At 48.0% G+C, this 57,671-nt stretch carries 46 protein-coding genes (3 of these 46 only partly in view); 24 read left to right on the top strand and 22 right to left on the bottom strand.

Translation table 11 applies throughout. From position 1 onward, the window contains the following. On the top strand, positions 1 to 6 hold the 3' end of the coding sequence (locus tag SSED_RS20680; protein WP_012144297.1) for a universal stress protein. The gene continues 879 nt to the left of window position 1, outside the view; only the last 6 of its 885 coding nucleotides appear in the window; the start codon falls outside the window, past its left edge; its stop codon occupies positions 4 to 6. Here SSED_RS20680 and SSED_RS20675 read toward each other — a convergent pair. Further along, on the bottom strand, positions 1 to 2,548 hold the 5' portion of the coding sequence (locus SSED_RS20675; RefSeq protein ID WP_012144296.1) for a cation-translocating P-type ATPase. Its footprint begins 41 nt before the window's first position; the window shows 2,548 of its 2,589 coding nt (coding positions 1–2,548); its start codon is at positions 2,546 to 2,548; its stop codon lies beyond the left edge, outside the window. The two genes, SSED_RS20680 and SSED_RS20675, sit on opposite strands and share 47 nt — an antisense overlap. 278 nt (positions 2,549 to 2,826) lie before the next feature. Between SSED_RS20675 and SSED_RS20670 the strand changes: the two genes are divergently transcribed. Next, positions 2,827 to 3,849 (top strand): GGDEF domain-containing protein, encoded by a 1,023-nt coding sequence (locus tag SSED_RS20670; protein WP_012144295.1) that lies wholly within the window; start codon positions 2,827 to 2,829, stop codon positions 3,847 to 3,849. Between the two features lie 120 nt (positions 3,850 to 3,969). Here SSED_RS20670 and SSED_RS20665 read toward each other — a convergent pair whose 3' ends face one another. From SSED_RS20665 to SSED_RS20630, 8 genes are all read right to left on the bottom strand, one after another. Continuing rightward, positions 3,970 to 4,386: a nitrate reductase cytochrome c-type subunit gene (locus SSED_RS20665; protein WP_012144294.1), complete on the bottom strand. Its 417-nt coding sequence runs from the start codon at positions 4,384 to 4,386 to the stop codon at positions 3,970 to 3,972. Beyond that, on the bottom strand, positions 4,383 to 5,249 hold the full coding sequence (gene napH, locus SSED_RS20660; RefSeq protein ID WP_041422371.1) for a quinol dehydrogenase ferredoxin subunit NapH: 867 nt from the start codon (positions 5,247 to 5,249) through the stop codon (positions 4,383 to 4,385). Before napH ends, SSED_RS20665 begins: the two co-directional genes overlap by 4 nt. Before the next feature lie 38 nt (positions 5,250 to 5,287). Next, positions 5,288 to 6,022, bottom strand: coding sequence for a ferredoxin-type protein NapG (gene napG, locus SSED_RS20655; protein WP_012144292.1), 735 nt, complete (start codon positions 6,020 to 6,022; stop codon positions 5,288 to 5,290). 70 nt (positions 6,023 to 6,092) lie between these two features. Next, positions 6,093 to 8,573, bottom strand: a complete 2,481-nt coding sequence (napA, locus tag SSED_RS20650; protein WP_012144291.1) for a nitrate reductase catalytic subunit NapA — start codon at positions 8,571 to 8,573, stop codon at positions 6,093 to 6,095. A 74-nt stretch (positions 8,574 to 8,647) separates the two neighbouring features. Next, positions 8,648 to 8,902: a chaperone NapD gene (locus SSED_RS20645; RefSeq protein ID WP_012144290.1), complete on the bottom strand. Its 255-nt coding sequence runs from the start codon at positions 8,900 to 8,902 to the stop codon at positions 8,648 to 8,650. 400 nt (positions 8,903 to 9,302) lie between these two features. After that, positions 9,303 to 10,484, bottom strand: a complete 1,182-nt coding sequence (locus SSED_RS20640; protein ID WP_012144289.1) for a lipocalin-like domain-containing protein — start codon at positions 10,482 to 10,484, stop codon at positions 9,303 to 9,305. Then, positions 10,481 to 13,030 (bottom strand): ABC transporter permease, encoded by a 2,550-nt coding sequence (locus SSED_RS20635; protein ID WP_012144288.1) that lies wholly within the window; start codon positions 13,028 to 13,030, stop codon positions 10,481 to 10,483. The genes SSED_RS20640 and SSED_RS20635 overlap by 4 nt, the downstream gene beginning before the upstream one ends. Then, the gene (locus SSED_RS20630; protein WP_012144287.1) at positions 13,023 to 13,691 is read right to left on the bottom strand and encodes an ABC transporter ATP-binding protein; all 669 of its coding nucleotides are present in this window, start codon (positions 13,689 to 13,691) and stop codon (positions 13,023 to 13,025) included. The genes SSED_RS20635 and SSED_RS20630 overlap by 8 nt, the downstream gene beginning before the upstream one ends. A 408-nt stretch (positions 13,692 to 14,099) precedes the next feature. On the opposite strand from SSED_RS20630, the gene SSED_RS20625 reads away from it, so the two are divergent. Both SSED_RS20625 and SSED_RS20620 read left to right on the top strand, forming a co-directional pair. Next, the gene (locus SSED_RS20625) at positions 14,100 to 14,510 is read left to right on the top strand and encodes a hypothetical protein (RefSeq protein ID WP_012144286.1); all 411 of its coding nucleotides are present in this window, start codon (positions 14,100 to 14,102) and stop codon (positions 14,508 to 14,510) included. Between the two features lie 122 nt (positions 14,511 to 14,632). Next, positions 14,633 to 15,199: a TlpA family protein disulfide reductase gene (locus tag SSED_RS20620; protein WP_012144285.1), complete on the top strand. Its 567-nt coding sequence runs from the start codon at positions 14,633 to 14,635 to the stop codon at positions 15,197 to 15,199. Positions 15,200 to 15,420: 221 nt separating this feature from the next. Here SSED_RS20620 and SSED_RS20615 read toward each other — a convergent pair whose 3' ends face one another. From SSED_RS20615 to serA, 4 genes are all read right to left on the bottom strand, one after another. Next, positions 15,421 to 16,665 carry a cation:proton antiporter gene (locus tag SSED_RS20615; protein ID WP_012144284.1) on the bottom strand — a complete coding sequence of 415 codons (1,245 nt, stop codon included), beginning with the start codon at positions 16,663 to 16,665 and terminating at the stop codon, positions 15,421 to 15,423. Positions 16,666 to 16,783: 118 nt separating this feature from the next. Continuing rightward, on the bottom strand, positions 16,784 to 17,143 hold the full coding sequence (locus SSED_RS20610) for a TraR/DksA C4-type zinc finger protein (protein WP_012144283.1): 360 nt from the start codon (positions 17,141 to 17,143) through the stop codon (positions 16,784 to 16,786). A 201-nt stretch (positions 17,144 to 17,344) separates the two neighbouring features. Next, on the bottom strand, positions 17,345 to 18,310 hold the full coding sequence (ygfZ, locus tag SSED_RS20605; RefSeq protein WP_012144282.1) for a tRNA-modifying protein YgfZ: 966 nt from the start codon (positions 18,308 to 18,310) through the stop codon (positions 17,345 to 17,347). 144 nt (positions 18,311 to 18,454) lie between these two features. Further along, positions 18,455 to 19,690 (bottom strand): phosphoglycerate dehydrogenase, encoded by a 1,236-nt coding sequence (serA, locus tag SSED_RS20600; protein ID WP_012144281.1) that lies wholly within the window; start codon positions 19,688 to 19,690, stop codon positions 18,455 to 18,457. A gap of 216 nt (positions 19,691 to 19,906) precedes the next feature. Between serA and SSED_RS20595 the strand changes: the two genes are divergently transcribed. The 7 genes from SSED_RS20595 to katB all read left to right on the top strand — a co-directional run bounded on the left by SSED_RS20595 (position 19,907) and on the right by katB (position 31,502). Then, entirely contained in the window at positions 19,907 to 20,518 is a 612-nt protein-coding gene (locus SSED_RS20595) for a DUF2238 domain-containing protein (protein WP_012144280.1), read from the top strand. Between the two features lie 299 nt (positions 20,519 to 20,817). Further along, positions 20,818 to 21,483 (top strand): helix-turn-helix transcriptional regulator, encoded by a 666-nt coding sequence (locus SSED_RS20590; protein ID WP_012144279.1) that lies wholly within the window; start codon positions 20,818 to 20,820, stop codon positions 21,481 to 21,483. Positions 21,484 to 22,186: 703 nt separating this feature from the next. Beyond that, complete coding sequence (gene exeM, locus SSED_RS20585; protein ID WP_012144278.1) at positions 22,187 to 24,865, top strand: extracellular exonuclease ExeM; 2,679 nt, start codon at positions 22,187 to 22,189, stop codon at positions 24,863 to 24,865. Positions 24,866 to 25,348: 483 nt separating this feature from the next. Next, positions 25,349 to 28,006 (top strand): extracellular exonuclease ExeM, encoded by a 2,658-nt coding sequence (gene exeM / locus SSED_RS20580; RefSeq protein ID WP_012144277.1) that lies wholly within the window; start codon positions 25,349 to 25,351, stop codon positions 28,004 to 28,006. 758 nt (positions 28,007 to 28,764) lie between these two features. Continuing rightward, positions 28,765 to 29,202: a PaaI family thioesterase gene (locus tag SSED_RS20575; RefSeq protein WP_012144276.1), complete on the top strand. Its 438-nt coding sequence runs from the start codon at positions 28,765 to 28,767 to the stop codon at positions 29,200 to 29,202. Between the two features lie 131 nt (positions 29,203 to 29,333). Continuing rightward, the gene (locus SSED_RS20570) at positions 29,334 to 29,573 is read left to right on the top strand and encodes a YgjV family protein (protein WP_012144275.1); all 240 of its coding nucleotides are present in this window, start codon (positions 29,334 to 29,336) and stop codon (positions 29,571 to 29,573) included. A gap of 462 nt (positions 29,574 to 30,035) precedes the next feature. After that, entirely contained in the window at positions 30,036 to 31,502 is a 1,467-nt protein-coding gene (katB, locus tag SSED_RS20565; RefSeq protein ID WP_086022476.1) for a catalase KatB, read from the top strand. 62 nt (positions 31,503 to 31,564) lie between these two features. On the opposite strand, the gene SSED_RS20560 is transcribed toward katB, so the two are convergent. Beyond that, positions 31,565 to 32,131 carry a TMEM165/GDT1 family protein gene (locus tag SSED_RS20560; RefSeq protein ID WP_041422366.1) on the bottom strand — a complete coding sequence of 189 codons (567 nt, stop codon included), beginning with the start codon at positions 32,129 to 32,131 and terminating at the stop codon, positions 31,565 to 31,567. A 726-nt stretch (positions 32,132 to 32,857) separates the two neighbouring features. Between SSED_RS20560 and SSED_RS20555 the strand changes: the two genes are divergently transcribed. Together SSED_RS20555 and SSED_RS20550 are read left to right on the top strand one after the other, a co-directional pair. Next, positions 32,858 to 34,036 (top strand): aromatic amino acid transport family protein, encoded by a 1,179-nt coding sequence (locus SSED_RS20555; protein WP_012144272.1) that lies wholly within the window; start codon positions 32,858 to 32,860, stop codon positions 34,034 to 34,036. 210 nt (positions 34,037 to 34,246) lie between these two features. After that, positions 34,247 to 36,403, top strand: coding sequence for a S46 family peptidase (locus SSED_RS20550; RefSeq protein ID WP_012144271.1), 2,157 nt, complete (start codon positions 34,247 to 34,249; stop codon positions 36,401 to 36,403). A 57-nt stretch (positions 36,404 to 36,460) separates the two neighbouring features. On the opposite strand, the gene SSED_RS20545 is transcribed toward SSED_RS20550, so the two are convergent. The 3 genes from SSED_RS20545 to SSED_RS20535 form a co-directional block, all read right to left on the bottom strand. Further along, a complete protein-coding gene (locus SSED_RS20545) occupies positions 36,461 to 37,180 on the bottom strand; it encodes a pseudouridine synthase (protein WP_041422365.1) in 720 nt (239 codons plus the stop codon). Between the two features lie 173 nt (positions 37,181 to 37,353). Next, positions 37,354 to 38,046, bottom strand: coding sequence for a DUF998 domain-containing protein (locus tag SSED_RS20540; protein WP_012144269.1), 693 nt, complete (start codon positions 38,044 to 38,046; stop codon positions 37,354 to 37,356). A gap of 258 nt (positions 38,047 to 38,304) precedes the next feature. Next, on the bottom strand, positions 38,305 to 39,678 hold the full coding sequence (locus SSED_RS20535; RefSeq protein ID WP_012144268.1) for a Na+/H+ antiporter NhaC family protein: 1,374 nt from the start codon (positions 39,676 to 39,678) through the stop codon (positions 38,305 to 38,307). 346 nt (positions 39,679 to 40,024) lie between these two features. Here SSED_RS20535 and SSED_RS20530 point away from each other — a divergent pair, with 346 nt between their 5' ends. The 3 genes from SSED_RS20530 to SSED_RS20520 all read left to right on the top strand — a co-directional run bounded on the left by SSED_RS20530 (position 40,025) and on the right by SSED_RS20520 (position 42,336). After that, on the top strand, positions 40,025 to 40,573 hold the full coding sequence (locus SSED_RS20530) for a DUF3087 domain-containing protein (protein ID WP_012144267.1): 549 nt from the start codon (positions 40,025 to 40,027) through the stop codon (positions 40,571 to 40,573). A 139-nt stretch (positions 40,574 to 40,712) separates the two neighbouring features. Then, positions 40,713 to 41,501 carry a substrate-binding periplasmic protein gene (locus tag SSED_RS20525; RefSeq protein WP_012144266.1) on the top strand — a complete coding sequence of 263 codons (789 nt, stop codon included), beginning with the start codon at positions 40,713 to 40,715 and terminating at the stop codon, positions 41,499 to 41,501. Between the two features lie 193 nt (positions 41,502 to 41,694). Beyond that, on the top strand, positions 41,695 to 42,336 hold the full coding sequence (locus SSED_RS20520; RefSeq protein WP_012144265.1) for a LysE family translocator: 642 nt from the start codon (positions 41,695 to 41,697) through the stop codon (positions 42,334 to 42,336). 43 nt (positions 42,337 to 42,379) lie between these two features. Here the strand turns inward: SSED_RS20520 and SSED_RS20515 are convergent, their stop codons facing one another. After that, entirely contained in the window at positions 42,380 to 43,324 is a 945-nt protein-coding gene (locus SSED_RS20515; protein ID WP_012144264.1) for a LysR family transcriptional regulator, read from the bottom strand. Between the two features lie 141 nt (positions 43,325 to 43,465). Between SSED_RS20515 and SSED_RS20510 the strand changes: the two genes are divergently transcribed. The 4 genes from SSED_RS20510 (at position 43,466) to lgt (ending at position 48,305) form a co-directional block, all read left to right on the top strand. Continuing rightward, positions 43,466 to 44,935 carry an NAD-dependent succinate-semialdehyde dehydrogenase gene (locus tag SSED_RS20510; RefSeq protein ID WP_012144263.1) on the top strand — a complete coding sequence of 490 codons (1,470 nt, stop codon included), beginning with the start codon at positions 43,466 to 43,468 and terminating at the stop codon, positions 44,933 to 44,935. A 129-nt stretch (positions 44,936 to 45,064) separates the two neighbouring features. Then, positions 45,065 to 46,348, top strand: coding sequence for a 4-aminobutyrate--2-oxoglutarate transaminase (gabT, locus tag SSED_RS20505; protein ID WP_012144262.1), 1,284 nt, complete (start codon positions 45,065 to 45,067; stop codon positions 46,346 to 46,348). A gap of 400 nt (positions 46,349 to 46,748) precedes the next feature. After that, positions 46,749 to 47,279: a GNAT family N-acetyltransferase gene (locus tag SSED_RS20500; protein WP_012144261.1), complete on the top strand. Its 531-nt coding sequence runs from the start codon at positions 46,749 to 46,751 to the stop codon at positions 47,277 to 47,279. Positions 47,280 to 47,513: 234 nt separating this feature from the next. Next, entirely contained in the window at positions 47,514 to 48,305 is a 792-nt protein-coding gene (gene lgt, locus SSED_RS20495; protein WP_012144260.1) for a prolipoprotein diacylglyceryl transferase, read from the top strand. Positions 48,306 to 48,433: 128 nt separating this feature from the next. Here lgt and SSED_RS20490 read toward each other — a convergent pair whose 3' ends face one another. Beyond that, the gene (locus tag SSED_RS20490) at positions 48,434 to 49,444 is read right to left on the bottom strand and encodes a WD40 repeat domain-containing protein (protein ID WP_223295931.1); all 1,011 of its coding nucleotides are present in this window, start codon (positions 49,442 to 49,444) and stop codon (positions 48,434 to 48,436) included. A 443-nt stretch (positions 49,445 to 49,887) separates the two neighbouring features. On the opposite strand from SSED_RS20490, the gene SSED_RS20485 reads away from it, so the two are divergent. Genes SSED_RS20485 through SSED_RS20475 form a run of 3 tightly spaced genes read left to right on the top strand, consistent with a single transcriptional unit; the run spans position 49,888 to position 52,589 of the window. Beyond that, complete coding sequence (locus SSED_RS20485) at positions 49,888 to 50,631, top strand: (Fe-S)-binding protein (RefSeq protein ID WP_012144258.1); 744 nt, start codon at positions 49,888 to 49,890, stop codon at positions 50,629 to 50,631. A 10-nt stretch (positions 50,632 to 50,641) separates the two neighbouring features. Next, complete coding sequence (locus SSED_RS20480) at positions 50,642 to 52,015, top strand: lactate utilization protein B (RefSeq protein WP_012144257.1); 1,374 nt, start codon at positions 50,642 to 50,644, stop codon at positions 52,013 to 52,015. 4 nt (positions 52,016 to 52,019) lie between these two features. After that, the gene (locus tag SSED_RS20475; RefSeq protein WP_012144256.1) at positions 52,020 to 52,589 is read left to right on the top strand and encodes a LutC/YkgG family protein; all 570 of its coding nucleotides are present in this window, start codon (positions 52,020 to 52,022) and stop codon (positions 52,587 to 52,589) included. Positions 52,590 to 52,644: 55 nt separating this feature from the next. Here the strand turns inward: SSED_RS20475 and SSED_RS20470 are convergent, their stop codons facing one another. Together SSED_RS20470 and SSED_RS20465 are read right to left on the bottom strand one after the other, a co-directional pair. Next, positions 52,645 to 53,541, bottom strand: coding sequence for a LysR family transcriptional regulator (locus tag SSED_RS20470; protein ID WP_012144255.1), 897 nt, complete (start codon positions 53,539 to 53,541; stop codon positions 52,645 to 52,647). Positions 53,542 to 53,700: 159 nt separating this feature from the next. Then, positions 53,701 to 54,441, bottom strand: coding sequence for a substrate-binding periplasmic protein (locus SSED_RS20465; protein WP_012144254.1), 741 nt, complete (start codon positions 54,439 to 54,441; stop codon positions 53,701 to 53,703). Positions 54,442 to 54,851: 410 nt separating this feature from the next. On the opposite strand from SSED_RS20465, the gene SSED_RS20460 reads away from it, so the two are divergent. Beyond that, entirely contained in the window at positions 54,852 to 56,900 is a 2,049-nt protein-coding gene (locus tag SSED_RS20460) for a cation:proton antiporter (protein WP_012144253.1), read from the top strand. Between the two features lie 75 nt (positions 56,901 to 56,975). On the opposite strand, the gene SSED_RS20455 is transcribed toward SSED_RS20460, so the two are convergent. Next, a protein-coding gene (locus tag SSED_RS20455; RefSeq protein ID WP_012144252.1) for an oxidative stress defense protein crosses the window boundary here: on the bottom strand, positions 56,976 to 57,671 show its 3' portion. The gene runs 9 nt beyond the window's last position; only the last 696 of its 705 coding nucleotides appear in the window; the start codon falls outside the window, past its right edge; the stop codon is at positions 56,976 to 56,978.

The following is a 57,671-nucleotide window of genomic DNA, read 5'->3' as shown; positions in this document are numbered from 1 at the left end:
GATTAGCCCTCATTCGCCATCGCTTCTTGTGTACCTCATCCACGATGAAAAGCACTGAGGCGGTGGCCAGTAGAATCAACCAATGGGAAAAATTGATGGGACTGAGCTGTAGCGCATCGCTCAGGCCTGGCGTATACATGGCGCCGATGTGGATCCCCTGAGCCACGAAAATACCCAGCAGTAATATTGGGTTGCTGAAGAAGGGGACGACAAATAAGGATCTATGCTCTGAGCGGCTGTTGAGTGCATGTACATTTTCAAATAATACCATCAACATTAAGGTCAGGTTTCGGGCCGCTTCTTCGCTAACCCCCATCTGGAGAGATATCGCGAACAGGCCGAAGGCGATTAACCCCATGACCAGAGCGCTGATGCAGACCCTTTCCAACATGAGTCGGTCGAAAATGGGTTCCTTAGGAGCTCGCGGCGGTTGAGAAAACTCATTACCCTCTGCGGGTTCGAAGGCCAGTGCAACATCCTGAACCCCATTAGTCACTAAATTCAGCCAGAGTATCTGCAGTGGAAACAGTGGAATGGGCAATGCGAAGAGTACACTTAGGATGAAGAGAAATATTTCCGCAGCGCCGGTACTGACCAGCAAGAAAATAACCTTGCGGATATTGTTGTACACGATCCGACCTTCGATGACCCCCTTAACGATAGAGCTGAAGTTATCATCTGTGAGTACGAGTGAGGCGCTCTCTCTCGCAACGTCGGTACCCCTCAGTCCCATCGAAATACCAACATGAGCGTGTTTCAATGCCGGGGCATCATTGACGCCATCTCCGGTCATGGCTACAAACTCTCCCTGCCTGATAAGCGACTGAGTGATCTCCATTTTCTGCTCGGGTTTGACCCTGGCAAATACTCTATGGGTCGCCACGAGTCTATCAAATTCGCTTTCATTAAGAGCCATTGCCTGACTGAGTTCACTGCCCGTCACCGCCTTATCATGTTCGCTGACGATTTTAAGCTGTTGTGACAATGTCAGCGCGGTGACCGGATGATCGCCTGTTATCATCGCGACCTTAATTTGTGCTTGGCGACACGATGCCACGGCTTCTATGGCATCATGTCTGAGAGGATCGCTCATGGCGACCAGACCAAGAAATTCCAGCCCGGTGAACGCGTCACTTTCCGCGGTTCCTGCACCATGAGCCAGTGCGAGTACCCGATACCCATGTCTGGCCATCCAGTGGGTCTGATCCAGAATTTTCTGACTCATCTCTTCGCTCAGGCTGCACATGGTCATCACTTTCTCTACTGCACCTTTCACGGAGATCTGTGGGCCTAGCGGGCTATTGTTGACACTGGCGCTGAACCCTTTTTCGGACTCGTAGGGAAAGAGGGTTAACTGAGTATGGTTTTCAAGTTCGCTCGTTAGCCTGAGCTTGTGTCCCAATACAAGGAATGCCAGATCTACGCCGTCTCCATCGGCGTGAATCTTATCGGTGTTGTATACAAGGTGTGCCTCATTGGCAAGTAGCCCTACCAGGGTCAGTTGCTTCAGCCCTAACTCCTCCTCCACCGTGACGGGAACTCCATGTCCGTGACGATGCACTAAGCCATTCTGGGCTAGCCCTTCTCCCGCCACATGGTACTTATGTTCGTTGGCAAGCCAGATCTGGCCTATGGTCATCTCATTGACCGTCAAGGTGCCGGTTTTATCTGAGGCGATAAAGGTGCAGGATCCCAGTGACTCTACGGCAACCAACTTACGTACGATCACGTTGGCTTTCGCCATGCGTTTCATACCTATAGCCAGGGCTACAGTAATAGCCGCAGGTAAGCCTTCGGGAATGGCTGAGACGGCTAATGCGACCCCTAACAAGAACACATCGGACAGATCGGCGCCTCGTATGAGTGTCAGACTAAATATCAGCGCTATGATGATCACTATGGCAATGGCTATACGCAGGGTAAACTGATCGATTCTCTGCATTAATGGAGGCTTAGTATCGACTCCCTGATGGACTAATTTGGCTATCTGTCCAATCTGAGTATTGATTCCGGTAGCGATCACTTCACCCTCTGCACGGCCGTGGGTCACCAGCGTGCCGGCAAAGGCTTGTTCTTTGTTACTGACTGAAATCGACTCACCCGTGAGGGCTGACTCATCGACTTGAAACTGGCTGGATTGCCTCAGATCAATATCGGCCCCTATACGGTCTCCGCTACTGAGCATGATCCAATCGCCCGGCACCAGAGAGCGACTATCGACGACAACCGGATGATTATCGCGAATAACACGGCTCTGTTGGGGGACCATATCGGCGAGGGCATCGGCAGCCTGCTGGGCAGAATATTCCTGAATGGTGCCAATCAGCGCATTGAGCAATAGCACCACAGAGATAAAAAAAGCATTGATCAGCTGTCCGAGTATCAGGCACACGACAACAGCCACCAGCAGGACATAGATAAATGCGCTACGAAACTGGATAATAAAGAGCCGGACAAAGCTGTTTCTTGACGGTTTTGGCAAACAATTCTCGCCATACTCTGTCAATAGAGCTTGTGCCTTTTCACTGCTGAGTCCCTGCGTTGTCACATCCTCTCCCTTTGAACTGGATTTATACCCATCAGTATAAGAAAGAGATCTTTATACCGGTTGGTATTAGCCTTTATCTCTTGATCTATAGTCAATAATTATAGATAAAGATATCAAGTTTGAATAATAATTGACCGGCGTCAAAGGTTAGATGCTCTTTATTGTTCCTGGCGAGTGAGTACTCAGGTAAGTAATTATTAGATAGATATTTTTATCGGCCGATGTACCTTAAGGGATACCATTCTGCTAGAGTTATTAAATTCGTGAATTAAAGGTATATGGAAGTGCTAAAACTATGGTCTGAAGAGCTTGAATATCGACGTTCAGCATTTAGATTTACACTCATCGTTATTGCTGTTGCGGCCACTGTTTTCACCCTCTTTAATTGGTCTATCGGCCTGAAAGCCTATGCTCTGATAGAACTACTGCTTGTGATACTCTCTTTAGGGATATTAAGCATTGTTCGAAAGACTCAGTATCTGCACAACTGGACGCTACTATTTCTGTTTGTTTTCTACTGTGTCATCTTAGTTGGGATCTCATTTGCCAGTTTTCGCTCGGGTCTGTTTGCCTGGATTTTTGTTTTTCCCATCCTCTCCTATCTATTGCTTGGTCGTCGCAACGGTCAAGCTGTCACCCTTTGTTATGTGTCATTAGGGCTGGGTATATTAGGCTGGCGTCTGTGGCTAAATGACCCCAACATACATCTGGTGGCAATGGCAAACTATAGCCTATGTGTCGCAGCTATATGGGGCGTGGCACACGTATATGAATCTAAACGGGAAGAGGTGGTGGAGCGACTGCAAAATATGGCGGCCAGAGACCCGTTAACCGGGCTCTATAACCGTTTACATCTAGAGTCTGTGTTCGAGCAGATAACCCAGAGTGAAAGTAGTCCAGACTCATCCCTGTTTATGTTGCTCATCGATCTGGATCATTTTAAGAGTGTCAACGATAACTATGGCCATGAAGTTGGTGACAAGGTGCTGGTGCGGGTGGCCGAGCTGATAAAGCAGACGATTGGAGAGAATGACTGGGGCTTTCGGGTCGGAGGGGAGGAGTTCTGTCTGCTGCTGCCCGGTACCAATCACGCATCAGTCCAAGAGGTCGCGCAAAGATTACAGCTAGCAATTGAAGGCTCTGCTGTGAGTGTGGGAGAGCATAAGGTATCGACGACGGCGAGTATCGGTATTGCGCAGTGGCCCGAGTCAGGTGAACTTATGCAGGCGCTCTATCGAACTGCCGATCGCCGCCTGTATAGGGCGAAAGAGCAGGGAAGAAATTGTGTTGTCAGTGACTAATACCAATCGTCATAAAGAGTGATATAACCGGGTTGATGATTGAACGACATATAAAAAACCACCTCGATTGAGGTGGTTTTATTGTTTATAGCTTTTTGATCGTAACTCGCTACTCGAGGCCTATTTATTCGAGAAGTCGTTCTCTACTAACTGCTGTTTGTTCTCGGCTTGTGGTACGTGACACTGAGAGCAGTTGTAATAGATGTTATTTAGCTTACCCGTAGCCAACAGGTGCGACTCATCGATAGGGGTCGCTTTCATTTTGGCTGGGAAGTGACAGCTTAAACACTTATTCTTCTTGGTTGTAATGGCGTATTCAGCCTTATGTGGGATCAGAGGTGGCTGGTGTACAAAGCCACGCTCGATCGATGCGCCACGCTTTGGATACGTAGGCATTGCATCGGCCATACGAACATCGGTGATCTCAGACTTGCCAAGTGAGCTGACATTTACCGGCTCCGCTTGAGTGTTTGCTTGCTGGCCAGAGCAGGCACTAAGCGCCATGACGAGCGCGGCTATAGTGAGTACATTCTTCATTGGTTGTTCTCCGCCTTTAGGGCAATTCTATTTTGATACTGGAAAACGCGTTGGGCGCAGACATCGATACAGCGGCCACATTGAGTGCAATCACTGTCGGTTATCATCATCTGTTTCCCTTTAAGCGCAGGTTTTAGCACCTGTCTCTCGGGGCAAACATCGAAACAATCCATACAGTTATCACAGGCCTTGGCGTTAACGGCCGATACTTTAACCGGGCTCAATTTGCCAAATAGGGCAAACATAGCACCAGTGGGGCACAGATGCCCACACCATCCACGCTCGCTGATAAACAGGTCGAGCAGGAAGATGGCCAACAAGATCCACAGTCCGCTACCGGCACCGAATAACACGGCGCGGTAGAGTATCGGAACCGGATTGACCCATTCCCAAACGGTGATGCCTGTCAGCAGAGGTAACACAATAACCAGACCCAGCAGGTAGTAACGTAAATTTCTTGGCATCTCGCCTAAACGAGGCAAATTCATTTTACGTCTTAACCAACTCGCACTGTCGGTGACCAGATTGACAGGGCACACCCAGCTGCAGAACACCCGGCCACCCGCTATCACATAAAACACTGTGATAAAGAGGGCACCGAGAATCAGGGTTAACTCAGGAATATGTCCCGTCATCAAGACTTGCAGTGTCACAAGTGGATCCGACAATGGCACAGTACCGAGTAACTCGCTGGACGAGAGGTTTCCCTTCAGGATCCATAAGCCAAACCAGGGGCCAATGGCAAACAAGGTTAATACACTCAGCTGGCTGGCGCGTCTGAGAAACAGGAATTTGTGAGCACGCCACCATCCCAGTTCATCGATCGCCGCCTGAGCGAATCCTGCTTTAGAGGAGTCGTTCATTGCATCGGTTATAGCCTCTTTTTTCACTGTGCTTCTAATCATAGTGATAGGCCCTTGTTTAACATCTCGAGTGTGGTCTCTTCTGTGTTGATATAAGTATCGTGTTCAGCCGTTTTTCCTAAGGCGATATGTGCCGGCAATATCCTAATCGCAGATTCTTCGAGTACACACACATGTTCACACTTACCACAGCCGGTACAGGTGTCGCTGTTGACTGTAGGCAGGAACATGGCGTGATGGTCGCTGCGTTGGTTATGTTGCCGCTCCAGGGTGATAGCATCGTCGATTAACGGACAAACCCGGTAACAGACGTCGCATCTAAGTCCCTTGAAGTTAAGGCAGTTTTTCTCATCGATTAATACGGCGATACCCATTTTGGCCTCTTCAATCTTCTCGAGACCATGATCGAGTGAGCCCGATGGACACACCTTCACACAGGGAATATCTTCGCACATCTCACAGGGGATGTTACGCGCCGTAAAATAGGGTGTGCCCGTTGCTGCGCCATCGAACCAGCGCGCTAGTTTCAGGGTGTCGTAGGGGCAAGCCTCGACACATAAACCACAACGAACACAAGCCGAGAGAAAATCATCCTCGCCTAAGGCGCCAGGAGGTCGGATCGCTAAGGAATCAAGCTGTCGCGATTGTGTCGCCGTTGCTGTGATCCCCAGCCCCACTAAACCCATCACACAACCCGCCTTAGCCGAGGAGGCTAAGAACTGGCGACGATTTACGTCCCGTGGATTTGATTTAGTGTGTTTCACCTTACTCATGACCTTTTATAACCTTTTTATCAATGTCTTAGCTCAAGCAATTTTGCTTAAAAATCTTCAGTTAAAAGAGTTAAGCCTTCATTACTTTGACTGGGCACTTCTTGAAATCTGTCTCTTTCGAGAGAGGATCAGTGGCGTCCAGTAACAACTTGTTGACCAGTTGGCGTGCGTCGAAGAATGGCATAAATGCCACGCCTCTTGGCGGCTTGTTCCGGCCTTTGGTTTCAACACGAGTCTTCACTTCACCGCGAGGTGAGGCGACAACGACTTCATCACCACGCTTGAGGCCACGGGCCTTAGCATCTTCCGGGTGAAGGAAGATCTGTGCATCAGGGTATGCGCGATAAAGCTCAGGTACACGAGCCGTCATCGAACCAGTATGCCAGTGCTCGAGTACACGACCGGTCGATAACCAAAGATCAAACTCTTCGTTTGGCTCTTCGGCTGCAGGCTCATATGGCAGTGCGAAGATAACCGCTTTACCATCTGGCTTACCATAGAAGTTAAACTCTTCACCTGCCTTGAGGTAGGGATCTCCGGCAGAGAAGCGACGTAGGGTCTCTTTACCATCGACAACCGGCCAGCGAAGACCACGAGTCTCATGGTAAGTATCGAAGTCGGCAAGATCGTGAGCGTGGCCACGACCAAACTGCGCGTACTCTTCGAACAGCCCCTTCTGCAGGTAGAAACCAAAGGCTTCTGACTCATCATTCAGATCTGCTTTACAGTCAGATGTTGGGAACTTGTTCACTTCACCGTTGGCATAAAGTACGTCATAAAGGGTCTTATCCGCGTACTCAGGCTTCTTAGCGATAAGTTCGGCAGGCCAGACTTCAGAGACTTTGAAGCGCTTAGAGAACTCAACCAACTGCCATAGATCAGACTTAGCCCCTTCAGGTGGCTTAACCTGCTGATGCCACATGTGCGTACGACGCTCTGCGTTACCGTAAGCACCCTCTTTCTCTACCCACATTGCTGTTGGAAGAATAAGGTCAGCAGCCATGGCTGAAACCGTTGGATATGGATCCGATACCACGATGAAGTTTTCCGGATTACGGAATCCGGGTAAGATCTCTTCATTAATGTTTGGACCGGCCTGGACGTTGTTAGTACACATAGTCCAGTAGCAGTTTAGCTTGCCATCTTTAAGCATACGGCTCTGCAGAACGGCATGATAACCAGGCTTAGGTGGAATTGTCCCTTCCGGGAGTTGCCACAACTTTTCAGAGATGGCTCTGTGCTTAGGATTCTTCACGACCATATCTGCAGGCAGACGATGAGCGAAAGTACCCACTTCACGCGCGGTACCACAAGCCGATGGTTGACCCGTCAATGAGAATGGGCTGTTGCCCGGAGTGGCAATCTTACCCGTCAACAGATGGATGTTATAGAGCATGTTATTCGCCCAGACACCACGTGTGTGCTGGTTAATACCCATGGTCCACAAACTCATTACCTTGATCGATGGATCGGCATAAGCCTTGGCCATAAGCTCGAGTTTTTCAGGCTCTACACCACTCATTTTAGCGGCATACTCAAGCGTGTAAGTGCTGACGAACTTAGCGTATTCATCGAAGCTGATAGGTGTGGATGACCCCTTTCCCGGGTTCTTCGCCTTCTGCTCTAATGGATGTTCTGGACGCAGGCCATAACCGATATCGGTTGTACCCAGTACAAACTTAGTGTGCTTGCTTACGAAATCTTTGTTAACCGCATCATTTTCAATGATGTAGTTAGCGATGTAGTTAAGAATGACCAGATCAGATTGTGGACGGAAAACCATTGGGTTATCGGCCAGGTCGAAGCTGCGGTTCTCGAAGGTAGAGAGCACATGCACACGACTATCCGGGCTACTCAAGCGGCGATCAGACAGGCGAGCCCACAGGATTGGGTGCATCTCTGCCATATTCGCGCCCCACAATACAAAGTGGTCAGCCGCTTCTAAGTCGTCGTAACAACCCATAGGCTCATCGATACCGAAGGTACGCATGAAGCCGCCCACGGCAGATGCCATACAGTGGCGAGCATTAGGGTCGATATTGTTAGTAAGGAAACCTGCTTTGTGTAGCTTAGATGCCGCGTAGCCTTCCCACACTGTCCATTGGCCAGAACCAAACATACCTACGGCAGTAGGGCCCTTGGTCTTGAGTGTGTGCTTCCACTTCTCGGCCATGGTATCGAACGCGGTATCCCAACTGATTGGGGTAAACTCACCTTCTTTATCGTACTTACCATCTTTCATACGCAGAAGCGGCGTCGTCAGACGATCCTTTCCGTACATAATTTTCGACAGGAAGTAGCCTTTAATACAGTTCAGGCCTTTATTGACAGGGCTTTCCGGGTCACCTTTAGTGGCAACGACTTTGCCATTATTGGTACCAACCAAAACGCTACACCCTACGCCACAAAAACGGCAAGGTGCTTTATCCCACTTGATGTTGTCTTTCTGCTCAGCGGCTTCGACTATCTTCACTGGCAGAGTGACACCAACTGTGGTTGCAGCGGCAACTGCAGCGTTGGCTTTCAGAAACTCGCGACGGCTAATGCTCATGGTGTTCCTCACTCTTTTTTATATTGTTGCAAATTATTGATAAATCAATCTTGTTTAGGTACTGGGTACTTATTTTAACTTTCTTCTGTTGGATCGACTTGATGGTAAATCAGACTGGCGTTTAACACTCCTTCGAGGGCATTAATGGCTTCGACGTTATCCAGTATAGCGGCTTGTGTTTCACCTTCGAGGGTGACGACAAACTTACCTTCATCGGTAACGGCGTGTATATCGGCACCGACAAGCGCTCGAATGTTGGTTTCAACCTGAGAAACCGCTTTCGGTGCGGCATGCACGACTAAGCTGGTGACATGGTATTCCTGACTCATCTCTTGCTTTACCCTTAATCGAAGAAGTGGCAGGTAGCACTATGGGGGGGGAAAGCTTTAGGAGAGCTACCTGCCAAAGTTAATATTGAGTCTAGACCTCATAAAAAATGTGGGTATACCCAACAAGAGGTATTAGGAGTATTAGTAGATCGAGATCATCTTTTTATGTGTGACCTATGTCTCAGATTTAAGAATCGACATCTGTTTCAGAAAGGCCTTATTTAGGCTGGGATATATAACCTGAATCGACTATTAACTCACTGGCGAGAAAGAACAAACTTTATTGAGATCTATTCTCAACTGCGAGCAAGGCTCACTACCTCTAGTGTGGTATACCTTCGGAGAAGACTAAGGGGAGTTCCCGGTTTTCTTTTTAATCCTACGCCAATTTATAAAGTGACTAATAGCCGGTGAGCTCCATGTAGCCCTCGCCGCTGTGGCTACCCTGAATCTTAATGGGTCCCTCCCAGTAACTGACGCTGAGGGGCATATTGGCATTGGGATTTAACGAGTGGGTCGTGATCTCAATCTGCTCGGATGGGATCGCTATCTTCCAGCTAACAGGATAATGATTATCACCTATCCGGTGCCAGTCGATGGCGGTCATCTGTATCATCCCTGATTCAATATTATGGCCACTACCGTTTACGAACATACGTCTGGCACTATAAAAGTTCTGCGCCCCCCTGAGCTGGAATAACATCAAGGTCGAGCCATCATTCAGCCTAAGGGAGAACCAGTCCCAACCTTGTTGAGAGCGGTTGAGAAACTGCGAACTCCACTCCCTGTCTAACCACGCCTTGCCACTGACCCTTTGTCTCTCACTATCTCCTTCATTTTCGCTATTCTTCTCGGGAGTGACCCAGCCTTCAACCTCAATAAACGGCTGGCTGTAGTAGTAAGATGCCACCGAACAATCGGCACTCTTGATGCTAAAACCTCTCTCGCCCTGAAGCTGATAGGGGGAGTGGGTGGAGAGTGTGAGTCGATAGGCAAACTTGTTATCACTCACCGTCAGGCTGGCAGGAAAGAGCGCTTCTCCCTGAGACTGCCACTGCCAGTTATCTAGCTTAACCGTAAAGGGGGAGGTATCGACCCCCGCGAGTTGCGGGTGTGCTCTGGACCAGCGCTCGCTGGCGAGATGGCTTGTTTGTGTGGTGACGGCGCTGTGGGCCATATAGAGCTGATCTGTCGCCCAGCCTCTGCTGTCGGTTAGTTGTTCCAAGCTGCGATCAGGAGGACTCAGCGCGATTCGAAATTGAGTCCATTGTAGCCCAAGCGGCTTCCCTTGCTCTGTCTTAAGGTTAGCGGTCAGATACCACCACTCCTGCCTGAATCCTTCATGGGGCTGGTGATCGGCGGGGAAAGTAATGCTCCCGCCCGGCAACACAGGGGTAAAACCTTCACTCTTATTGCCCAGCAGGTTTCCCATCGACCCGGTATCTATCCCTTCGTTACCGGATGATTTCGGCTCTGAGCATGCTGCCAGCAGGAGTGCGGAGATGAAGATAACTAACACCAAGAGCCTTGGGCTGAAGGTAGCCAATACGCTTGATATAGGTCGCGTGGGTAGAGATATCATAACAGGTCACTCTGTAGGCTGGAGATCAGAGGTTTACGGATTAGCTTAAAGAGGGGGAGAGCGATGGCTATGGTCGTTGCCAATAGCGCAAGCAGTACCACTTGGCCATAGGCTTGCCAATCCCACACCATATTAATAGTCCAACCAAATGCCTGCAGGGTGATCTTATTAATAAGCAGATAACCGAGTATCGCTCCCGTCGGTAGGGCGACCAGGCAAGTTAACAGCACGATGAGCCACATCTGGCTAAATACCATAAAACCTAATTGGCGCCTCGATACACCCAGACAGTAGAGTCTCGCCATCGGAGCCATGCGTGCCTGGGTAAGTAAAAAGCTGGCACTGAATAGGCCAACGGCGGCGACAAGCAGGGTGAGACTGTTGAGCACCTGAGTGATGGAGAAGGTGCGCTTAAACATGGCGATCGCCTGCCGCTTTATTCTCTCCTGACTGTAGATCTGACTATCACTGAGGGAGAACTTTTGCTGTAGCTCGAGTTTCAGAGTGTCGATATCTTCACTGGTAGCCAATCCCAGGCTGGTGGGGGTGTCGTTAAAACCTGAGTTTTGCCATATCACAGGAGCCAGGATTATCTCGCCATAGGGGTTACCGTAATCGAAATAGATCCCTCCCAGAGTAAGGCTCGCATCATCCAGTGCCGCAATGGTGACTCTGTCCCCCAACTCCAGTCCAAGTTTGAGTGACAAAGGCTCACTCATCAGCAGGTGTTTACCGGCAAAAAAGTCCGGCCACAGATCATCGATTGCGCTTTTTAGCACTGTGGTGCGCTTGATCGATACCGGGTCACGAGTCAGCAGATAGGTAGGGTGGTTTGATACCTTACTTATCAGATTCCACTGTTTATAGACTGAGTCGATTTTAGGGTTGTCTTCGAGGGAGGCGACCACCTCCTGCATCTGTGTATCGCCGGGTCTGAGGTAAAGTTCGGCATGGAGTCTCGCATCGAGCCAATTTTTGAGGGTGATCTCGAAACTGCCGACTAAGGTGTTCATCGATATATTGGCGGTCAGGGCCAGCAACATGGCCATCATGGCCAGGGAAAGTGGCGGGAGTAACTCTTTTGTTTCGGCAATCTGATAGCCGATAAGTCCCTTAGGAACCATCAGGTTAAGCCAGGAGACCAGCCGAGCAAGACACCATGGCAGCGACAGAGGAATAGCGATAACCACTAACCCCAACAGTGACATGGTCAATTGATAATCCTGGCTAAGTGGCATCAATATCGCCGCAAAGAGAGCCAATAATGACGCTGTGATAATTTGAATCTTCTGCGTCTTTGCGGCGCTTCTTACCCGGCAGAATGCGTTACTGTTACGCCCTAAAGGTTGCCTGATGAGATCGATAAGCAATGAAGCACAGGCGAGCAGGGCGGCGATAAAAGTCAGCAGCATAGCTTGCAGTAGCCAGCTCCACTGCCATCTGCCCGGTAAGATATTGGCGCCATATAGCTGCTCGAGGGTGACAGACACCATAGGTTGTAACCAGTGGCTGAGCTGTAAGCCTAAAACAAACCCCAGCACCGACCCCACTATCACCAGTAGCAACAGCTCGAAGCAAAGTGCCAGCATCAAGGGGGCCTTGGCGACGCCCTGTTGTTGCAACTGAGTGAGCAACCTCTGTCTTTTTAACAGGCTGTAACGTACACCGTTATAGGCGATAAACAGACCTACAACGAAGGCCAGCAGGCTCATGGCACTGAGATTAAGATGAAAGCTGTCGGTCAGGGCCGTCATGCTCTCTCCGCCATCGCGTTCGTTTAGCTCCCCACGGCCTTCGATGAGTGCCTCTATCTGCCCTCTCTGTTTTGTGATATCGCCAAAAAGTGCAATGTAACTCAGACTTCCCTGGCGGCCCAATAGCGTCTGAGCCAGAGAGATATCCATCAGCAGACGGTTGCCCAGATTCATCGTATCGTCGACGCCAACCACCTCAAGCTTCACGCCGTTTAGCGTAAAAGGGGTTTCTGTGGTGAACTGCTTAGCCTGATCTTGACTCATCAGCACCATGGGGGCGCCGCTTATCAGGGCTGCAAGTGGGAGTTCATTTTTCAGTAGAGTCGGCCGGGAAGCTTGAAGGTCCGCTTCGGTGTGATTCGATTTACTGCTATTGGTTTTACTATTAGTTTTATTCTCATGTTTAACATTGCTTGATAGCGCGGTGAGCGCCGCAATAAGATCGCTTCCTTGCACCAGCCAGCGGCGATTGTTCTGGTCGGTCAATATCCCCTGAACTACCGCAAGGGCGTTACTGAACCCCTGAGTTCTGAGATCAAAATAGAGCGATTCATCGAGCCGTTTGCTGCCAACGATTGGGACTATTGAGTAATGGGCCTGCTGACTCAACAGTTCTGTGACATCGCTATAACTGGCGATGGCACTTTCGTTGGTGGCACGAACACCGATGAGCAGCGTGACCGCGAGTATTATGCCGATTAATATCGAGCCCGCCTGCAGCGGGGATTGGCGATAGTGTGCACTGAAGGTCGATAAGCATAGCCTGCAACTCAATAGCAGTTGCCTATTCATGGATACGTCCCAACTCCAGATGCCAGCGTCTCTCCATGAAACTGGCGCACTCGAGAGAGTGGGTGACCATGAGCACTGTGGTTTGCTGTTCGCTCGCTAAGGTTTTTAGCAGTGACATCACCTCCTGGCTGGCGCTCTGATCCAGATTTCCCGTGGGCTCATCGGCTAGCAGTAGTGCGGGTTGGTGGGCCAGGGCTCTGGCGATAGCAACACGTTGCTGTTGACCACCGGATAGGGCATCGACGTGTCGATTCAGTAGAGAAGTTAACCCCAAACAATCGACGAGGTTATCGCACCAAGGGCTCCAGGGTTTACGGTTCATCCTTAAGGGGAAGGCGATGTTATCTCTGACGTTAAGCGGTGTTAGAAGGTTAAATTGCTGGAACACGACACCCAGTTGTTGATGACGAAATTGACTCCAGCGATGGTCTTTCCATGCTGCCGTATTGTCATCGAGTAAAATCAGTTCACCCGAGTTGGGATATTCGAAACCTGCTATCAGGTTGAGTAGGGTACTCTTGCCGCTACCACTGGCACCGGTGAGGGCTATGGTCTCGCCCCTGCTCAGCGTCAGGTCGAGGTTATCGAGCACCCGGTGGTGTTGCCCGCCATCGATAAACTCTTTGCTAACCCCTTTGAGTTGAACAATCTGCTCGGTCATTCTATCTCCCTTATGCTAAGGCTGGTTTAGCATAACTCAGTTTTTTGGCGATTGGTCCTATCTAGACTGATTTATTTACAGTTTGGAACATTTAGTGTGAGGGGGGAAGTCAATTGTTGATGTGCAATTCGCAGCCTGTAATTAAAGGGCTTGGCTCCTCTTGCCGAACCATAGAAAAGAGTCTCAAAGGCTCCGGCGAAGTGATATCTCATTGAGTTGCTCTGCATTATTTACAAATAGAATTAGTAATCAATAAAGTGCTAATAATTCAACCTCTAATGCACCTATTTAGACGAGGATGGTCTTTGCCCTAAATGTGGATGATTATCATTTACTCTGCTACATTTAAGTATGGAGCCTGTTTAAGTTGCCTGTTTAGTCAGACTCCTCAAATCAGAGGTAAATATTATGTTCACTATTACTAAAGGGCTTATGACTGCCCTGTTGGCCATAGCATTATCGTCGGCTTCAGCGGTTGTTTCGGCCAAAATGGATACTGTCACAGGGAAGATTAATGGTCATACTTGTGCACATTCAGGACATACTTGTCCGCTCAGCAAGTTGGATCCCCACCTTCAATTAGAATCTGCCTTTGTACTGCAACAACAAGATGGAAGTTATTACTTCTTATCTAATGTCCCCCGTATTACAGCCGCGCGCTACGCTCTGCAGTTGGCGACGGTGAAGGGCAGTGTCAATGAAAAGTTAAGAGTCATTTTGGTTGATGAGCTATTGATCGATGGTAAGGTCATCTGGTCTCCAGCTATGGTTGACGAGGCCATTAACGAGTGGGAATCGCTTCACGGCGCCGACGGTTAAGATTTGAGCAAGGTCAATTTGAAGCACTAGGTGTTGTATAATAAGTTTTGTATAAAATGGTATAAGCGAATGTACTTTTAAGAGGTTTTACGGTGTCGGCGGTAGCTGAATAAGGTGTGTTGATGAGACGACGTATTAAGAAGTTTATCAAAAACAGGCCATTTATCGCTTCCGCAGCCTTTTTGATGATGTCTCTGGGTCACGCCAACCCCGCGGTGGCATCAGCAAAGAAGATCAAACTCTATGAGCCCAAGTCCCGGCAGGTGGCCCCGAAGCTGCATCTCAATGATCTTCAGGGGGAAACCTACTCTCTGAATAGTCATGAGGGGGAGGTGCGTATCATTAACTTTTGGTCGAGTTGGTGTGGACCCTGTATCAAGGAGATGCCATCTTTATCCGGTCTGCACAAGGAGTTTAAGGGAGATGGACTTCAGGTCGTGGCTGTTGCTGTAGGGGAGTCATTGCATGATGTTAGAGCGTTTAAGCAGACTTCAGGCATCAACTTGCCCATGTTGGTCGATGAAGATAAAGCTGCCAGTGATGACTGGGGCGTATTTGCGGTCCCTATCAGCTACATCATAGATCAGAAGGGATATATCGCTGCCAGAGTCGTGGGGGAATACGACTGGGAAAGTGATGAAATGAAGCAACTGCTGAACAAGGTGAGCCAGGAACCCGGTAGTGGGTAGGGGTTTCACTTCTTGTAATTCAGTGCGGGTAAAGTAGGATTTTCTTTCAAATTTACTTTGAACTATACGGCCTTCCGGCCGAGGTAAGTCGTGGAATTCCACGACGTTAATCCAAACGAAGTTTGGAAAGCTAAGCCGCCGTAGAAGATAAATCATAGATCCAAGTAACTCCAAAGTTACCGAATACTGATTCAATAGGGCTGAGATTAAACCACAATCCCTTATGGTCCACTCCTCTCCTGCCAGCGGATCAAAAAGGCTAATATCAGCGGTGTCACAATACTGGTCACTATCGCCATGATGACGATAGCTGAGAACAATCCGGTGATAATCGATGGCGTAGGGTCTGGATGGTTGAATAATCCGGCTCGCAAGGCGACGCCGGCCAAAACGATCTCAACCGCTCCCCGGCCACTCATTGCCACTCCTATGCGTAGCGACTCTTGAGTATCATGGCCGGTGGCCCGTGCACATACTCCGGCTCCGACTAACTTACTTAGTAAGGCAACTATGATGAGCAGAGTGACGAACCCTGGTATCGATGCCAGTGCGGTTAAGTCCAGATGAAAGCCTATCGACACGAAAAAAATTGGCGCAAGGAAACCGGACGTAATACCGGAGGTTTGCTCATCTACACGATCATAAATCTCCTGCTTTACTACAGCCGGGTGAAAAAACATGCCCGCGACAAAGGCGCCGATAATAAAGTGTAGATCCAGCATCTCTGCGAGTACCGCATATGCCAGTGCGGCGATCAACAGCATACTGAAATCGATGTCAGGAATTTCTGTGGCCTTGAGGCGACTACCGATAAGTGGGAACAGGTAGTGTCCGACAGGTATGGTGATAGCGAAGAAGAGGATCACTTTGCCCAGCAATGGCAGCCAGAGATCCGGAGTAAAAGATAGAGTGCCGCCATTGTTTATGGTGGCTAGCAGGAGTGCCAGAATAAACAGGCTTAACAGATCGTCCCAAAGTGCTGCCGCGACAATGGTTTTACCCTCTGCCGTATCCAGTTTGTTAAACTCCATCAGCATACGAATCGTTACCGGTACTGCTGTGATCGCCAAGGCTGTGCCTAAAAACCAGCTCTGAACCATCTTAAAGGGGGATTCAGGGAAGAACATCAAGCCTATTAATGTACCGGAGATGATGGGCACCAGCATGCCCCCAAAGGCTACAGCAGGCGCCGAGCTGGAAGTTTTCTTAAAGTCCAGCGGGCTCATGCGTACACCCGCTAATAGCATCAGGAAAAACATGCCGAGATCGGCCAGGGCCTCAAATGCTTCCCCTTGGGTTACCTCCCATAGCAGTGGAAACACGTCTTGAAAGTGGTAAAGAAAATAACCAAGCGCTATCCCCGACACCAATTCACCAACAATGGGCGGTAGTTTTAGGCGTTTGGCGATCACGGCAAATATTCGAGTCGTCACCAACAATACAAGAACTAAATATAGAAAGCGCATCTGTAGAACCGATTCTCTGGTTGACTAATATGAGAATAGTTGTGGGGCTGGGTAAAGTCTAATGTTTTACGCTAGTTACTTGATGATTAAGAAAATTAATCTGTTCTGATATTATCACTTAAAGGTTTTCTAATTCCCCCTGGCATTGAATGCAGAGCTCTGCTGTGGGATGAATAGTGAGCCTGCCTATGCCGATACTCTCTCCACACTCGTGGCAGAACCCATACTCATCGGGGTCGAGAAGGATCTGCTTGATACGCAGGAGTTGTTGACTCATCTGAGTCTCATTGGCCTGGGCCATCTGTTGCTGCTGTATGGCATCGATACGTGACACCCGCCCGACGGCTTGTTGGTCGAGTTGTACCGGCGCACCACGACTGTGAATAGCGATGACCTCTTGCTCAAGCTCGATGAGCTGCGCCTCGAGCTGGCTCAATAACTGCCTTTTTTGAGGTAATGTCAGTTCGGCTTGCTTCAAATCGTAGTGGCCCGTTTTGGAGGTGTAAGCGCATACGTTAGCCTGCAATACCGGGGATGTAAAGCTGTGTGAGTGGGATAAAAAAAAGCGCACTAAGTTTGATTTAGTGCGCCTTTCATTTACTCTTTAACTCGTAACTCGTAACTCGTAACTCGTAACTCGTAACTCGTAACTCGTAACTCGTAACTCGCAGCCTATAACTTATGCTTCATCTTCCAGAGAATAGGGCAGAGGCTGAATGGTTAGCGAAGAACTCTCATCACCTGTAAGTCTCAGACTCGCCGAGTTTTCGGTATCGTTTGGTAGCACTGCCGTGAGCAGTACCTGCTCGCCCGATTGTACGACTTCGATGATAGTACCGGTTGTCTTGAATCCATCCTCAAGTGCCAGCTCTAACTTACTCTCCAAAGTCACTGCTTCAGAAGCGTTGCCCGATAAGATATAGAGGGCGCGCTTATTGCCGCCACGGTACTTCATTCTGGCTACGGTTTCCTGGCCCATGTAGCAGCCTTTTTCGAAACTGATCCCACCGATGGCCTGCAGATTACACATCTGAGGAACAAAGTGTCCCTGATGGGCGGCGGCAAGGTTAGGATAACCCGACTGGATCTCGAGCGCTTGCCAGACTTTGCACTCATAGATAGGGGCATTGATTGAGGTCAGTAGTGCCTGAGATGGAGTCTTTTCAATGACGATGATGAAACGTGAGCCGTCTTTCAGCAAGGCACCACCGGGGATCTCTGTCACTGCTTTGTCTATATCACCAAAGTAGTTATTTACCCACTCTTGAGCCTGTTCTCCGGCGACACCCAGAATCAACCAGTCACTGCTAACATTCGTTAACTCAGCCTTACTGAATACGGCATATTTAGCCAATTGTGGCAGGTCGACCTCGAGGGTATCCGAGGGCATCATCATGAAGAGCGTATCTTCGATGGCAAATGTTCGGAAGCTGGCCCACATCTTTCCTTTTGGATCGCAGTGAGCGCCCCAACACCATTGATCTTTCTCGAGTGAGCTGATGTCGGTAGTGACTTGCCCGTGAATGAAGCTACGGCCTTGCTCACCGGTAATGCTCATGAGTCCAAGGTGAGTCAGATCTGAAAAAACAAGCGATGGAAGCGGATCATTCAAGTTCCAATCGAGCTGAGAAACTGAAGTCGTCATATCATTTTCCTGGAATGTTAGGCGTTGAGAGAGGGTGATTGTAATACCAATTGAAGATTACTTAAATAAATGGCGCGCACAATTTTGCAATTGAGCGCGCCATATCTGTCCTGTTACAACCAAAGGTCTGCTTTGGGGGAGCCCTTAGTGTGAATGAAGCAAGCGAGTACGGATAGTGCCATCGATTGTCTTCATCTGCTCCAGAGCTTCCTCGGCTTGGTCTGAGTCAACTTCCATCACAACATAACCGATTTCGTTAGTCGTCTGCAGGTACTGGGCCGCGATGTTGATCCCTTTCTCTGCAAAGGCTTGGTTAATCTGAATTAACACACCTGGTTGGTTATGATGAATATGCAGCAGACGAGAGGTATCTTTATGTTGTGCCAGTGATACCTCGGGGAAGTTTACTGCAGTCATGGTCGAGCCATTGTCTGAGTATTTAGCCAGTTTTCCGGCCACTTCGATGCCGATATTTTCCTGAGCTTCCTGCGTACTTCCACCGACGTGCGGCGTCAAGATGACATTATCTAAGCCACGAAGAGGGCTGATAAACTCATCATCGTTGGATTTCGGTTCGACAGGGAACACATCGATTGCCGCACCGGCAATCTTGTCTGCTTCGAGCACAGATGCCAGCGCGTCGATATCGACAACGGTTCCGCGAGAGGCATTGATCAAGATGCTGCCCTTCTTCATGCAGGCAAGTTCGGCTTCGCCGATCATCTCTTTGGTCTGTGGGGTCTCGGGTACATGCAGACTGACCACATCGGCAAGAGTCATCAACTCCTGCATAGAGTGGATCTGTTGGGCGTTACCAAGAGGCAACTTATCTTCGATATCGAAGAAGATCACTCTCATGCCTAAGGTTTCAGCTAAGATACCAAGCTGAGTACCAATATGACCGTAACCGATAACACCTAAGGTTTTTCCACGAGCTTCGAAGCTACCGCTGGCACTCTTTAACCATCCGCCTCTGTGTGCCATAGCATTACGCTGCGGAATGCCACGCAGGAGCATGATAATCTCGCCCAATACTAACTCTGCAACGCTTCGTGTGTTAGAAAACGGTGCATTAAATACAGGTATGCCCAACTTCTCTGCAACCTTAAGGTTTACCTGATTGGTGCCTATACAGAAGCAACCAATACCGACCAATTTGTCAGCCTGACTCAATACCGTTTCCGAAAGCTGAGTACGGGAACGAAGACCGACAAAATGTGCATCCTTAATAGAGGCGATGAGTGCCTCCTCCCCGAGGGATGCTTTGTGGTATTCAATGTTGGTATAGCCCGCACGTTCGAGTACATCTACCGCAGATTGGTGGACGCCTTCCAACAGCAGGATCTTGATCTTATCCTTGTCCAGCGAATGTTTCGCCATGATTTAGGTACCCTCTTCGGTTATTGGTATTATATTATTTGTTTTCACCAAACAACGCTCACTTGCAGAACCCTGCATAATGGTGGAGTTTGGCTATGATCTGTCAATGCTCAACCAAAATAGCACTTTTTTTGTTCACTGTGGAGGGCTAGATGGCTAAAGTCATTATTCTGGTGATAAAACAATATGATTAATTTGTACTAAGAGGTTCCAATTTTGAATAAACGCGTCATCTGGCTAATCGTTTTTTTCTCTGTACTGATCTGGTCGGCTATAGGGCCGAAGGATCAGTTCACCTGGTTTCTTGAGGTCTTGCCGGCATTAATCGCTCTACCTGTGCTATTTTTTAGCCGCAATCGCTTCCCGATGAGCCCTTTGGCTTACCTGCTTATATTGATCCATTGTGTCATCCTGATGGTAGGCGGTCATTATACCTATGCTGAGGTTCCACTTTTTGATTGGATATCACAACTTGTTGATGGAGATAGAAATAATTACGACAAGCTGGGCCATTTAGCTCAAGGTTTTGTCCCTGTTATATTAGCCAGAGAGATATTTATCAGAAGGGAGGTGGTGAAGCCGGGTCACTGGTGCAATTTTTTGGCTGTCTGTTTCGCCCTCGCATTCTCGGCTTTCTATGAACTGATTGAGTGGTGGGTCGCACTGTTAACCGGTGAAGATGCCGAAGCATTTCTCGGCACTCAAGGTTATATCTGGGACACTCAATCTGATATGGGGATGGCGCTGTTGGGTGCGGTTATGAGTGTGCTTCTATTATCACGGCTTCACGATAAACAGATCTGCCAACTTAAACTAGGTACTCCATAGGACCATTGCGAGAGAAGTGGTTATATCTGGAATATTCGAACTTCAGATATGGGGATGGCGCTGTTGGGTGCGGTTATGAGTGTGTTTTTATTGTCACGACTTCATAATCGACAGATCGATAAGCTGATTTAAAGTACTTAATAGGGTTATTTATGGTGGTTTACGTAATTTTAACTTTTATCGCTTTTTTGTTACATGTAAGGCTAGTCAAACTTACTAAAACTGTTCAAAATAGTCATCATTGAGATTGATAGGGAAGCCTTCATTGCATCGAGGTAACTTTTCAGGGAGAGAAGTGAATGAGTAAAATTGACGGGTTAGTGTTTTTGCACCAAGTTGCAGCCCCATGCCATCTGGCCATCTTGGCTGAATCTATCGGATTAAAGACCCGTATCGTAAAGCAGGTGTCTGATTTAGAGCCTGAAAGGGACGGTGATAGTTTCTACCTAATTTCACAAGAAGGTGCAGCACTCGACAGTAAAGGGATCCCTTTACTGGCCTCTCGTCTGGTGCCTCATGTCCCCGTCGCTCTATATCAAGTCGATCGCGATAAGCTGGAGCCTGAAACGGCGCTGTTATTGGGGATCCGTGGGCTCCTCTATGCCGATCAGCGTATGGATCTGCTCTTAACCGGTCTGAGAAAGATGGTCGCCGACGAGTTATGGTATGACAGAACCTTGATCAGCAAGATGTTTCGTCATCTTGTGAAGCGATTAGACAGTGCCAATGATTATTCTCAAGAGACGGTGGCTATGCTGGAGATGCTCACGAAACGGGAGCGTACCATCATTCAATTAGTCTCCAGTGGAGCCAGAAATAAAGAGATCGCCCATAACCTTTGCATCAGTGAGCACACGGTGAAGGCACACATCTCATCTATCTTCAGAAAGACTCAATCACGCAACCGTGTAGAATTACTCCGCTGGGCTCAAACCTACCAGAGTCATTTTGAACTTTGTTCATAGAAACGTGTTCGTAGAAAAGAGGTGGAGCTTTTAGCACGGTGCTTATGGAATCCGTCTCTTGAAAGACTCAATCATCCACATTCGCGTAGAACTACTTCGATGGGCTCAAACCTACCAGAGCCACTTCGAGCTCTGCTCTTAGGTGGAAAGCTCTAGAAAGGTGCTCATGGTATAGCCCCTCTTGAAAGACTCAATCATCAACATTCGCGTCGACTGGATTGAAAAACAGCGATGGGCTCAAACCTACCAGACTCACGGTTATAAGATAGTTCGAGCTGTGTTCTTAGAAAGGTGTCTTAATCTTTCCCGGCTAAGCCAATTGGCGGCCGCTTTTTATCTTTGTAAAAAGCCTTTTTGAAGCTGTTTAAAGAGATTTACAGACTATTTTCAGCCTGTAGTAGCAGATTTATAAATTATTTTTAGCGCTTTATAAAAGCAGTGAGTGTGACAATGCATCATTGTATACAAAAATACTTCCCCCCCTGTTCTTGCTTAAGTGCATGATTTTCACTTTATAAAGCTAATATACTCTCTGCCTGTTCTTATAAGGAGCTAATGCGTGGGTTTTTATTCTTGTTTAACAGATACTTATGCAGTGAAAAGTGTGATTCCCCCTTCTTTTTTTTGTCATAAAACTCTGTAACAATTGCTGCGCACGTTAACAGAAGTTAGCGGTAATATTATAAAAATGGGGTTAAAGAAAATGGATAATGTTAAAAGATTGTCAGTGTTGGCGCTGGCGATGGCTGCGACGATGCCGGCAGTGGCCAATGCCGACATACTGATCAGCGAATACGTTGAGGGTTCAGGCTGGAACAAGGCCGTTGAAATATATAATTCAGGATCGGCGACCGTCGATCTGTCCGGTTACTCACTGGTCTACTACTCAAAGGGCGAGACTACGCCTAAGACCATCATAGCGCTCGACAGCACGCTGGCAGCCAATGCCGTTAAGGTGATCAGTAACAAGGATTCGAGAAATACCATTAGCCTGGATTCGGCCATCGACTCCCGGTTAGCGACCATTTACTTCAATGGTGATGACAAGGTCGGCCTCATCAAAGATGGCACCTTGGTTGATATTCTGGGCGAGGTAGGCACAACGGGTGACTGGGCGAAAGATGTCACGATGGAGCGCAAAGCGGATGTGACTGCGGCCAGTGCCGACTATGTTCAGAGCCAGTGGACGAAAAAAGCTAAGAACACCTTTAGTGGTCTAGGCGCACGCAGTGGTGATTTCGGTGGAGGCAGTACGCCCGTCGAGCCTGCCTTTAGCTGTGTGGGCGAAGCAATCACGCCCATCTATGATGTTCAGGGATCGGAGCGCAAGAGTCCGTTAATCGAAGACGGAAAATACGCGTCGGCAGACGAGGTGACCATCAGTGGTGTGGTTACCGCCCGAGGTGAGAGTCTGTTTAAGGGCTTCTACTTGCAGGAAGTCGTCGGTGATGGTTCACCTGACACCTCTGATGGCGTTTTTGTTTACCTGGGAGAGGCGGCGCCCGAGGCTATTCAGCCCGGAGTGCGGGTCTGCGTGCAAGGCAAGGTCAAAGACTACTATGGCCTGACTCAGGTCGATATTAAGAAAGACAAGAAGATGGACATAGGTGAGATTGGTCAGATGCCATCTCCTGCACCCTTCTATGTTGCCGAAGGTGAGAGCTTAACCCAGGCTATGAATCGTTATGAGGGCATGCAAATTATGCTCGATGCCGGCAGCGATATGAAGGTCACTCGTAGCTTCGGTTATGACTATGATAGCCGTCGTAACAATATGGTGTTGTCTCATAAATCACCTCTGATGAAGCCGACTCAAGTTTTTGCGCCGCTATCCATAGAGGCGATTGAGCTGCAAAGCGCTAACCGTAGCAATGAGCTCTATGTCGAGTCAGACTACAAGGCTAAAAATGGCGAAGTGCCATATTTCCCGACTTTTAATGCCGAGACCGGTTATATTCGCATTGGCGATCGAGTCAACAATATGACCGGGATGGTGAGCTACAGCTATGGCGAGCCACGTCTGGTGGTTACCAATGAGATAGTGGCCGGTGATCTTGTGCGGGTCAATGAGCGTAGCGATGCACCAGAAGTTGCCTATGTGGGGGATATCCGGGTCGCCAGCTTCAATGTATTGAACCTGTTCACCAGTGACAGCGACATCGGCGGTTCACTAAACCCTATGTGTAAAGATCAGGCCGATGCCAATGCCAGTAAGGGCTGTGGCCGGGGCGCACACTCGCTGGAAGATTATCAACTGCAGCGCACTAAGATAGTCAATGCCATCACAGCCATGAATGCCGATGTGATTGGACTGATGGAGATCGAAAACAATGGTTTTGGTGAGCATAGCTCGATCCAATACCTGCTAAATTCGCTCAATGCCGAACTGCCGCAGGAGGATGCTTACGCCTTTATCGAGCCAGCACCTGCTGACAAGTATCAGGGTGAATTTATCGGCACCGATGCTATCACTGTGGGGATCTTGTATCGTCCGGCTAAGGTGCAGCCTGCAGTCGATGCCTTGGTTATCGCGACACCTGAGCAGCACGCCGAAGCTGGTGTTGCGACTCGTGGCGAAGGAGCCAAAGTCGAGACCAGCCCAAGTTATGATAAGTATCAGCGTCATAGTCTGGCCCAGACCTTTATGATCCATGGCGAGCCACTCACGGTAGTGGTTAACCACCTTAAGTCTAAAGGTTCTGGCTGTCTGGAGGACTGGATGGAGTTCTCTGAGAATAAGGATCCGGCCGATCTTCAGGGCAAGTGTAACGAGTTCCGTGTATCGGCTGCCAAGGTGCTGGGTGAATCCCTTGAAGATGTTGAAGGTGGCCTGTTAGTGATTGGTGATATGAATGCCTATGGGCAGGAAGATCCTATTGCCGTGCTGACTGACTATGATGCATCGACGTCGAATCGTGATCTGGTTACTGCGTCCTGGACTAGCCTGAATGGTGAGGTCTACGAGCAAACAGGCAGTGTGATAGACAAGGGTTATGGTCTGATTAACCTCAGTACCCTCTCCCATGGTACTGCGACCTTCGGTTACAGCTACAGTGGCGAGTTGGGTAACCTGGATCATGCCTTAGCCAATGAGGTCGTGGCCGATAAGCTGGTGGCCATCGAAGACTGGAATATCAACTCACTAGAGTCGAATCTGTTCGAGTATTCGAGTAAGTATACCGGTGATTTGGCCAAGTCTGAAAATGTCTTTAGCTCTTCGGATCACGACCCTGTGATCATAGCCCTGACATACCCAAGGTGTCACAAGCCAGGAAAAGGCAAAGGAAAAGGAATTGGCAAAGGAAAAGGAAGAAATCCATGGCTCGGAGAGACGTGTGCTAGCTGGTGTGAGATTAAGCCATCACACCCCTTCTGCCGATAGGTCAGCGCTAAGTTGAATAAACTCCATGGCTGAGAAACCATAGGTTAGTTAATTCATCTTGACCGATCCGATACGGAAATAAAATCCCCATTCGAAGGTTTTGATTGGGGATTTTTTATCTCTGTAAAATAGCATTTTTCAAGCTGTTTAACGTGATTTACTGACTATTTTCAGTCTGTAGTAGCAGATTCATAAATTATATTTAGTGCTTTATAAAAAAATACTAACTTTGACTGCATCATTATATACAAAAAGTTCGTATCTCTGTTCTTGCTTAAGTATATGATTTTTACACCCTAAAGCCATCATGTTCACACCCTGTTCTCTCAGGTGGTTAGTTTGCATCGATTTTTCCTTGTTTAACAAGTGCTTATGCTTGATAAATGTGATTAACCCTTCTTTTTTTTGTCATAAAACTCTGCAACAATCCCTACGCACGTTAATAGAAATTAGCGGCGATATTATAAAAATGGGGTTGAAAAAATGGATAATGTTAAAAAATTGTCAGTGCTGGCACTGTCAATCGCTGCGGCTCTGCCTATGATGGCGAGCGCAGATGTCATGATTAGTGAATATGTAGAAGGCAGCAGCAATAATAAAGCTATCGAGCTGTATAACACGGGTGATGCATCCGTCGATCTGGCCGGTTATAAGCTGGTACGCTTCAAAGATGGTGCGGAAACATCATTAGATCTGGTTGCCTTAGATGGTCAGGCGATCGCTTCCAAATCTGTCAAAGTCATCACTCATCCAAGCGCCACTATCACTCTGGGCGCAGGTGTCGACTCGATGACTGGCAACTTATACTTCAATGGTGGTGACGCGGTTGCCCTCTTGAAAGACGGTGTTATCGTCGATGTTATCGGTACCATTCCTACGCCGGATGGCTGGGGATACGATAAGACATTTCAACGTAACGACGATGTGACTGCGGCTAAAACCGTGTTTGATGCGGCGCAGTGGACTGAGCTTGCAAAGGATACCTTCAGTGGTTTAGGTGTTCGCTCTGGTGAGTTTGTTGGCGGTGAAGTTGAACCCGTTGAGCCTTATGCCTGTATCGGCGATGTCACCGCGATCTATGATATTCAGGGTGATGGTCAGTACAGTCCTCTGACATCGTCTTCATATCCCTATGAATCTGCCGATGCGGTTATTGTTAAAGGTGTGGTGACCGCTCGTCTGGATAAGAAGAAAGGCTTCTTTATTCAAGAGGTAGTCGGTGATGGTTCGGCTGCAACTTCCGATGGTATCTTTGTGTCACTGGGGGCTGTAGCACCGGCAGAAATCGTACCGGGTAAGCTAGTCTGTTTAGAAGGTAAAGTTAAAGAGAACTATAAGCAGACTGAAATCGTAGGTAACCCTGATAATCTGGCTATTACCGGAGATGCAGAGCTTCCTGCTGTGGTAGCGCTTGTTATCAATGACGGTGAGACCTTAGCCGATGCGTTAGAGCGCCACGAAGGGATGAAGATTAAACTCGACTCCGGCAGTGAAATGAAGGTCACCAGCCCATATGGGTATGATGGATATGGCAATACCATGTCACTCTCTCATAAGGCTCCTCTGTTTAAGGCGACTCAGGTTCACGCTGCAGGTACTGAAGAGGCTGCGGCAATAGCGTCGGCGAACGCTAAGAATAAGCTGGTGATTGAAACGGGTCTATCTGCACCTAATGGTCACATTGCTTATTTCCCTACTTTCAATGCCGAAACCGGATATATGCGTATCGGCGATCAGCTGAACAATATAGAAGGCATGGTTAACTACAGCTATAACGCCTATCGTCTATATGCGACCAATGAGATCGTTGCCGGTGACTTCATCCGCGAAAATGATCGAGCAGGCGCGCCTGAAATAGCGACTAAAGGTGATATTCGTGTCGCCAGCTTTAACGTGTTGAACTTGTTCACCAGTGATAGCGATATCGGTGGGCCGTTAAATGCGACCTGTGAAGATCAGGCCGACGCTGATGCGAGTAGAGGTTGTGGTCGTGGTGCACACTCTTTGGATGAATATCTGCTTCAGCGTACTAAGATTGTTAATGCACTCAAAGAGATGGATGCTGACATCGTAGGCTTGATGGAAATTGAAAATAATGGCTTTAGCGAGTCAAGCTCAATTCAGTATCTGCTGAATTCGATTAATGCCGAGCTGCCAGCCATCGATGCCTATAAGTTTATCGAAATCGCCGATGCCGATAAGTACCAGGGTGAGTTCGTCGGTAGTGACGCGATCATGGTCGGTATCCTTTACCGTCCTAATAAGGTGAAGCCAGCCGGTGACGCATTCGTTATCGCTACCCCCGAGCAGCATGCGGCGGAAGGTGTTGCGACTCGCGGAGAGGGTGATGATGTTGAAACCAGCCCAAGCTATAACAAGTATCAACGTCATAGCCTGGCTCAGACGTTCCAGATCCATGATGAGAAGTTAACTATTGTCGTTAACCATCTAAAGTCTAAAGGCTCTGGTTGTCTGGAAGATTGGTTGGAGTTCTCTGAGAGCAAAGACCCAGCCGATCTGCAAGGCAAGTGTAATGAGTTCCGTGTGTCGGCCGCTAAGGCTATCGGTGATTCACTAAAGGATGTCGAGGGTGATCTGTTGGTTATCGGTGATTTGAATGCCTACGGCATGGAAGATCCTGTTCGCGTACTAACCGATTATGATGCGGCGACGTCGACACGCGACGTAGTAACTGCATCTTGGACAACGCTCAATGGTGAAACCTATGAGCAAGAGGGAAGTGTGATTGAGAAAGGTTATGGCCTAATCAACCTAAACACTCAGGCTCATGGAGCGGAAACCTATAGTTATAGTTACGGCGGTGAGTTAGGTAACCTGGATCACGCACTCGGCAATGCGAGCGCCGCTGCAAGACTGGTCGATATTCAGGATTGGCATATCAACTCAGTTGAATCTGGCTTGTTTGAATATTCGGGCAAGTACACGGGCGACTTGGTTAAGTCTGAGAATGTCTATAGCTCTTCGGATCACGACCCTGTGATTGTTGCTCTGAATTATCCTGCACCAGTAGACCCTGTTGAACCGGTTGAACCTGAAAAAGAAGATGATGATGGTGGTTCTTTAGGTTTCTTAGGTCTGGCTATGCTTTCACTATTTGGTTTGCGTCGTCGCATTCGCTAAATCTGAATAATTAGTCTTTATAAACCGCCCTCAGTCTCTACTGAAGGCGGTTTTTTTATGCCCAAGGTTTATCCCCAAGTTCCCTGTGTCGTCAACTCATACCGTTCCATTGCTAGCCTTAGCACAGCCTTGTTTCAAAAAGTTGCATTAATAATGGGTGCTCCTATAAATCAGGATGAATTGAGGATTTTTGTACGTTATTTAATTACAGTATTGTCTCTTTTAGATCTGTTTTTGGGTCTTGCCCTATGAAACCAGGTAAATACTGAAAGACTTATATAAGTAAATGTGGTTTGTGCATCTTTTTGTTTTTGTTGTCTATGTGTATTTTTGTAAATGGTTTTGTTTTCTTATTTCTATGCTTGATAACCTCTTTTGAACACTTGAGTTGAAAAAATGCCTCTTCCCCTTAAAAAAGTTATTTATCTCTGACAAAGTGATGCAGATCCCTTGCTCATGATGTGAGCCTGTATACACTGCCTCCATCTTAAAGTTTCAACGGTGAAAAATGTATGGAAGTTTTCATCAGTTTGTTTGTGATGCTGCCAGATCGGTTGGCTGTACTCATTTCGGACAAGAGCTCCCTAATATAAAAAGTTGCCCTACGGCTCTCGAATATTCACCTAATGTCGGTCGTCTCGAACGAATCGGCACAAAAAATAAGAGTATTCGAGAGCCATCCCATTCCGAACACCTGTTTAAATTTTGCTTATGACACAGTAGACTGTGGAATACTATTAAAAAGGGATGGATGTAAAATGTCGATTTGGTTCAGAGCGGTAACCTTGGAAGATTGCGCCAAGATGGATGAGGGAATGCATGGTAAAGGCACCTTGATGAAGACCTTGGGCATTCAGATTTCAGAGATTGGTGATGATTATATGAAGGCGACTATGCCAGCGTCTCCCGACGTTCATAATCCTCTGGGTATCGTTCATGGTGGAGCCAATGTGGTACTAGCCGAGACTGTTGCCAGCTATGCGGCGAATTTTGTGGTCGACTATGAGCAGTTCTACTGCGTTGGCCAGGAGATTAATGCCAACCACCTTAAAGCCTCCCGTAATGGTATCTTAACGGCGACGGCCAAACCGGTCCACCTGGGTAAGAGAAGCTCCGTTTGGGAGGTGTTAATTCATAATGGAGCGGGTCAGTTATGTTGCATCTCGAGGATGACGGCCGCAGTAGTGGCGCGCTAGTCATAATTTCTGGACAGTTTAGTCAATTATTCTCCTCTTTATCTCAGATTTTTATTTAAATAAACTGTCGGAATTGCAGGCTTTTGTTCATAATAGATACAGTAGTATTTGAATAAAACACTGGAGAGCGTATGGATAACGCAGCAATTTGGGAATGGGTGGGTTATCTGGCTTCGGTCGTGGTCGCCATTTCACTCATGATGTCGAATATTAAGAAATTGCGTTGGTGGAATCTTGTCGGTGCGGCGCTGTTTGTGGCCTATGGTATGGCGATCAGTGCAATTCCCGTAGCCCTGGTCAACTTCTTTATTGTACTTATCGATATTTACTATTTAGTAAGACTGTACAAATACGAGCACAAACCTGACTAGCTTACTTTTAATAACAGTCAAGGCCGAGCGGGCCTTGACGGTTATCTTCACTTTCATCTTTAACTTCTCACCATCCTCACCATCACCTAGCGGTATTTGCTATTGCTCGTTGATAGTATATCCGTTGTTTCCCCTCGTGCGCTTCGAGCTTCACACTCACTCACACATTCGAGCGATCACACAGCGCGGTTATCTTTAATCTTTATCTTATCCGTTAAAACCGATTAAGGTTATCTTGTTTAATCGCTTTATCATTTTTATTGCTTTGACTATCATTACTCCATCGACATAGGTACGACTTAAGAGGCTAACTTTACAATGACTCTTAAGCTTATGGCCCTAATGATTAATTTATGGAGCTATATCTATGCCTACCATCTACGATGTGATTGAAAATTGGTTAATTGAAACGAGCCACAACGAGCAGATTTGATTTTGGAGAAGAGCATGAATAAGCAAAATATGACAGAGCAAACCAACTACCTGACCAGCCAAAATGGCGCGCCGGTTGCTGATGATCAAAACTCATTGACGGCGGGAGAGCGTGGACCTGTACTGCTGCAAGATTTTCATCTGTTAGAAAAACTCGCTCACTTCAATCGCGAACGAATTCCGGAGCGAGTGGTCCATGCGAAAGGTACAGGGGTATATGGCACTTTTACCGTGACAAAAGATTTGAGTGCGTACACGATTGCGGATCACTTTAATGAAGTGGGCAAACAGACTGAGACCTTCGTGCGTTTCTCTACCGTAGGCGGTGAGATGGGATCGGCCGATGCCGAGCGAGATCCCCGGGGCTTCGGTCTGCGTTTTTACACCGCTCGTGGTAATCACGACATAGTCGGAAATAACACGCCAACCTTTTTCCTGCGTGACGGGATTAAGTTTCCGGACTTTATCCATACCCAAAAGCGTAACCCTCAGACAAACCTGAAAGATCCGCAAGCAATGTGGGACTTCTGGGCATTGAACCCCGAGGCTTTACATCAGGTCACTGTGCTGATGTCTGATCGCGGGATCCCGGCTAACTATCGTCAGATGAATGGCTATGGTTCGCACACCTACTCGCTCTGGAATGCGAAGGGTGAACGCTTCTGGGTTAAATTCCACTTTAAGACCAAGCAGGGAATCGCTAACTTGACCCCTGAGCAGGCCGATATTTTAAAGGGTATCGATCCCGACTCATCACAGCGAGACATGGTCGCGGCGATAAACGATGGCAACTTCCCACGTTGGTCGGTGAAAGTACAGATCATGCCTGAGGCTGATGCGAATACCTATTCTATTAACCCATTCGACTTGACCAAGGTATGGCCACATGGGGATTACCCGCTGATCGAAATTGGAGAGCTGGAACTCAACCGTATGCCGGAAAATTACTTTGCCGAAGTCGAGCAGGTAGCATTAGCACCAAGCAATCTGGTTCCGGGGGTTGGCGCCTCACCGGATAAGATGTTGCAAGCCCGATTATTCGCATATGCCGATGCTCAGCGCTACCGTATCGGGGCTAACTATAACCAGCTACCGGTAAATTGCCCTCATGGGACTAAGGCAAACCATCATCAAAGAGCCGGAGCGATGGCTGGCACTCAGTGTCCTTATCATGGCAGTCAGACCGGCGGTGATGCTTCTGCAAACTATGGTCCGAACAGCCGCATTGAAGGCTTGAGCGACACCTCTCAGTTTATCGAGCCACCTTTGCGTCTCGATGGCGAGGCCGACAGATACAGTCGTTATAACCAAGATGATTTTACTCAGGCGGGTAACCTGTATCGCATTCTTTCCGAAGAGGAAAAAGCGCGCTTGATCAACAATATCTGCGGAACCCTGAGTCAGACCACACTCGATGTGCAGCAGACCATGGTCGAACACTTCACTAAAGCCGATGCCGACTACGGTCAGCGCATCAAACAGGCTTTAGGTTTGTAACAGGTAAGGTGTCGAGGCCCTAGAACCCAGGAACTAGGGCCTCGTTTTTTACCTTCTGAATTCTAGAATATCAGTGTCAATACACCCAGCAGTGCAAATAGCACCGCACAACCTCTGTGTATCAGGGTCATAGGCAGCTTTTCCGCACTGAAGTGACCGGCAATGACCACGGGAACATTGGCGATCAACATGCCTAATGTCGTCCCCATAACCACCATAGCCAGAGCATCATATTTTGCCGCTAGCACCACGGTGGCAATTTGAGTCTTGTCTCCCATCTCTGCGATAAAAAACAGAATAAAGGTCGCGACAAAGGGGCCCATCTTATAGAAACGGCTCTGCTCTTCATCCATCTTATCGGGAACGAGAACCCAGAGTGCGATTGCAAAAAATGAACCCGCAATCAGGTATCTGGCTAATTCTGGAGTGATCAAACCTATGGCCCATTGGCCAAACCAGGCAGAGGCAAAATGATTCACTAACGTAGAAAGAAATATGCCAAGAATGATGGCCGTTTTCCCTCCGCTGAGGTGACTGAATCTGGCAGCAAGAATGAGGGCGAGCAGTTGAGTTTTATCACCGATTTCGGCAATGGCAACGGTAAGAGTTGAGGCGAGTAGAGCTTCCACTTGATGTTTTTCCTTTAGGGGGGCAAAAAATTCCGAGCACAGTTCCACCGCCCCCCAATTCATTATAAATAATAAGCGGTAACTGCACTCAGGTCTTGCCTGGCAATATGACTCATCGAGTCCTGTTGCCGTGAACACCATGGCGATCTGGCCAAGTATGTTGATGTTCACTCTGTTTAACCTGCTATTGAATCAGGTTAAATAGTTAGCTACTCCCCTGAAGTAGTGACGGCATTATACTGAAGCTTAGATTGAGCGCAACTCGTTGGAACTGCTTTGGGTTATCTATGAGGAATCTAACAATTTTTACAAAGGTCAGTTGATCTGGGCGGTTTGCCAATAAGCTTTAATGACTCGATATAAAGATGTTACAACTTTAGTTGTCGTCTTAGTTTGTGTACAAGTGGCTTGCCCAGCGGGGGCTGAGCTGTTAATGTCCGCTTACAATCATTTTTTAGAGTATAGAGTCGTAATGCAGCAGTTCTATCAATTTTCTTCTCGATTTATGCAGCCTCAGTGGCTGAGTTAATTGGGTGAATTCACTTATTGATTAACTAAGCCATTGAGGCCAATTGAAATCATGGTGGTCGATAGACCCGATTCGATTGGAGGCTGTTAATCTTGATTTGATATCTTGCTAAATCTCTCCTTCAAAGTCGTTCTAAATTTGACCCACCAAAATAAAATAAGATACAAATCTAACAGGACAATTTTGTGAATTTAAAAATGCTCGGCTCTATCGCTATCGTTGCTGGTACCGCCATCGGTGCCGGAATGTTAGCGCTGCCTCTGGCCACCGCTGCTCTTGGGATCATTCCTGCCATACTCTTACTCGTTCTCATTTGGGGCGTCTCTGCCTACACCTCACTACTGATGCTGGAGATTAATCTTCGTACCGGCGTGGGTGATAATGTTCATGCCATTACCGGTAAAGTTTTGGGTAAGAGAGGTCAGCTTGTTCAGGGGGCTTCCTTCTTAAGCCTACTGTTTGCCCTGACTGCGGCATATCTAACCGGTGGTTCATCTCTATTGGTTCTGAAAGCCGAAACCATGTTCGATGTCGCGTTAGATAACCAAGCGGCAGTGATCTTATTCACTCTGACGCTTGGACTGTTTGCCGCCTTCGGTGTGGCCTGGGTCGATAAGGTTTCCCGTATCCTCTTCTCTTTGATGATTGCGCTTTTGGTCGTCACCGTTGGATTCTTAATGCCTGAAGTTAGCCCATCTAAGATGGCGGTTGCCGCGATGGAAAGGGGTAACTTCGATGTCTGGATGGCAGCTATCCCTGTGGTATTTACCTCATTTGGTTTTCATGTCTGTATCGCAACCTTAGTGCGCTATCTTGACGGCGATACTATGACACTGCGTAAGGTGCTCTTGATTGGCTCGACGCTGCCTCTGCTATGTTATGTCTTATGGTTATTGGTAACACTGGGTACCGTTGGCGGTGAAGCCATTCATGGGTTTGGTGGTTCATTGCCGGCACTGGTGAGTTCTCTGCAGGATATTGCGGCTCAGCCATGGGTGAGCAGGTGTATCTCGCTATTTGCAGACTTTGCCTTAGTGACCTCTTTCCTCGGTGTGACCCTAAGCCTATATGACTTCATCGGAGAGTTAACCCGCGCCAGACCTACCATTGCGGGTCGTATTCAAACCTGGTTGATCACCTTCATCCCTCCGGTCTTGTGTGCACTCTATATTCCGGAAGGATTCGTTGCGGTATTGGGTTTCGCGGCAATTCCTTTGGTCGTGATGATCATCTTCCTGCCAATAGTGATGGCGTTAAAGCAACGCCCACAGGCAACAGAGAATGGGTATCAGGTAGCGGGTGGAACTCCTGCGCTAGCCATAGCCGGCGTGTTAGGCACAGTGATTATTGCCTCACAACTTTGGGTCGCTCTATAGGGGACGCCATACCAGCTTATAGCTTTGTAAGGGAATAATTCAGGGGCTGTCGTAACGATGGCCGCTTATGATAAAGTCGAGTTCGAATATGAAAATATCGGACTCGGCTTTTTTTTGCCCGGTTTTTAGCAAAGCAATAATTCGCAACGTAATCAACAAAAGCAACACAAGCAAATTGATCGAATAATAATTCAAAACGGACTTAATATAATGAAAAAATGGCTTCTTACTGTCGCTGTCGCCGCCTCTTTCGGCGCTCAAGCCGACGAAGGTATGTGGCAACCATACCAACTGCCTGCCTTGGCCGATGAGCTAAAGGCTAAAGGGCTGGAGATAGATGCAAAATCGATCTCGAAATTAACCGAATTCCCCATGAATGCCGTGATCAGCCTGGGTGGCTGCACCGCTTCATTTGTCTCGCCTAAAGGTCTTGCCGTGACTAACCATCACTGTGCCTATGGCTCGATTCAGTACAACTCGACTCCCGAGAAAAACCTGCTTAAAGATGGTTTCCTGGCTAAGTCTTATGGCGAAGAGCTGCAAGCGACTCCGGGTTCTCGTATCTACGTCACCGAAGCCGTCATCAATGTGACTGACAAGGTTAAGAAAGGGTTAGAGAGCAAGGTTGGTAATGATTTTTATCAGGGCATAGAGCATAAGGAAAAGTCCTTAGTTGCCGAGTGTGAAGCCGAAGATGGTTATCGTTGTCAGGTCTATAGCTTCCATGGTGGTCTCGAGTATTACCTGGTTAAGCAGCTTGAGATCCGAGATGTGCGTCTGGTGTATAACCCGGCTGCAAGCGTGGGTAAATACGGCGGAGATATCGATAACTGGATGTGGCCTCGTCACACCGGTGATTTCTCTTTCTACCGTGGTTACGTATCTAAACAGGGTAAGCCTGCCGATTTCAGCAAAGACAACGTACCCTACGAGCCAAAGAGCTTCCTGAAGGTGTCGGCTAAGGGCGTGAGCGATGGCGATTTTGTCATGGTTGCCGGTTATCCAGGCCGTACTAACCGCTACCGCACCGCCAATGAAGTCGAGAATCAGTTTGAGTGGGCATATCCTGAAGGTAAGATGCTGCGTGAACGCTTCATCGAGATCATCAAAGAGACGGCGCCTGAAGGCAGCGACGAGCGCATCAAGTATGAGAGCCTGATAGCGGGTCTGGCTAACTATGCCAAGAACTTCACCTCTATGATCGAGTTTTATGGTAAGTCGACGATGCTCGACGACCGTAAGGGTCGTGAGTCTGAGCTGGCTAACTGGATCAGCAAAGACAGTAAGCGTCAGCAGCAATATGGTAAGACGTTGGCAGAGCTGGATAAGTTGATTGCCGAGGGGCAAGAGCATCAGGCACGCGATATCATATTAGGTTATATCCGTTACACCACTATGGTGCCTACGGCACGTAAGCTATATCGCCTTGCCAATGAGAAGCAGCTCGATGATATGGCGCGTGAACCGGGTTACCAGGAGCGTGATATGATCCGCTTCAAGTCTTCGATGGAGCGCATCGATCGTCGTTACGCAGCCAGCGTCGATAAGGCGGTATTGTTCGATCTGTTGAAGCGTTATGCCGTATTGCCAGGTAGCGAGCGCATCAGTGCCTTAGATAAAGTGTTCGGTATCGGTAAGAATCTGGACGAAAAGAAGCTGTCTAAGACCTTAGATAAGATGTATGCCAAGACAACGCTTGGTGATATGGATACCCGTCTGGCTTGGCTGGATAAGTCGGTTGCCGATTTTAAAGCGTCTAATGATCCTTTCATCAAGTTTGCCGTTGCCATGTATGACACGGACATGAAAGAGGAGAAGAAAGATAAGGAGCTTGCGGGTAAGCTGATGAAGGTGCGTCCTCAGTATATGGATGCCATCATCGCCTATAACACAGAGCTGGGTAAGCCTGTGTACGCCGATGCTAACTCAAGCCTGCGTGTGTCTGTCGGTCATGTGAAAGGTTACTCGCCTCAAGACGGTCTTCAGGCTGTGCCATTCACGCGTTTAGAGGGGATCCTGGCTAAAGACACGGGAGCGAATCCTTTCGATGCGCCATCTAAGCAACTCGAGCTTATCAAGCAGAAGCAGTATGGCGATTTCTACGTGAAGTCTCTGGACTCTGTACCGGTTAACTTCCTCTCGACCTTAGATACCACAGGTGGTAACTCAGGTTCTCCGACACTGAACGGCCGCGCCGAATTAGTAGGTCTGCTGTTCGATGGTGTATATGAGAGCATCATCGGTGATTGGGGCTACGATCCTGAGACTAACCGCTCTATTCAGATCGATAGCCGCTACATGCTGTGGGTAATGAAGTATCTGGACAATGCAGATAACTTGTTAGCCGAGATGGAGATCGTTCACTAGCATTTAGCGACGAATTTCGAGTTGTGAGATTGATTTCGCAGCTCGAGATTCGAGTTCCTAGATCCTTGTTTCCTGCTTTAATTTATCAATCTCTTCAACCGTTAACTCTCTCATCTCACCCTCGTTAAGATCCTCAAGCATCAGAGTCTGGATTTTCACCCGTTTGAGGTCGATGACCTTGAAACCCAGCGCCTGACTCATGCGGCGGATCTGTCGGTTTAGCCCTTGTGTCAGCACTATCTCAAATTGGTCTTCACTTAAACGTGTCATAGTGCACGGGAGTGTGGTGACATCTCGGTAGCTGACCCCCTGAGCCATCTTTTGCAAAAACTCATCTCCATAGGGGCGGTCGACGCGCACCCGATAGGTTTTAGTATGGCCAAAATCGGGGTGCATCAAGTGCTGGGTGAGTTCTCCGTCATTGGTGAGTAACAAGAGACCACGGGAGTCTTTGTCTAAACGCCCAACGGGGTAGAGTCTGGGGCTTGCAGGTAGCAGGTGCAGCAGGGAATCGGAGTCATCGGGCAGCAGACGGCAATCGGTGCCGACGCATTTGTTGAGCATCCGGTATTGTTTCGGCTCTATGCCCTCGACCGCCATGCCATCGAACAGGAGTAACTCTTTGCAGATCAAACCATCGGGGGACTCAATGAGCGTGACGGTATCGATATGATTCGCCTGGCGCCCTTCAATCATGATCAGGCCATCACGAATATAACGAGTTGCGGCCCTGCGTGAGCACAGACCTGTCAGGGCGAGATATTTAGCGAGTCTGATTTTTTTTGCCACCGAAGTTTTTGCCGGTGAAATCGCTGTCGGTGAAATGATAGGAGAGGGAGTCATAGAGCCTATTGAAGGAGGAGCGGTAATTGTCAGTGGATGATTTTAGCATTTAAATGGTTCGCTGACCGATAGAAACCGAAAGATGCCCTCGTGCTTCTGAGTCTGACCTATTTTGACGGCCGTACCTGTGTATTATTGATGGCGAGTTTTCTTACATTTAATGCCAGCAAGATACACCAAAGCATAGTGACATTGGTCTGAAACCACATATTGAGTGCGACCCAGCATATCTCGAGTTTGTCGTGGGGGCAGGGCTTAAAATCTAACTGGCTCCAGTCGAGTTGATAAATAAGGCCTGAGGCACTGATAAAACCTAAAATAGCCAAGACAAACAGTGAATTTGAACAGATCTCTTTATGGTTAATTCGTGTGGTGATGGTTAGCAGGTGAAGGACAAAGGTGCCGATTAAGAAGCTGGTGGATACCAGCCTGTGTTCATCGAGGTAGTTAATCGGGAATACCCCAATCAGAATAATTGAGAGTCCCACCCAGAAACCAGAAAGAGAGAGATAGTGGCTAAAGTCGCCGAGTTTGAGCTGATACAGACCATACATGGCCAATAAGATGCACGATCCGGCGCTTATCAGGGACATGTTATAGACGTAGGCCAGTGGAGAGTGAATATAGTCCCCCAGCAAATCGGCACGCCTGAAAAATACTTCGACACCAATTCTTTGATATTCGGCCCAGACAGAGATAGAGATGCCGGCGGAGGTCACCAGAGCGCCGGCCAGAATCATCCAGATCACCAAACGATGTAGATCGTAATCGGTAGAGTGGACATTGAGTTCTGTCTGCATCGTCAGCACTCGCTTTCTATCGGTGAATAACAAAAAGGAGCGCAGCGATCTGCACTCCTTTACCGGGTCTCATATTTGAGATTAGATATCCTTATCTGTTTCAGCTTAGAGGTATCGGGTAGGGCGAGGTGGCTCGCTATTGACCCGGTATCGACTCTAATTAGACCTGACTCCGGTACAACAAAGAGTCTAGCTGAATTATCCCCATAAGGTGCCCTATTTTATCCACATCTTCAATACCACTATAGGTATAAGCTATTAAGCAGTTCGCTTACGTAAAATAACGATAGAGATAGCGACAACGGCTAAGATCATGCAGTACCAGGCGTGAGTGACAGCTTGCAGCGGTGAGATGCTAAAGATTGAAGCGACCAGCAGTGCCTGTGCGCCATAGGGGATCAGCCCTTGCACTATGCAGGAGAAGATATCCATGATGCTGGCGGCGCGCTTAGGTGTCACCTCATGTTTTTGAGCCAGATCTTTAGCTATGTCACCCGTGACAACGATAGAGACGGTATTATTGGCCACACAGGTGTTGGTCAAGGCTACAATGCCGGCCATACCCAGCTCCGATGCGCGAGTCGATGCTTCGCCTTTGGCTTTAGAGAAACGTGTGATCAGTTTCTCAATCTGCTCGCTGACAAAGGTAAGACCGCCCTGTTGCTGCATTAACGCCGCCAATCCGCCGACGAGCATAGAGAGAATGAAGATCTCCTGCATGTTGGTGAAACCGGTATAGATATCCTGACCGAATTGTATCAGACCATAATCCATGGTGAATAAGCCGGTGACACCTGCCAATAAAATACCTATCGTGAGCACGACGAATACATTTAAGCCAGATACCGCCAAGATTAAAATGGTGAGGTAAGGGATTACCTTGATAAAATCTATCTCTTGTGGCGCTACATCAGCTTGACCCTGACCGACTAATGTGAAGACGATTAAGGTGATGATAGAGGCTGGAATGGCGAAGATTAGGTTCTCTCTGAACTTATCTTTCATCTCACAACCTTGGGTACGCGTCGCCGCAATCGTGGTATCCGAGATGATAGAGAGGTTATCGCCAAACAGAGCGCCCGATATTACCGCACCGGCCATTATGGCCAATTCAATCTGGGCTTCGTTAGCCACGCCTAGCGCTATCGGTGCCACGGCGGCAATCGTGCCCATAGAGGTTCCCATGGCGGTCGCAATGAAGGCGGCGATGACGAAGAACCCGGGTAGTAGCAAGTTTGACGGAACTAAAGATAGGCCCAGTGCCACAGTGGCATCCACGCCACCGGTTGCTTTGGCTACGGATGCAAATGCGCCGGCTAACAGGTAGATAAGGCACATAGCGATGATGTTTGAATGACCGATACCTTCAATAAAGGTATCTATGCTTTGGTTGAGCTTCTGTTTCGAGATGATGAGCGCAAAGATAATGGCTGGCAAAATCGCGATAACGCTGGGAAGTTGATAAAACGCAAAATCAACGCCCTGGCTCTGGAAGTAGACGCCGGCACCAATAAATAGGGCCAGGAATAGAAAAAGGGGGAGTAGTGCCAAAAATGAGGCGTTAGGAGCAATGCCATTGGCTGCTGTTTCTTGGGTATTAGTAGAAGTCGTCAAAGTGTTCTCTCTTTTCATCGTTCATCAAACCATTGGTTCCGCCCTCCTAGCTGGAACACGCCGTCATTTTTTATCTCATATCTAGCTCATGTTTAACCAATGCTTAGTTATTGTTTAACTATGAACCAAAAATGACGAAATGGTACATCTCAATAGTCGAGAGGATATGAGATTTATAGACGTCTGTCAATTTAGACGTCTAGATGTTTTTACTTCTAATCTGTTTTTCTGTTTTTGCAAACAAAAATGTGCGTTCAATCACCTAATTCATTCAGTCTTAAGTGTCTCTTGGGATACTATGGCTAATATGATTAAAATTTAGATTAAATCACATCCGTGCCTGTATCTTAGAGAAAGTGAATAAATGAAGTTACGTGAAATTGATAAGAATATATATAAAAAGAATCTCAATATTGTCAGCGTGGGGTTAGTGGCCGGCCTGATCATTTTGTCATTGGTTTTTGGTACTGGGCTGATTGCCATCTTCGGAGTCGATACGAGTTTAGCAAATGCCGCAGAAGTTGAGTCGACCGGTAATTTTCATCTCAACCTGCTCGGGGTTATCTTCGCCGCCCTGGTGTGTGGCGGCGGTCTATGGCGGATAAAAGACAATCCGTTTCTGGCCGAAGTCTATTATGTTTGGCGACTCAAGGCGCTGCATAACCGTATCTACCGCCAGCTTAAAATCATCAAAAGTGCAGCAGATGCAGATAACCTCGATGCGCTCATTACCTTGAGTTTTTATTACACAAGCCTGAAGCAGGTCTACCTGCTTGATAATAATACGCTCACTATGCCCAAGTTAGAGAAAGATATCGTACAGCACGAAGAGACGATAACCGGATTGGGGCTGTCGGTATCGCCCGATATGTTCGAAGAATCTATGCTATCAGAGCTGAAAACTAAAAGTTAAAGTTAGCATTAAAGTAAGCAGTTTAAATCAGGTTCCACTCATCACCCAGAGAAAGGTGAGCAGGGGAATTTTGGTCTAAACTTGGTGGGAGCATCTGTTGCCAACACTCGATTGGCTGATGCTCTTATCCGGGTGAGTCATGAAAAAAACCATCATAGCGTTAATCCTATTCTTGTGTGGCAGCTTACATCTTCAGGCGAGCTCTGATGATGCGCTCGATATCGCGATACTGGAATATCCCCCCTATGAGTATACCGATAACGGCCAGTTTCATGGCGTATCGGTGCGTCTGGTCGAAGCCGTCTTTCAGCGTATAGAGCAACCCATTAAGTTACAGGTATTACCCTGGTCCAGAGCGTTAAAATTTATGAAAGAGGGAAGAATTGATGGCTTAATCGAAGTCCTGGTTGTCCCCGAAAGACTGGCCTATATCGATTTTAGCCAGGTAGTATTAATGGAGGAGAGGATAACCTTGTTTGTCGTCGAAGACTCCCCAATAACCTTCGATGGAGATCTGACGGCACTGAGAGAGTATCATTTTGGCGCCCGGCAAGATTTCAGTTATGGCACAATTTTCGATGAGGCGGTTGCCAACAGGGTCATTAAGCATATGAGTATCGATGTTGAGTTTGATACCCTGCTGCTCAAGCTATGTACCGGTGATATCGATATTCTTATCGGTGAAAAAAATACCATTCACTATGTTTCCAGCAGGATCAAGGTGCTGCAAAATACCTCTATTAAACGTTGTAAAAATATCAAGCGATTATCACCAGTTATTCAATCCACATCCGCGTATATGGGCTTCTCTAAGGTGAATAAACTCACTCATATCAGGGATAGATTTGATGAGGCCCTGACTGAGATGAAGCGAGATGGCAGCTATGAGAAGATTGTCGAAGCCTGGTGGAGTGAGCATAGTTTATAAGATTAGGAGCCAGGATCTAGAATCTAGCTACCGGCCTGCGAAGAGAGTTATCTCTGTGTCCATCGGTAATCTAGTGCCCATCACTAAATACCCACCACTCAATTTCCTAAAAGCTATGCAGAGATCCATTTATTTGCTATATCTCAGATAGAGAGTCGTTGCCGAGGGGAATATTTTCAGGTGGAAGCAGAGGGTGAGTCGATTGGGAATTAACGATATTTGGTTGTTTGTACTCTCGGGAATTGCGCTGAATATCATGCCGGGGCCCGACTCGCTTTATATTGTCGGCCGCAGTGCGACACAGGGCTTCAGGGGCGGCTCGATGGCTTCTTGGGGAATAGCGACCGGCACCTTAGTGCATATCTTGGCCGCAGCGTTTGGCTTATCGGCAATACTCGCGACATCGGCGATGGCTTTCACCGTTATTAAAGTGGTTGGGTGTTGTTACCTGATCTATATCGGCCTGACTATGTTATTGAGCCGCCGGGGAGCAGCGACGCAGGATGTTAAAGATCAAGCGCCAACCTCACTCTATAGGATCTACTCTCAAGGATTTTTAACCAATGTGTTGAACCCAAAAATCGCCCTGTTTTTCCTGGCCTTCGTGCCACAATTTATCGCCTATGATTCCCCGAACAAAGCGCTGTCATTCATCATTTTAGGTTTGATATTTATCTTTAATGGCATGGTCTGGTGTCACTTTCTAGCGTGGAGCTCCTCTTCATTGAGTCGTAAAGTAAAACATAGTTCATTCCTGAGCCATTGGTTGAATAAAATTGCAGGTACTCTGTTTATCGGCTTCGGGATCAAGTTGGCACTCGGTCAGCAGACCTGACCCTCACTCTCATTCAGGCTTATACCGATTGGTATTAATGGTCCTATCTCGAGTTTCCCGTTGGTTTCAAGTGGAAAACCTCTTCGAACGCGGCTTTCAGTAGCTCTACTTTGCTGGTTTCCCGCGGGCTCTTCTTAAACACCATCGATAGGTTAAATTGATAACTGGCCGAGTCTGAGTGGATGATCCTCATCTGCTCCGACTCCAGCTCTGCTTGGATATAACTCTGTGGCAGGTAGCCGATATAGCAGCCGGAGAGTATCAGGGTCTTTCTGGTATCAAACTTGTACGCTTTTGCCGAGAGATTAAGTTTCTTCAACTGCTCACGCCCCTCAGAGTCGATATCTATCCCCGGGTGTATGGATGGGGACTGGGCTAACATCTCGGGAGTGATCTCTTCATCGTTCAGTTTGAAATAGGGGTGATTGCTACTGCAACACAGATAAATAGGTTCACTGAAGATAGTCTGGTAGCTCAGGCCTTCGATCTGCTGATAGCTGGGTAGCAAGCCGACATGTGCCTTATCCTGCAATAAGGCTCGCTCGATATTGTGAATGGCTTCACCGTCTAAGATCAGGTGCAGCTGCGGCTCTTTGATGTGCAGATACTGGATAACCTGAGCAAGCTTCTGCTGCATGGTACTGTCGAGCTGATCGGCACAGAGCAGAATCAATTCACCACTCAGCTCTTTACCTAAGCCATTGACCAAGAGTGAAAAGTCGTTGAGTGAGTCAAACAGCTCTATGCAGGCATGATAGACGGCCTGTCCATCTTCGGTTAAGGCAAATCCACCACGTCCGCGGCTGCAGAGTTTGAGCTTCATGCGGCTCTCAAGGTTAGACATGTGCACGCTGATGGTCGAGCGCGTGACACCCAGCTCGGCTTCGGATGCCGAGAAGCCTCCATTTTCGACAACGGTTCGAAATATACGCAGAAGACGCAGGTCATACTCGGTAATGGCTTTTGGAATGATCGAATGCTTGGCCATAGTTTTACCACCATAAAACATAAGGTTTAATGTTTTGTATTTAACATGAGTTCATTTTGCTATTCAATAGGGACTACAAGTTTTAGAGAAAGTTTTTTATAAAAAGTTTTTAGAGATAAATTTATTTCTGCAGGAGTGAATATGCAAGATCTTAAAGACCCCAGTTTGGTTAAGCTCAGCTCTTATATCGATGGCCGATGGAGCGAGGCTGGTATTGCTTCCTCTGTCACTTTTGAAGTGACCAACCCTGCTAATGATAGCGTCGTTGCCAATGTGCTTAATGCCGGTATCGATGAAACCGAGGCGGCAGTACTGGCTGCGAAGAGAGCCCTTCCGGCCTGGTCTAAAAAGTCAGCTAACGAGCGAGCCGCCATACTCAGAGCCTGGTTCAACCTCATGATGGCGAATCAAGATGACCTGGGACGGATCCTGACTCTGGAACAGGGTAAGCCCCTCGCCGAAGCGAAAGGTGAAATTGGTTATGGTGCCGCTTTCATCGAATGGTTTGCCGAAGAGGGAAAGCGCGTCTATGGAGATACGATTCCGGCGCCATCGGGTGATAAGCGCATCATCGTCATTAAGCAGCCTGTGGGGGTTGTGGCATCTATCACTCCCTGGAACTTTCCCAATGCCATGATCGCACGTAAAGCGGCGGCGGCATTAGCGGCAGGTTGTACTTTTGTGGTTCGCCCTTCACCACTGACGCCACTGTCGGCGCTTGCCATGGCAGAGTTGGCCGAGCGGGCGGGGATCCCGGCCGGTGTATTAAATGTCGTGGTGGGTGAAGATGCCGTAGGCATGGGAGAAGTGCTGACGCAACATCCCGATGTTTCAAAGTTTACCTTTACTGGCTCGACGGCCGTGGGCAAGATTTTGATGACGCAGAGCGCGACGACTGTGAAGAAGGTCTCCATGGAGCTGGGTGGTAATGCCCCCTTCATCGTCTTCGATGACGCGGACATCGACGCTGCCGTGCAGGGAGCACTCGTCTCTAAGTATCGTAATGCCGGCCAGACATGTGTCTGTACTAATCGTATCTATCTCCAAAAAGGTATTGCTAAGGAGTTTACCGATAAATTTGCCACTGCGGTTGCGAACCTGACATTGGGAGATGGACTCAGTGAAGGGGTGACTATTGGCCCGATGATCTCATCGACAGCGGTGGATAACGTCAGCAAATTGGTCGCAGACACACTCGCCCAGGGCGGCAAATTGTTAACCGGTGGTCAGCGTAGCGAAGTGGGGGCTAACTTCTTCGAACCGACAATTGTCACCGGAGTCACCAATGAGATGTCATTGGCACGTAATGAGATATTTGGCCCCGTGACGCCGATCATCAGCTTCGATAACGAAGAGGAGGCGATCGCCATGGCCAACGATACCGAATATGGACTGGCGGCGTATTTCTATTCCCGCGATATTGGCCGAATCTGGCGAGTCGGTGAGGGGCTCGAATTTGGCATGGTGGGAGTAAACGAGGGCATTATCTCGAATGCCGCAGCGCCATTTGGCGGAGTAAAGCAATCGGGGAATGGTCGTGAAGGCTCTAAGTATGGTCTCGACGATTATCTGGAGATCAAATACCTGTGCATGGGTGGCTTGGACAGGTAAAGACTGAGATGAAGCTAGGCCTACTAGGGCTTTGCCTGTCTAATAGGCGTAGCCGTCCGCGAAGCGATAGGCCTCAGGCCGTCATCTTAGCTTTCAGGAGCTAAGACCTTAAATAAAAGGACAAGAGTAATGACCAACAGCAATTTACAGGCGCGCAAAGCCAAGGTGATGCCCCGTGGCCAGGGTAATGTCTATCCTGTGTATGTCGAGCGTGCTAAGAATGCCGAACTTTGGGATGTGGAGGGCAAGCGATATATCGATTTCGGAACGGGGATCGCGGTGTGTAATACCGGCCATAGCCATCCTAAAATTGTAGCTGCTGTTAAGGCTCAGTTAGATAAGTTCAGCCATACCTGCGTTATGATCAACCCCTATGAGTCGGCGGTAGAATTGGCCGAAAAACTCACGGCGATCGCGCCGGGTGATAGCGAAAAGAAAGCCATCTTTGTGACAACTGGGGCGGAAGCGGTAGAAAACTGTGTCAAGATTGCCCGCGCCCATACCGGTCGAAGAGGGGTTATCGCCTTTAACGGTGGTTTCCACGGTCGAACTAACTTAACGATGGCATTAACAGGCAAGATCAGTCCCTATAAGCAGCTGTTCGGCCCATTTGCCGGTGATATTTACCATGCCCCCTTTCCGATGGCCTTCCATGATGTTTCGGTAAAGGATTCGCTTAAGGCGCTGGAAAACCTGTTTAAGGTGGATATTGCTCCGAGCGATGTCGCGGCCATAATCGTAGAGCCTGTGCAGGGCGAGGGCGGCTTCTATGCCGCGCCAAGTGAGTTTTTACAGGCACTGCGTCGGCTATGCGATCAACATGGTATCGTCTTGATTGCCGATGAGATCCAAACCGGATTTGGCCGTACCGGTAAGATGTTCAGTTTTGAACACGCGAACGTCGAAGCAGATCTGATGACCATGGCGAAAGGGATCGCCGGTGGCTTTCCTATCGCGGCCGTCGTGGGCAAGAGTGAGATTATGGACGCGCCTCTGCCCGGAGGTTTAGGTGGTACCTATGGTGGCTCTCCCGTGGGCTGCGTCTCTGCGCTGGCGGTATTGGAGGTGATGGAGGAGGAGAACCTGGTTCAGCGAGCATCGCTTATTGGCAGTATCTTCAATGAGCATCTTACTTCACTTCAAAATAGATATCCGGATCTGATCGGTGAAGTTCGTCATCAGGGGGCGATGATCGCCCTGGAGCTGGTCATCGATGGAGATGCTGACAAGCCAAATACTGAGCTCACTCAAGCTATTATCGGTAAAGCGGCGGAGCATGGGCTGATTCTCCTGGCCTGCGGTTTCTATGGCAATGTGATTCGTTTCTTGCCGGCTCTGACTATCTCAGATGAGATAATCTATGAAGGCTTAGATAAGTTCAATAGTCTGTTTAATGAGCTTGCGGGAAGTTAAAAAAGGATCCAGCCTTGAGCTACGAGCTACGAGCTACGAGCTACGAGCTACGAGCTACGAGCTACGAGCTACGAGCTGTAGGAGCTGGCTTTAGCCGCGAATCTCGAGAGTAAGCTTATAAGTTTGAAGTCTACACCTCGTCCTCAGTGGCGGGGTGTTTTTTTATGTCAGCCGGCTTTAATGCCGTCATCCTGAACTGGTTTCAGGATCTGGCTTGATGCTCTAAGCAGCCAAATAATGGCAGGGATGCTGATCTGATTGTTAAAATGTGAAAATATGGGACTAAACTAATACTAGAGCTCAAATACTGGAGAAGCTCGTGAAGTAGAGCGGGACTCTGGTAGGACTGGAGCTGGGTTACTTTTTATATGTTTAGCAGAGGATTGTTCAAGGAGTTGATGTGGATATCTCAGTGGTAGAGTCGTTCGAAACGACGGGGTTAGCCTCGAGTCAAGATGTCAGAGATGCGTTGAGTTCATTGTTAATCGACAGTGTAGATAGCGGCGCATCGGTGGGGTTTGTTACCCCCTTTTCTCATGCTGACGCTATGGCTTATTGGGATGGTGTCGAAGCCGATATAAACTCAGGCATGCGCAAGCTTATTCTGGCATGTGATGGCGATGAGATCTTAGGTTGTGTTCAACTATCTACGACAGATAAGCGCAATGGCCTGCATCGCGGCGAGGTTGAGAAGTTGATGGTGCGAACCAGCGCCAGAGGAAAGGGGATCGCTAAGAAGCTGATGCTTAAGCTCGAAGGGTTGGCGCTCGAGTTAGATAGGACGCTTATCGTATTAGATACGCGTAAGGGGGATGTTGCTTCGACCCTGTATATCAATCTTGGTTATAGTTTTGCGGGAGAGATCCCCAACTTCGCATTGAGCTCAAGTGGTGAGTATGAGGCGACGGTTTTGTTTTACAAAGAGCTTTGATTCTAACGACGATATATCTCTAAAATGGTCGCAGTATAGCCGGCTCCCACATGCAGGTGGCCATTTTTGAGTCGGCACTCATTATAATCTCCTGACCTGGTTCATGGTCATGCCTTCGGTAGGTTTGTGGTTATCTCTTAGTTAAGAGTGACACAATGCTTGCCTAATCAAGCGTATCAGCGTAAAACTCCTGTCAGATAAACAATTTTCTCGCTTTAAATCGGAAGGCTTAATTTGGACCACTTTATTTGGAATATCGATCCTGTATTAATCTCGTTTATGGGGCTAAAGGTACATTGGTATGGTGCGCTGTTTGCGACGGCCATCGCATGTGGCTTTCAGGTGATGAAACGCATCTATATCAAGGAGGGACACGATGTTGAGTCGTTAGACAATTTACTGATCTATTGTGTGGTGGGGATCATCGTCGGTGCCCGGTTAGCCCATTGCTTCTTCTACGACCCGGCCTATTATTTCAGCCACCCTTTAAAGATCTTCGCTATCTGGGAAGGAGGATTGGCCAGTCATGGTGGTGGTTTAGGCGCTATTTTAGCGCTCTTCTATTATCATAAAAAAGTGAAGATGCCTTTTCTCTATCTGCTCGACCGATTAGCCATAGCTACCGCGATATTTGGCTTTTTTGTCAGAATGGCAAACTTCATGAACTCTGAGATCTTAGGCCTGCCGACCACGGCACCATGGGCGATTATCTTCGAACGTGTCGATATGCTGCCTCGTCATCCGGCGCAACTTTATGAAGCCTTTGCCTATTTGGCTATCTTCATCGGTTTATCTGCAATATTCAAATATACCCGGATGAAGCAAAAAGAGGGCGCAATATTCGGTCTCTTCCTCTGTCTCGTCTTCGGCGCCAGATTTGCTATCGAATTTGTCAAAGTAAAGCAGGCGGTCTACGCCGATGATTGGGTCATGAGTGCCGGTCAGATGTTGAGTATTCCCTTCCTTGTGGTCGGTATCGCTCTGTTGGTTATGCCTTATATTAAGTCTAACAGGGCTGCGCAGTAATTCAGGAGGCTTTTTGGCTGCCTACTTCTGCGTTGAATGATTTCAAGAGGGATCACCATTCCCTCATCCATTCGTCTTGAATTAGTTTGCCAAAAAAACGCTGAATAGATCACTTTCCTATACCGACTTTACAGTCCCGACCTGGAGATATTAATTGATTCAATATCCCAGGTCTCTAATGCGCCATCGGAGCTCAGACTCCATAGGGTTCCTGAGCTATCTACGGCCATTGAAACCACTGTGGTACCGGCAGAGAAGGCGGTGATGTTCCACTTTGCCAACTCTTTTCCCGTCTTAACATCCCAACTTGCCAACTCCTGCTTAGACGATGAGGTGATCAGCATCTGGCCACGTTCGACAAATAGCGCCTGACGAAAATAGCGGTAGCGCTCCAGATAGTCGAGTTGGCTAAGGGCTTGTGTCGTTAACGAATCGGCGATGAATTGATTATCCAGGGCATCGGCGACAAATATTTTTCGATTCGCTTCATCATAAGAGACGCTGGTTATCCGGAACTGATTGGAGTATTCATGGATCACCTTGCCTGTGGTGGCAGCCCAGAACAGCACGTGACCATCGTGTGATGCCGACATCACCTGCTGGTTGTGCGCCGCATATTCGATACGAGTGACTGGTCCATCGTGAACCAGAAACATCGACATCTGATTACTAATCAGATCCACCGAAATAACCGAGCCTTCATTCAACCCGATGAGTACCTCATTACCCGTATGGCTCAGGTGCAGACTGGTGATGACAGCCTCGGGATCGAATCCCTCAACTTGCCAGGTCACGGTTAACTTTCCTGTTTTGATATCAAAAATCGACACTCGATGCTTACCCGCAGTGCCCAGCAGACGTTTATCTCCCGACAGTGAAATATGGTAGAGCTCTTCGATGAAGTCAGACTCGTTCCATTCGTGAATCAAGCTTTTCGAATCGTTATCCCATACCGAAAGGTGATGCTTTCGGGTCAGGAGGGCCGAGATCGTCGCATCATCGGATAGTTGAGCCGCAATCACGCGATCGCTGGTCAATCTATCTGTCGATAATGATGTTTGCCCCGCGGGAGGTTCGCTGCAAGCTGTCAAACTCAGTGTTATACAGATGCAGAGTAGGGGAAGCATGATGACTTTCACTCTTATCTCTCCTTGGTTTTTCGTTAGCCTAACACAGTAAGCGTACCAATTATTAACGTTAGATTTGCAACTTTTGTCCCCTCCATGAATCCTGCTAAAGACTGAGTGTGGATACTCTGTCTTAGGCCGGATAACTAAGAGAATTATCACTTCGCTATGCCTTATTCAGGTGCTAACCCAGAATGACTCTGGCTCTGTTATACGTATTCGCTAACTGAGTTATCTTGTTGTGAATAGGTGGAGGATATTCGCTGGCTATGTTTCATTTTTGGAAATATTGTGAGTCATATTTACTAAATTAGCACTACTTATTATTTGGCTAATGCCTAGACTTGTGGCTATTTAATAACCCTGCCACCGGGGAGATGTATCTGACTGATACCTCAGTTTTCAATGAGTGATGAGCCAGATACCCGCGGCAGCCAACAATAAGAGAACGCTATATGAGAGTTGCACTTTTCATTCCGTGTCTGGTGAATCAGATGATGCCGGATGTCGGCATTGCTACGCTGGAATTGCTGGAAAAGCTGGGTCATCAGGTGATATTGCCCAAGGGGCAGACCTGCTGTGGTCAACCTATGACTAACTCCGGCTGTTTTAATGAAGCTAAGAAAACCACCCTTAAGTTATTGAATGCGTTTAAAGGTGTCGAGTGTGACGCGATTGTTTGCCCGGCGGCCTCCTGTTTAGTTGCTGCGAAAGAGAACTTTCATGAGTTTGATACCAGTCCGGAAGCTCAGAAGGTGATTGATAAGCTGTATGAACTGACCGAGTTTCTACATGATGTCTCTCCTATCCCGGTCTTTAGTAAGCCGTTCTCCCATAAAATCAGCCTGCAGATGAGTTGCCATGGGATCCGTATGTTGGACTTAGCAACACCGAGTGAGCAGATGGGGCCTCGAAATAATAAGGTTGAGGCGGTGCTGAGTCAGATCCCTCAGATTGAAATTGTCTATCCGGACAGACGCGATGAGTGTTGCGGCTTCGGTGGTACATTTGCTCTGGATGAAGGGGCTGTATCCGGGAAGATGGGTAAAGATAAGGCGCAAGCTCATGCGGCAACAGGCGCGGCTTACGCGGTAGGTTTCGATCCCTCTTGCCTGCTACATATTGACGGCATGATTAAACGTCAGAAATTGCCGATACAGATCCGTCACATCGCCCAGGTGATTAACGCCGCATTATAGAGAGCTCACTATGTCAAATAAGAATTCAGCGGTACATGCCAAGAAGGCCGAGATATTTTGTCGGGATGAAGCGAGAGTCGACTGGCACTCGAAAGCCCTGTGGACGGTTCGGGAAAAGCGTGACCGTGCAGCCGGTAGCCTGCCCGAATGGGAACAGTTGCGTCAGATAGGTTCAGAGATGAAGCTACACACTCTGACGAATCTTGGTTTGTACCTGGAAGAGTTTGAGAAAAACTGTCTGGAAAATGGAATTCAGGTTCACTGGGCTAAAGACGGGGCCGAACATAACCGTATCGTGCATAAAATTTTAGCCGATAAGAAAGTGAAAAAATTGGTTAAGTCTAAGTCGATGTTAACCGAAGAGTGTCACTTAAACCCTTACCTTGAAGGACATGGCATTGAGGTGATCGACACCGATTTAGGTGAGCGAATTATTCAGCTTGCGGGTCAGCCGCCTTCGCACATCGTTCTCCCCGCTATCCATATGAAGAGGGGGGAAGTGGGCGATCTCTTCCATGATAAAATTGGCACAGAGGCTGGCGCTTCCGATCCATTCTACCTGACCCGCGCCGCCAGAGCCCATCTCAGAGAGCAGTTTCTGTCGGCTGATGCCGCTATGACCGGTGTTAATATGGCCGTTGCCGATAAAGGCGCCGTGGTCGTGTGTACCAATGAAGGTAACGCGGATATGGGAGCCAACTTGCCTAAGTTGCAGTTGCACTCCATGGGTATCGATAAGATTGTTCCCGATCTTGAAAGTGCGTCGGCTCTGCTTAGAACCTTGGCACGTAATGCGACGGGCCAGCCGGTCACCACCTATAGCTCATTTTATCGTGGTCCTCAGGAGGGTGGCGAGATGCATGTCATTATCGTCGATAATGGCCGCACCGATATGCTTAAAGATAAGATATTGGCAGAATCTCTCAAATGTATCCGTTGTGGTGGCTGTTTAAATACCTGCCCGGTTTACCGCCGTTCCGGTGGTCATAGTTATAACTACACAATTCCCGGTCCTATCGGAATTGCTGTCGGGGCACAAAATGATGATACCAACTCTATTCCATGGGCTTGTACCTTGTGTGGTAGCTGCTCCTATGTTTGCCCGACTAAGGTGCCGTTAGATAAGATCATTCACCATCATCGTCGCTTGAAAGCCGAGGCCGGTAAACTCCCCTATGGTAAGAGTAGTTATATGCCTCTGGTGGGGAATTTTATGGCGAGCGAAACCATGCTTAACTGCTCGATGAGTGTTGCTCGCACCGCACTAAAAGTCCTTCCCGGTAGCCTCCTCAAGCCTTTCTCTGGCGCCTGGGGTAAATATCGTGAACTTCCTACCGCTCCAAACTCAAGTTTCGAAGCTTGGTTTAAGAAAAACAGAGGCTAAAAAGATGTCGAGTAAAGATTATATTTTGAATGCGCTTAAGAGCTCGGCCATCGCCCCTCAGGCTATGCCGGTGTTTAATGTGGCTCCGCGAATTGATGATCTTGTGGGTCAATTTGAGACCAACCTTAATACCGTAGCGGGAACGCTCCATAGGGAAGGCGGGTTAGTGGCACTGCAGCTGAAGGTTGATGAGCTTATCGCTCAGGGGCTGCAAGTTATCTCTATGGTGGATGGCATTAAGGGAAACCGAGCGGTTACCGATACTGCGCATGAACTCAGAGATATCGATTATGCGGTGATCCCCGGCGATCTAGGTGTAGCCGAGAATGGGGCTATCTGGGTGAATAACAAAAATCTGGGACACAGAGTCACGCCGTTTATCTGTGAAAACCTCTTTCTGGTTATTGAAGCCGATACGATAGTAGCCAATATGCATCAGGCTGCCTCTAAGGTCACCTTAGAGAAGGGAGAGTTCGGTACCTTTATCGCGGGCCCGTCAAAAACCGCTGATATCGAACAGGCATTGGTTGTTGGTGCCCACGGCGCCTGTAGCTTAAACGTATATCTGGTTTAACGGTTAATAAGACTCGAGGAGCTGGGCGACTGTTCCGCTCCTCGTATCTGCACCTCTATACCGTAAAAAGCTCTTGAGCTTTTGACTGCATAAATTCAATAAAGAGTTTGACCTTAAGAGGTTGCTGGCTACGTTGATGATACAACATGGAGATCCGTCGCTGCTCTCCTGTCCACTCAGGCAGTACCTCGACCAGCTGTCCGGATTTTACCTGCTGCTTTACAAATAACTCGGGTCCATACAAGATGCCACCGTCATCTACGGCGGCATGGACAGCACCATACAGATCACCTAAGGTAAGTTTGGCCGGGCCATCATAGTAAAAATCTTCACCACTTCGGTGTTTCAACGTCCAGTTAAACAGGGGCCACACCTTGATTAAGGCGTGTTGCTTCAGTTGATTTGGGTGGTCGATCTCTGCGGCCTGCGTTAAATAGCTCGGTGAGGCATACAGACCATAGTTGAGTACACCCAGTGAGTTCGATACCCAAGATGAGTCAGGTTGAGCACCACCGACGATAGCAATATCGACTCCCTCTTCAACCAGATCTATAGCATTATTATTTTGGGCTATATGCAGTTGAATATCGGGGTGCATTTTAGAAAATTCATTTAACGCACCGATAAATATCATTGAAATGATCGATACCGGCGCCGCAATTCTCAGCGTCCCTTCCGGTTTATTAATCACTGAATCTGAGCAGTTATCGAATTGAGATATGGCATCCTGATAGCGTTTAAAAAGCGCCTCGCCCTCTTCGGTCAAGCGCAGTTTTCGTGTGCTACGCATGATAAGTTGGGTATCCAGGCTCTCCTCAAGCTTATGTACCTTACGGCTCACCGTCGCGATTGGCATGTTTAGCGCTTTAGCGACTTGAGAGAACCCACCCGTATTGACCAGATGGACAAAAAGGTAGATTAATTGCAGCTCACAAGCGGGGTTTGAACTCATTAGAACAGCCTTTCGCGTTAATCCTGAAGGGGATTATAACAAGACTCGTTTGAGCCTTATTGAAGTAAATCAGTAAATGTCTATTTAGCAGTGTGTCATATGAGCACGGCGACGCCTTCATCATAAAGAGGACGCCGTTGAACACTTGCCGACTTCATATTATTTCAGGTATTTGTCGTAGATAGCCTGGTAACGCCCCGTCTCTTTGAGGTGTTTTAGCCCGGCATTGAAGTCATCTCGAATATGTTCGTCCCAAAATACCGGTCGATAATCCATAGGGTTCAATTCAACAAAATGATGCTCCTCTACAGGCTTAGGCTTAAATCCTTTTTCTCGTTGTAGGTGCAAAGTGAAGTAATTGAAAATATTACGATCGCTGAGCACCACATCATAATGCTGCCTGTTGAGTGTTAGCGCCTGTAAAGACTGGTTATTTTGTTCGTGGTAGAGGTTGGACTCCTGAACATTCTTAAGCCACTTCGGGTATCGCTTGGCGGCACCATAAAAGGCTATCACGCTCAAGCCCTGTAGATCTTCGGGCTTCTCGATGATGATATTACGCTCTTTGAGGGTGATAAAAACATTGTCATAAAATACGGCTGGATCGCCATATAACGCGCCCTCTGGCTCCATATCCCGGCCTAAGTCGGTCATGGCTGCATCGACATTGTGCGCTAAAAAGGTGACCGGGATCCTGGCAAAGGGGTAATACTCCGGTTTCAGTATGTGACCACGATAGGCCAGGGCTTCACCTATCACCTCCACTTCAATCCCCGAATCGGTGGCGGGAAAACAGAAGGGGGGGATCTTTTCGCCGAATGCCATAGTGACCTCTGCCGCGAATAGGGGAAATGTCGATACCCAAAGCAGTACTGCTGTTAAAATTTTACCTATATTCATTCTCTAGCTCTTGATTTTGGCTTATTGCCGGTGCAATACGTCATATCAAATATGGATCAGCTCGAGACAGTTCGCTAGCTCACTATGATATCCATTCGGTCAGAATTAACGGATCTCAGCTTAATTAGTATCAATATGTAATTTAAGTGTTACCAGACAATCGTACAACATATGGGCATCTTAGTCAGTTTAAACTGTGCCTATCTGTTCAGATCAGACCTCTACATTGTGACGATAATCAATCACTGCGGTGAATTTCAGATAAGAGGTAGGAAGTGGATTATGTCCGGTGTGATCGAGTTGGCAATCTTACACTGATGGGTATTACCTTTGGGTAATTGCGCTTTTACGACTACTTTTAATAGAGAGGGATTTGACAATTTTTGTCAGGAAATTGGATAGGTGGCGTCATGCATATGCAAACGACCTTGCTGCTGTTGGTCTTTTTTGTGATAGCGATATTATTGGGAATAATATTGCGCAGGTTACTGAAAAATACTGCGATCCCATACTCGGTAGCCCTGTTGTTGCTCGGCATGTTAATTGGTACCAGCCTGAATGTTGACTCGCATATCCCGGTCCTCAATGAACTCAACTCGGCGTTTGTTCTCGCCAGCCAGTTAGATGCCAATCTGATTATGTTTATCTTCCTGCCTGCACTGGTGTTTGAGTCGGCTTTCTCCCTCGAGGTGCACCTGTTTAAACGTATGTTCTCTCAAATTGCGGTATTGGCCATTCCCGGCTTGGTGATCTGTACCCTGTTTACGGCCATCTTAAGCCTGACTGTGCTGCCCTGGCATTGGTCTCTCGGTACCGCCTTGATGTTTGGTGCGATAGTGAGTGCGACCGATCCCGTCGCCGTTGTTTCTCTGCTCAAAGAGATGTGTTCGCGAGTCAGATTGCAGACATTAATCGAGGGGGAGTCGCTGCTCAATGACGGTACGGCTATCGTTTTATTTACCCTTTTTCTCTCTCTGGCGACACAGGTCAAACCCGAGTTCAATACCCTGGAGGTGATCTATGAGTTCTTTCGTGTCGTTTCTATCGGAGTGCTCATAGGGGCTGTGGTCGCAGCGATAAGCCTCAAGTTTATCGGTTCTATCTTCAATGACAGTCTGATTGAGATCGCGCTGACATTGGTGTTGCCCTATCTGGTTTTTTATCTGTCAGAGCACCTGTTTCATGCTTCTGGTGTCGTGAGTGTCGTTACCCTTGCCCTGATCTATGCGGGCCCTGGGCGAACACGCTTTTCTCCCGAGGTGATGGAGCATCTGCACCATTTCTGGCATACCCTCTCTTTTCTCTTCAATACCCTGATTTTTATTCTGGTGGGATTAGTCGTCTCTACTCGCTTGGGTATCGCAGATCTCGCCAATTGGCAATACTTGGCGGTTATCTTTGCCGGGATCTTAGTGATCCGTACCATGGTGATTGTCGGCCTGATGCCGATTCTGGGCAGGATAGGGATAGGCCTGACGAAGGAGAAGTCAATTGTATTGATATGGGGCGGATTGCGTGGCGCCGTCTCGTTAGCTCTGGCCCTTATCGTTGCCACCAACGAGTCCTTGGATATTCAACTGCGGGATCAGGTCCTGTTTCTGACCGCAGGCATAGTGGTATTAACCATCATAGTGAATGGCTCATCCATGCGCTTCGTGATGGCAAAGTTAGGCTTAGATAAACTCCCTAAGGCCAAGCAGCAGGCGTTTGCCAAAGTGCAGCATAAGATCTCCGATGAGATCATCACGGTGAGGGAGCGGTTACATGCCGATGAGCACCTGAAAGCCGTTAACTGGCCTCTGGTAGATAAAAATATCGTGTCGGTCTGTGAGCCCTTTGAAGATGAACAGAGTTTAGATACGGAGGTTGAATTTTTACGTAAACTATTGGAATCGGAGCGACAGTTTTACTGGAATCAATTTGGCAAGGGCTTACTGAGTCAGGATGCGACCCATATTCTGGTCGAGGCCATAGAAAAGGCGCTCGATGGTACGCCTAAAATATGGCCCAGAAGTTCGATAGAGAAACACTGGACAATTCCAACCTGGTCCCTGCGCTGCGGTTCAGTCCCCCTTATTGGAGCCTATGCTCGCGGCGTAAGCTACCGACAACATATCATCATCTTCGAGAGTGCCAGAGGGTTATTCGAGTCGAGCCAGTATATCCTGGAACTGGCGCCTAGTTTGTCACTGGAGCCTGCCCATCTTGAGCAAGCCATGAAGCAGATAAGACAAGTGAATTTATTTGCGCAGAATACCTTGAATGATTTCAGACAAAAATCACCGCATCTGGTCGAGCGGGTCGAGTCATATCTCGCGTTGCGGATCTTGTTAAATACAGAGCGCAAGATGATACAGGAGCTATCTCATGAGGGGATGATCTCTGAGGTCGATGCAGAAAAACTGATCGAAGCCGTCGAATTTAAGATGCATCAAAGTAAGAAGCAGAGAGCCGACTGAACACTTTTATTTCAAGCTATAGTCGACTCCTGTTTCAATCTATCATCGGTTCCTATTTTTAAAAATAGTCGACTTCTATTTCAATCGATAGACCACTTCTATGCGGTCTCGAATCATCACTTCTCCCTGCTGATAACTCTCACCCACGTCGTAACTCGCACCTTTGGCATTCATACGTAGCATCATTGGCTGAACCGGATGTTGCTCGAAGTAGCGGATCTCCCAAACCCCCTCGATCTGCTCACCAAAACCTTCGGCGAGTAGCCGAGCTTTTTCCTGAGCATCTTTGATGGCTGCGAGTCTGGCCTTAGCCACATATTCATCTTCCTTACTGGATTTCAGTGCGATGTTATTGACCCGATTGATCCCCTCTTCTAATGCCGAGTCTAAGATGGCATTGAGACGGGTCAGGTCTTGCACTGTGACGGTGAGGCGGCGACTGGCCATGTAACCGGTCAATTGGGCAGGCTTATCTTTCTCATAGTGGTATTGCGGCTGTAGATTCAGGTTTGCACTCTGGATAAGCGAGCGCTCTATGCCTGCTTTTTTCAGCCTGGCGATAAATTTTGCAACGGCCTTATCTGAGGCGTTTTTCGCACCTTTGGCGGTTTTATCTCTGATAACGACGGCCACATTTATCTCGGCCATATCCGCTTCGACAGCCAGCTCACTTACGCCTATTGTCTCAAGGTGTGGGAAGCTGAGCTCACTGGCTTGAAGCTGTGGCGCAGCCAGAATAAGACCGCCGGATATGATTGCTGCTAATAGTGA

Source organism: Shewanella sediminis HAW-EB3 (assembly GCF_000018025.1).
Lineage (GTDB): Bacteria > Pseudomonadota > Gammaproteobacteria > Enterobacterales > Shewanellaceae > Shewanella > Shewanella sediminis.
Note: the sequence above shows the minus strand (reverse complement) of the source record. Positions and strands in the feature narration are given on the sequence as shown.

Bases quoted from the DNA above. Each gene is read 5' to 3' on its own strand.
- SSED_RS20460 (WP_012144253.1), top strand. From the start codon at position 54,852: ATGCATATGCAAACGACCTTGCTGCTGTTGGTCTTTTTTGTGATAGCG.
- gabT (WP_012144262.1), top strand. From the start codon at position 45,065: ATGACCAACAGCAATTTACAGGCGCGCAAAGCCAAGGTGATGCCCCGT.
- napA (WP_012144291.1), bottom strand. From the start codon at position 8,573: ATGAGCATTAGCCGTCGCGAGTTTCTGAAAGCCAACGCTGCAGTTGCC.
- katB (WP_086022476.1), top strand. From the start codon at position 30,036: ATGACAGAGCAAACCAACTACCTGACCAGCCAAAATGGCGCGCCGGTT.
- SSED_RS20635 (WP_012144288.1), bottom strand. From the start codon at position 13,030: ATGAATAGGCAACTGCTATTGAGTTGCAGGCTATGCTTATCGACCTTC.
- napG (WP_012144292.1), bottom strand. From the start codon at position 6,022: ATGAGTAAGGTGAAACACACTAAATCAAATCCACGGGACGTAAATCGT.
- napH (WP_041422371.1), bottom strand. From the start codon at position 5,249: ATGAACGACTCCTCTAAAGCAGGATTCGCTCAGGCGGCGATCGATGAA.
- SSED_RS20665 (WP_012144294.1), bottom strand. From the start codon at position 4,386: ATGAAGAATGTACTCACTATAGCCGCGCTCGTCATGGCGCTTAGTGCC.
- SSED_RS20525 (WP_012144266.1), top strand. From the start codon at position 40,713: ATGAAAAAAACCATCATAGCGTTAATCCTATTCTTGTGTGGCAGCTTA.
- SSED_RS20515 (WP_012144264.1), bottom strand. From the start codon at position 43,324: ATGGCCAAGCATTCGATCATTCCAAAAGCCATTACCGAGTATGACCTG.
- SSED_RS20475 (WP_012144256.1), top strand. From the start codon at position 52,020: ATGTCGAGTAAAGATTATATTTTGAATGCGCTTAAGAGCTCGGCCATC.
- SSED_RS20640 (WP_012144289.1), bottom strand. From the start codon at position 10,484: ATGATATCTCTACCCACGCGACCTATATCAAGCGTATTGGCTACCTTC.
- ygfZ (WP_012144282.1), bottom strand. From the start codon at position 18,310: ATGACGACTTCAGTTTCTCAGCTCGATTGGAACTTGAATGATCCGCTT.
- SSED_RS20555 (WP_012144272.1), top strand. From the start codon at position 32,858: ATGCTCGGCTCTATCGCTATCGTTGCTGGTACCGCCATCGGTGCCGGA.
- SSED_RS20535 (WP_012144268.1), bottom strand. From the start codon at position 39,678: ATGAAAAGAGAGAACACTTTGACGACTTCTACTAATACCCAAGAAACA.
- SSED_RS20485 (WP_012144258.1), top strand. From the start codon at position 49,888: ATGAGAGTTGCACTTTTCATTCCGTGTCTGGTGAATCAGATGATGCCG.
- SSED_RS20575 (WP_012144276.1), top strand. From the start codon at position 28,765: ATGTCGATTTGGTTCAGAGCGGTAACCTTGGAAGATTGCGCCAAGATG.
- SSED_RS20615 (WP_012144284.1), bottom strand. From the start codon at position 16,665: ATGCGCTTTCTATATTTAGTTCTTGTATTGTTGGTGACGACTCGAATA.
- SSED_RS20620 (WP_012144285.1), top strand. From the start codon at position 14,633: ATGAGACGACGTATTAAGAAGTTTATCAAAAACAGGCCATTTATCGCT.
- exeM (WP_012144278.1), top strand. From the start codon at position 22,187: ATGGATAATGTTAAAAGATTGTCAGTGTTGGCGCTGGCGATGGCTGCG.
- SSED_RS20465 (WP_012144254.1), bottom strand. From the start codon at position 54,441: ATGAATATAGGTAAAATTTTAACAGCAGTACTGCTTTGGGTATCGACA.
- SSED_RS20625 (WP_012144286.1), top strand. From the start codon at position 14,100: ATGTTCACTATTACTAAAGGGCTTATGACTGCCCTGTTGGCCATAGCA.
- SSED_RS20550 (WP_012144271.1), top strand. From the start codon at position 34,247: ATGAAAAAATGGCTTCTTACTGTCGCTGTCGCCGCCTCTTTCGGCGCT.
- SSED_RS20570 (WP_012144275.1), top strand. From the start codon at position 29,334: ATGGATAACGCAGCAATTTGGGAATGGGTGGGTTATCTGGCTTCGGTC.
- SSED_RS20670 (WP_012144295.1), top strand. From the start codon at position 2,827: ATGGAAGTGCTAAAACTATGGTCTGAAGAGCTTGAATATCGACGTTCA.
- SSED_RS20530 (WP_012144267.1), top strand. From the start codon at position 40,025: ATGAAGTTACGTGAAATTGATAAGAATATATATAAAAAGAATCTCAAT.
- SSED_RS20645 (WP_012144290.1), bottom strand. From the start codon at position 8,902: ATGAGTCAGGAATACCATGTCACCAGCTTAGTCGTGCATGCCGCACCG.
- SSED_RS20470 (WP_012144255.1), bottom strand. From the start codon at position 53,541: ATGAGTTCAAACCCCGCTTGTGAGCTGCAATTAATCTACCTTTTTGTC.
- SSED_RS20630 (WP_012144287.1), bottom strand. From the start codon at position 13,691: ATGACCGAGCAGATTGTTCAACTCAAAGGGGTTAGCAAAGAGTTTATC.
- serA (WP_012144281.1), bottom strand. From the start codon at position 19,690: ATGGCGAAACATTCGCTGGACAAGGATAAGATCAAGATCCTGCTGTTG.
- SSED_RS20590 (WP_012144279.1), top strand. From the start codon at position 20,818: ATGAGTAAAATTGACGGGTTAGTGTTTTTGCACCAAGTTGCAGCCCCA.
- SSED_RS20540 (WP_012144269.1), bottom strand. From the start codon at position 38,046: ATGCAGACAGAACTCAATGTCCACTCTACCGATTACGATCTACATCGT.
- SSED_RS20480 (WP_012144257.1), top strand. From the start codon at position 50,642: ATGTCAAATAAGAATTCAGCGGTACATGCCAAGAAGGCCGAGATATTT.
- SSED_RS20510 (WP_012144263.1), top strand. From the start codon at position 43,466: ATGCAAGATCTTAAAGACCCCAGTTTGGTTAAGCTCAGCTCTTATATC.
- exeM (WP_012144277.1), top strand. From the start codon at position 25,349: ATGGATAATGTTAAAAAATTGTCAGTGCTGGCACTGTCAATCGCTGCG.